Source organism: Paenarthrobacter histidinolovorans (assembly GCF_014647595.1).
Taxonomy (GTDB): domain Bacteria; phylum Actinomycetota; class Actinomycetes; order Actinomycetales; family Micrococcaceae; genus Arthrobacter; species Arthrobacter histidinolovorans.
Map to the genome: position 1 here is coordinate 286,158 of NZ_BMPM01000004.1, position 56,010 is coordinate 342,167.

Below are 56,010 nucleotides of genomic sequence, written 5' to 3' on the forward strand. Positions count from 1 at the left end.
ACGGCGGGTTCCCCGGCTTATCAACGTTCATGGCTTGCTCCTCGAACGGATTGAACTGTGGTGCGTACCTTCGTGTAGCGCACCTTCGTGTTGCGCTCTGGCACCGGCTGTGTGCACAGCTCCCTGATTCCGGCGGCCCGCACATCCCACGAGTTCGCCGCCGCGACACGCCGCATCTCTTCGCGTTGCCCCAGGTCCGGACGCCGCTGCAGGGCAGCCCTGACCAGATCCACGAATGCCTCCCGGCTGCTTGCAACAGCTAAGGCGCTGCACTGAAGTGAGCGCACCGAAGGTAAATCCGTAGCTACCACGGGCAGGCCCGACGACAGGTATTCCAGGGTCTTCAGGGGGAAGCTGGATCTGTTGAACTCCGTGTCGGCATAGGGGGTGATCCCGACGGATGCACTCTGAAGCAGCCGCTGTACGTCAGTGGGAGGCAGTGGTCCACGCCAATCCACGTTGTCCCGGCCCAGAAAGTCGTCCAGACGCTGCCGGGTTGTTGGGTTCGAGTCAGTCCGCGGACCGATGATCAGGAGGCTAAGCCCGGCGTCGGCCAGGGACTCCAGCACCTCAAGGTCCAATCGTTCATTGAGTTGTCCCACCAGTACCGTGACCGGCCTCCGGTGTTCGTTGGTGCCGGGAGCAGGTGGGCGGCACCCATTGGGAAGAACCCCCACGGGCCGTCCTGAGACATCGGACATCTTGGCGGCCAAGCCGGCCGAGACAGCGGTGATGACGTCGGCCGCCTGGATATTGCGTTCAAGGCAGCGCTTGAGATAGTCGGAGGGGAATCCGATCAAGTCAGCCGCGGCCAGCCAGTCATCGGTCAGATGCAGCAGCCGTACGCCGTTGCCGCGGCCGGGGAACGCTACAACCGGGGAAGCATTGACGACTGCCGCCACCGGACCACCTGCAGTCTTCACAGCGTTGTCCATGCAGCGCCGTGCAATGGCTTCAGTCACGGGCAGGCCAAGCCTGCTGCTGAAGAGTGGCGGGGCAGGAAGCCGCAGGCGCGACAAGTGGGGTGTCATGACCTCCGGGATCCCGCGCAGGCTGCCCACCGCGTGATTCCGCACATCCGCGAACCGGAAGACGGACGCAGGCTGGTCAACCCACAGGACCGGGCCTGTCACCGCCAAGGACTCAGCCAGCAGACGATCCGTTCCCGGCAGGCCATCCCATTGTCCGCCGGAGATATACATGATCGGGTCCATCACGCCTCCCTCGAGACGAATGGCCCACGCGCGTCAGCACGCACTGCGACCGGAAGGGCGTTGAAGTCCTCCGCGGGCTGGTGGCCCCGGAGTCGCTGGTAGCGCCGTCGAACCACGTAGGAGGTGTACTGGATCCCGGCGGCAGCTTCAGCCCACAGACCGGACCCCATGCCGGGGCCACCTGCCAGGGAGCCCCGGTACAACTCAGTTTGGTGTTGCGCCGCGGAAGCGAGCGAAAACCTGTCTTCCACCACTGAACGGCCGAAAGCGCCCAATGACTTCCTCAAGGGGGCGTCCGTGAGGAGATCCCCCAGGATGGAAACCAGCCCATGGGTGCCTGGACCTGTCGAACCCGGACCGGAACCGTACCAACCCTGCCAAAGAAACACGGGCAGGGACTCCGGGGTGAGCAGTTCCCAAAACCCCCTTTCGCCCTGGACAATCAAGGGTTTTTCGAAGGAAAGGCCCCGGAGGGCGGACCCGCCCATGCCAAGGACGGCATCAGCCACCGCGTAAGCCGGCCTGGGGTCGGCCAGTTCACCGGTGAGGATAACCGTGCGCTCCCCCGTCGCTTCGTTGACGCGTTCGGCGCGCTCGCTGACCACCGCTTCCGCCGGACCTGAACCGGTGATGAGCAAACACACCTTGAGATCCCCGGCGAGTTGGCCTACGGCATCAATCGCCGACAGGATGCCCTCAAGCTTGAGTTCCTTGGCCAGCCGGGAGACACAAACCACGGTGGGAACGTCCTCAGGCAATCCCCACCGGGCACGAAACCCGTCCACGTCCACTTCGTCGGCCGCACGGTTCGCTGCCAGGTCCACGGGTGGTTCCAGCAAGTGGACACGGCGGCGGCCGGAGGACAACTCGGCCTGACGGATCTGCTCAGTGCCAACCATCAGGGGCATGGACTTTGGGATGAACGGCGCCACCGCCATGGACATCACCGTGGCCACGGCGGTGGTACCCCGCACCAGCTTGGAGGCCGCAAGGCACTCCAAGGCCGGGGGCCACTCGTAGCCGTGAACAATGTCGATCCTGCGCTCGCGGACGGTGCGGACCAGAGCGCTGATGACAGACGGTGAAGGTCGCTTGCCTGGTGCAGGGGCGGGTATGAACTCCAACCCCAGGCCTGCTCCCCTCTCGGCGAGCGGCCCGGGCTGTCCAAAAAGAATGACCTCATGGCCCAGTTCCTTGACAGCGGCACCGAGTTCGATGGCGTTCAGCTGGCTGCCGCCCATGCGGAGATCGTGCGGGTAGACCAGGATTCTCATGGCGATGCCACCTCCCGTCCGCGCCCCCACATCCGGACGTCCCGCAGGTCCTGCCGCCGCAGTCCCATGGTTGCTGCCATCGCGACGAGTCCCAGACCCGTGGATACGAGGACGCCAACCACAGGTGAATCCAGCACCTGGGTCATGGCCCAGCAGCCTGCTGCAGTCAGCGCCGCAATGACCGTGGGAAAAGCCAGGCGCTTGCCCACGGCCAGGAGCGGCACGTTGGCTTGCCGGAGAGCCCGGAGATACAGCGGCGACGTCACAAGCAAGGCAACCAGCACAGGAACAGCTGCCAGCCCAGGCATGCCTGCGAGCGCACCACCGCCCAGCAGCGCCGGAACCAGCACGATCAGTGCGACGACCTGCACATTCAATATGGACAGCGACGAGCCCAGAACCACGAGGTAGTCGTACAGCAGCTCATGGAGGATGCGGAACACTGTGAGGGGCGCCAACCACATCAGCGCCAAGCCCGCCGGTGCCCAGGCATCCCCGTACACAACCCTGACAAGGGGCAGCGCACACCCCACCATCACGGCAGAGACGGGCAACACCACAGCCGAAACTGCTCCGATCATCGCAAGCAATGCCGCCTTCATGTCATCGGGCCGGTCCTGGAGCCTGGCGAAGGTCGCCGGGGCCACGCTTCGCAGGGGCTGTGAGAGCAAGCTTGAGGGCCACCCCGCCATGTTGAATGCCATGACGTAGAAGCCGAGGACTACCGGACCAAACAACCGTCCAGCGATGAGTTGGTCAACGTAGCCCACGGCAAAGACCACCGCGCTCGCACCTGCCAACGGCAGTCCGAAGGCCAGGAGCTGTTTTGCGGACGTGGGTGAGAATCCGAAACGGTACGGCAGGGGTGAATAGGCAAGGAACAGGACGGCGGCGACGAGGCTGGCCAGGACCCTGCCCACGGCAAGGCTCATCGCTCCCATGCCGCCTATCACCAGGAGCAACGAAACGCCCGCCCCCAACCACACGTTGACTTGGTCGATGACCATCCGCTGTCCCTGGCGGAAGTTGCGCTGCAACAGGGCCGCAGGCGTGGCTACCAGACCGTTGAGCACGATGCAGAAGGACAGGGCCCTGACCACGTCCGTGGCTGCCTCATTCCCCATGGCCGCCGTGAAGAGTGGCGCAATTGCATAGGAAAGGCCGAACAGAAGGACACTGCAGGCAACAGAGATGGTGGTGACGGTCGCGGCTATGTCCTTCGGATCCCCCGGCCAGCGGACGATCGCCAGGCTGACACCCAATTCGTTGAAGCTCAGGACGGCGACGAGCGCAATGAACGCCACCGCGTAGGTACCGAATTCCTCTGGCCCCAGCAGTCGCGCCAAGGCGATACCAATTCCAATGGTCCCGAGCTTGGTGATGAAGGCGTTGGCGACGCTGATCACGAACGCCCTGGTGGGGGTTGGCCCCTTTCGCGGGGTGACCGCGCTCCGAAGGGTCACTGGGCCCCCTCCAGCGCGGGGGTATTGCCGCGCCTGATCACCCGGGCAGGGACGCCGGCCCAGGTCTCGTCTTCGGGAACATCGTTCAGGACGGCCGCTCCCATGCCGATGGTCGCTTTCGCCCCGATGGACCTGCCCTCGCGCACACTGGCGTTCATTCCGATGTACGCTGCCCGCCCGATCCGCACGTTCCCGCCCAACGAAACACCCGACGCGAACGTTGCGAAGTCATTGATGACGTCGTCGTGGGTGAAGGTAACCCCTGGCATGGCGACGACGTGACTGCCGATGGTGACCGACGCCGTCATGCTGACGTGGGCCAGGATGATGCTGCCACGGCCGATCACGCACCCTTCCGGAACGCTGACGGAGGGGTCTATGGCTGTGGCGTAGCGTTCTTCGTCGAGCCCCAGGCTTCGAAGCCGCATCACCACAGCCTCGCGGCCGCTTCCGGATCCGATGCAGACCAGCAGTAGCGCGTGGGGGAACTTGAGCGCATCGCGGATGGGACCAAGCACATGCGCCCCGTCCACTACCCGGCCGTTTTTGTCCTCGTCGTCGTCGAGGATTCCGATGACGTCGAACGGGCCGCTGCTGCGGACCATGGCCAGCACCTCCCGGGCAAGGCCGCTGGCAGCGATGAGGAGAAGTTCGCTCATTGTGGGTGCCTCGAAGCGCGGAGGACCGAGTCGATGACCCTGACCTGGTCGTGGAGGGCGAGTTGGTGGTAGAGGGGCAGGATGAGCGTATGGTCCGTCAGCCAGTTGGTGACCTCCAGGGACGCCCCGCCGGTGTCCTTGCCCGCGTACGCGGGTTGACGGTGGGCTGCCATGATGCCCCGCCGCGCAGAAATGCCGTCCTGTGCCAGGTGGGCCATCAGCCCATCCCTCCCCAAGGGAAACGCGGGCCCGATTTCCATCCAGCAGGATTGGAAATTTCCAATGCCATACCCGGGGTCGCCCACCAGCCGGAGGCCTTCGACGCCGGCGAACGCGTTTGCGTAGGTGGCGGCCAGTTCACGACGCCGCTGGACGGCTTCCCGGAGGCGGCCCAGTTGGACAAGCCCGACGGCGGCCTGAAGGTCGGTCATGCGGTAGTTGAACCCGACCTCCAGGTACTCTTCGGGCGGTGCCAGGATGCTGGCGTGCCGGTCCGCGGCTGAAACGCTCATCGCATGCTCCCGGAGTCGTCGTGCCCTGTCCGCGTAGTCCTGCCGCGGAGTTGAGAGCATTCCGCCCTCTCCGGTGGTGAGGATCTTGCGGGGGTGGAAGGACCAAGCCGCCACTTCTGCGCCGGCACCGACCGGGCGGCCGTGGTAGCGGGAGCCAATGGCGCAGGCGGCGTCTTCCACCACGATGATCCCGCGGGGCTCGCACAGGGCCCTGATGGGATCGAGGTCAACGGGGACCCCGCCCTGGTCCACGGCGATGACTGCCTTGGTGCCCCTGGTCAGAGCTTTCTCCACAGTCTCTGCCGTCAAGCACCCGGTCTCCAGCTCGACGTCGGCGAACACAGGACGTGCTCCTATGTAGGTTGCGGCATTGGCGGTGGCAATGAAGGAGAAGGACGGGACCACGACGTCATCGCCCGGTCCAACGCCGGCAACTGCGAGCGCCAGATGGAGGGCTGAGGTGCAGCTGGACGTGGCCACTGCGTGACCGGCCGATTGCTCCGCCGCAAATGCTTCTTCGAACTGCCGGACCTTGGGCCCTTGGGCTACCCAACCGGATGCGATCACTTCAGCCACTGCTTGGGCTTCCTCCGGGCCCAGCCAGGGCTTCATGACGTCGATGCGGGCCAGGCGCGTTTCCGAGATGGTCATCGCGCACCTGCCGCGGGAACTGCGGGATGGGTCACCAAGCGGGCGGCTGCTATTTCTGCACGGAGCGGGCGCCACCATGACACCAACGTGCGCAGACCGTCTTCCAACCCGATGGCTGCTTCGAAGCCCAGGTCTTCACGTGCTGCGGTGATGTCCGCCAGGCGCCGGGCAACGCCGTTGACGGCGCGCTCCGGGCCGTGCTCCAGGTGCAGGGTCGAGCCCATGACACCCAGGAGGGTCTGCGCCAGCTCTGCCAGGCTGGTTTCGGTTCCACTGGCCACGTTGTAGACGCCTTCGCGCACATCGCTGACAGCCGCAAGGACGTTGGCCCGGGCGACGTCGTGGGTGTGTACGAAGTCCATGGTTTGGTCGCCGCTGCCGAAAATCATGGGTGGCTGGCCGTCGTCGATCCTTTCCATCCACCGCACGAGGACTTCGGTGTAGAGCCCATGGACGTCCATGCGGGGTCCGTAGACATTGAAGTAACGCAGCAGCACGTAGTCCAGGCCCGACATGGCCCGGAAGCTCCTGGCCATGCCTTCGTTGAATGACTTTGCCGCGCCGTAGAAGGTGTCGTTGTTGTGGTGGTGGTGGTTTTCCTTGGTGGGAAACTGTTCGGCCATCCCGTAGACCGACGCGCTTGACGCGGATACGAGTTTGCCCACTTTGTGGTCCACGGCTGCTTCGTACACATTGAAAGTGCCATCCACCAGTACTTCGAGTGCCAGCCGTGGTTCTTCTGCACATTGCGTGATGCGGATGGCGGCCTGGTGGAACACGAGGTCCTTGCCCCGGGTGAGGTCGTGGACAAGGTCACGGTCCCGCAGGTCTCCTTCGACGAGGCGGACGCGCTCGCTGTCCAATGCGTGGTCCAGGTTCGCGCGTCTGCCGCGCACCAGGTTGTCCAGGACGTCGATGTGGGCCGCACCGGCGTCGAGCAGTTGGTCCACCAAGGTGGAGCCGATGGTTCCGGCGCCTCCGGTGACCAGCACGTTGGCACCCAAAAGCTCTTTCATCGCACAACCTGCTCTTTCATCGCACAACCTGGAGGTTCGTCTCGTTGCCGGCCACGATGGTGGACCGTCCGTCCGTGCCGAGGCTCTGAGTCACGGCTTCGAGGACTGACAGGACCCTGAGCCCGGACTCGCCGCTGGTGCGGGGCATCGTGTGGTTGCGGATGGAGGTGGCGAGTTCGGCCACGACTTGTCCCAGCGGTTCGCGTTCCTGGAGGGCAGGTGACCAGGTGTCGCCGAGTCGGTAGGAGATGGCCGAGGCTTTTTTGTCCGCTGCCGATCGGGGCTGTTGTTCCAGGCTGACCCCGCGGTCGTAGACGCTGAGCCGTTGCTGCGGATTCAGGTCGTCCCAGACGAGGGTCCTCTTTGACCCTCCGATGATCATCTGCCGGATTTTGGTGGGGCTGAGCCAGTTGACGTGGATGTGGACCATGGCGTCGTTGGGCAGTCCGAAGGTCAAATGTCCCACGCAGTCGCGGCCGGTACCGAGGGGATCCGCGCCGTGTGCCGAAATTTCGGTGGGGTGCAGGCCTCCCGGCAGGACAAAGTCGAGGATGGAAAGGTCATGGGGTGCCAGGTCCCAGAACACGTTGACATCAGGTTGGACGAGCCCCAGGTTGATCCGGACCGAGTCAACGTACAGGATGTCTCCGAGGGCGCCGCTGGCCACCAGTTCCTGGATTTTGAGGACCGCCGGGGTGAAGCAGTAGGTGTGGTCGGCCATCAGCACCAGTCCCCTGGCTTTGGCTTCGTCCACCATCTCCAGCCCCTTGGCGCGGCTGTCGGCCAGCGGTTTCTCCACCAGGACGTGTTTGCCCGCGCGCAGGGCCGTCATCACCACACCGTGGTGCGTGTGCGCCGGGGTTGCGACGGCCACGGCGTCCAGGTTGCAAGTATCCAGCAGTTCGTCCAGGGACTCGACGACGGCCACCCCGCCTACTGAGTCGGCGAGCTTCCTGCCGCGTTCTACGTCCAGGTCGCAAATGGCTACCAGATCCCAGTCGGGGCTGGCTTTGAGGTTCCGTGCGAGGTTGGGTCCCCAATAGCCGGCGCCGACCACTGCTATGCGCAGCCTGGGCCGGTGACCGTTGCCGTTGAGTTGTCCAGATGGAATAGTTCTTATGCTCATGTCCCACTCGGATTCTGTGTTGTTGGCAGGTTTGTTGTTGCCGGGCCTTGCTTGCCGTGACTAGTAGGCACCCGATGGCCGGATCATGGCCCGGAAGGTGCGCCACATGATCATCACGTCCCCCGCGATGGACCAGTTCTCCACGTAGTAAAGATCGAGCCGGACAGCTTCATCCCAAGGGAGGTCGGAGCGTCCGTTGATTTGCCAGAGCCCGGTGATGCCGGGCTTGATCAGGAGCCGGCGGTGCGTATGGCGTTCGTAGCCATTTACCTCCCGGGCCAGCGGTGGCCGTGGACCGACCAGGCTCATGTGTCCGGCCAGGACGTTCCAGAACTGCGGAAGTTCGTCCAGGGAGTACTTGCGCATCCACCGGCCACATGTGGTGACGCGGGGGTCGCCGCGGATTTTGAAAAGTACACCCGCTCCTTCGTCCTGGTTGTCGAGTTCATCCAGACGGGCTTCGGCATCAACCACCATGGAACGGAATTTGAGCATCTGGAATGTGGTGCCTTGCTTGCCTACGCGTTGCTGGCGGAAGAGTACGGGACCGGGACTGTCTGCTTTGACGATCAGGGCCAGGACCAACAGGATGGGCGAGAGGACAAGCAGAGCGAGGGAAGAAACGGCGATATCCATCAATCGCTTGAGCGTGTGCTTTCCGCCGGAGTAGTGCGGAATGTCGACGTGCATGAGCGGCAGGCCTTCCACGGGCCGCCAGTGGATCCGGGGGCCGGCCACATTGGTCAGCGTTGCGGCCAGAACCAGTTCGGCGGCATCTTCTTCCAAGCGCCATCCGAGTTCCTGGATGAATTGGTTTCCGCCGGGCAACGGTCCGGCGACGATCACTGCGTTCGCGCCGGTTTGGCGGACGGTGTGCGCTATTCCGTAAATGGAGGACAGTACGGGGACGCGGACCTGGTCCGCTACCAGCACCGCTCCACGTCTGGCGCCCGGGAGGCATGCGCCGAGGATGTCGTATGGCGCACCTGACTTCCGGTTGATCTGCTTGATCACGTACCGGACGTCCTGGGGTTCTCCCACCACGATGGCGCGGGTGAGGCAGCGCCCCCGGGACTTCTCGCGGGTGAGCCACTTGCGGAAGCCCCATCTGCTGCCTGTCAGCGCCACGATCCCCAGGGGCAGGGAGACCAGCACGTAGGAGCTGACCGATTCAACACGGAATACCACTGCGACGATTGCCAGGAACCCGAACACCCTGAAGCTGGCTGAGAGCACCCGCTTGTATTCTTCAGGTCCAACGCCCAGCACTTTGGGATCCCTGGTCCGGTACACCTCGAGGGCGCCGAGCCAGATGATGCCCAGGATCACCAAAAGGGCCAGTTGGCGTGGGAATCCGGAAGCTCCGTCCGTAAACGGCAGCCCGCCGGTATTGAGTGCGTAGCCTGCTGAGACGGCGGCTGCGACCAGTATGGTGTCGGAGATCCGCAGGGAGGTAGTCAGGAAGCGCGTCCAGCCCAGCCGGTTCGGGTGCGGGGGTTTGACGCGCGAACGACGGTGGGTGACTGGCGGCACGAGGTCCAGGGTGACATCCGGGCTCGGCGCCGCCAGTCCCGCCTTTTCAGTCCGTTGTGCAGCAACGGACTTGTCAATCCAGGGAGACACCGGCGGATTGACATCGGCCATGACTTGTTCTGTGGGGAAGACTGTCCCCGTGGAGGCACGGTTGGCACCGTGGGGTGCCGCTACCTTGCCTAAACGCAAGACTGGAACTTTCACCATGTCAGCCTTCTTCGCAGACCTGCCATTGCCTACCTATCAGTGAAGCTTTGGCCGTCTGCCGGCGCACCAGTAGTCGGTACTCAAGTTTGCGCAGCATTACCCATGCGTCCTACGTGCAAGTACCTGCCTGGTGATGGGGGCACTACGTGCATTGGCCGCCTCCGCGGAGCCGGAATTCCCGGTGATTCCGGGTGTGGACGGGAGGTTGGTCAATGCCGGAGGGCAGCAAAAAACCGGCCACCATGATGGTGGCCGGTTGAACGGGTATTAGTCCTCCACGCTCTCGAGCGCCTCGATGTCGTCCTCGTCCTCTTCTTCCTCTTCCTCGTCGTCATCGAAGACCTGGAGAGGAGTAACCTCGGAGAATGCCTCGTAGAGGGCGTCTTCGTACACTTCGAAGGCATCTGCAACGGCAAAGAACGCAGCTTCGACGGTGGGGTCCCCCTCACCTCGTCGTGCTGATGCGGCAGCCAGGTGTTCTTCAAGGGCGGCGGTCAATGATTGAAGCGCGACACGCGGATCGATGCTCATGACTTCACGTTAGCCGGAAAAAGACGAAAATGGAGAGGGATGAGAGAACAATTTCCAGGCAGCTCCGTGGAGCGCCAACGAGACTACGCTCGTCAGTACGAATACCTCGTATTGACAGTGGGGCCTGATGATTCACTGCCCGACGCCAGGCGGCGGCTTGCCGAACATTCCGAGTACGGCAAGTGGGAACTCGAACGCAGCGTGCTCTACCTGGGCGGCGGACGACGATTCTGGCTGCGCCGCAAGGTCTACTCGGTGCAGCGCACCGTCTAGGCCCGGCCGCTCCTTCGCCTAGCCCTCAAGGGGGCCCAGCCAGGCACTGGCGACAGTGTTGTGGGCGGATTCGTCGTTGGACGGGTGGAAGATTCCCGCCAGGACATCCCTGTACAGCCGCTCCATCTCCGAGCCGCGGAAGTAGCTCGATCCCCCGGTGACCCGGATTGCCAAATCCACCACATGCCGGGCGTTTTCGGTGGCGCGGGATTTGATCCCCACGAGCTTGGGGAACCACTGGGCGCCGTGGTCCACAAGGTTGTCCACGTCGCGGGCCACCGCTGATATCTGCGGGTAGATCCCGTCCATGGCCAAGGCGGCGTCTGCCACTTTCCACCGGATATCAGGATCTTGCGCGTAACTGCGTCCCCCGTATTTCGCCGAGACGCGACGCTTCACATTTTCCACCGAAAGCATGAACGCCCTTTCGGCAACGCCGGTGTACACGGCGGCAAGCAACGTCTCAAAACAAGCGAAGATTGCGAAGATCAGCAGGTCCTTGTTGGGTCCTACGGGCAGCTTCCGGAAGATGCGTTCGGCCGGGATGACCGCTCCATGCAGAAGCGTGGTGTTCGAAGCGCTGGCCCGCATCCCCAAGGTGTCCCAGTCGCTCAGGGTCTCGTGTCCGGGTTCGTCGCGGCGGAGGAAACCGAACACCAGTTCGCCGTCGCCCTCCCTTGCCTGCGGGTCCTTGCCGAATGTCCCCAGTCGGGTCCATCCACGCGAGAGGCTGGTGAAGATCTTCCGGCCGGTGAAGCGGTAAGCGCCGTCAGGCAAGGGTTCGGCGACGGTCCCCGAATCGAACAGCATGGAGTCATTGCCGGCCTCGGAGATACCGAAGGCGAAGATTTCACCGTTCCCGGCTTCTTTCAGGACGAAGTCCAGGGAATCGTCTCCCCTGGCCGCCATGACGCGCGCGACGCCGGTCCACACCAGGTGCATGTTCACCGCCAGCGCGGTGGCTGGGGCAGCCGTGGCGAGCCGTTGCTGCAGCGCGGCTACCGCCTCGAGTCCAAGCCCCAATCCGCCGTCGTGCTCCGGCACGAACAGCTTGAGGTAACCGGCGGCTGCCAGTTCTTCCAGGTCCTCATGGAAGAACTGGTTGTTGTGGTCGTACCCGGCGGCGCGGCCGCGGAGTCGTTCCAGCAGGGCGTCGGGAAGGATTTCTTCGGGAGTCATGGCATGGCCTCCTTGTGGTGGGTGCCTTTAGTAGTTGCTCAGCAGCGTGTTCAGGACACGGGCGCCGAACTGCAGCGACTCGGCAGGCACCCGCTCGTCAACGCCATGGAACATTCCGGTGAAATCGAGCTCGTCCGGCAGCATGAGGGGCGCAAAGCCGTATCCGGTGATGCCGATCTTGCTCAGTGACTTGTTGTCAGTGCCGCCGGAAAGCGTGTAGGGAAGAACTTTGGCACCGGGGTCCTCGGAGTGGAGGGCGTCGATCATGGAATCGACAAGGTTGCCGGCAAACGGCACTTCCAGCGAAACGTCCTTGTTGACGTAGCTGATGTCGATGCCGTCACCGGCCAGTTGCTTGATGGTTTCGAACACCAGTTCCTGCTGTCCGGGCAAGGTACGGCAATCGACGAAGGCCTCTGCCGATTCCGGGATGACGTTGTGCTTGTAGCCCGAACGCAGCAGGGTGGGGTTGGACGTATTCTGCAAGGTGGCGCCCACGAAACGCGCCACCGTGCCCAGCTCTTTGAGCAGGATGTCCGGGTTGTCGGCGTCGAACTCGACGCCGGTCAGTTCAGTAACGCCGTCCAGGAACTGCCGGGTGGTGGGGGTCAGTTCCACGGGCCACTGGTACTCGCCGATGCGGGTAACCGCGGCTGCCAGCCTTGTAACAGCGTTGTCGGTGTTGATCTGGGAACCGTGGCCTGCCCGGCCGTGGGCCACCAGCCGCAACCAGGACAGGCCCTTCTCGGCGGTCTGGAGCAGGTAGGTCCGTTGGCCGCCGATCGTGGCGGAGAAACCACCCACCTCGGAGATCGCCTCGGTGGCGCCGTCGAAGAGCTCCCGGCGGTGTTCGACGGCGTACCTGGCACCGTAGGTGCCGCCGGCCTCTTCGTCGGCGAAGAAAGCAAAAATGATGTCCCGCTTGGGTTTGCGGCCGGTCCGGGCGAAGTCCCTCATGACAGAGAGGATCATGGCGTCCATGTCCTTCATGTCCACGGCGCCGCGTCCCCACACCAGCCCGTCTTTCAATTCGCCGCTGAAGGGATCCACGCTCCACTGGTCCTTGAGGGCAGGAACGACGTCCAGGTGTCCGTGCACCACCAACGCATCAGCGCCCGGGTCTTCGCCTGCCATGCGGGTCACGACGTTGGCCCGGCCCGGGGCTGATTCGAAAATTTCCGCTTCCAGGCCAACTTCGGTGATGAGGCCTGCCGTGTACTCGGCTGCTGCGCGCTCTCCGGGGCCGGTGTCGTCGCCAAAGTTTGAGGAATCGATCCGGATGAGCTCCTGGCAGATCCTGACAACTTCGTCTTCAGGGCGGATGGCAGACATGGAAACTCTCCTTGCGTGGCTGGGCTGCAGGTTCCGGCGACGCGTTCTGCTTCATCGGCAGCCCGTCCCGTGTACCTTTAGCCTACTCACCAGTTGTGCCCCGGGTCAGGAACTTCCTGGCTTCGAGGCTCGACGGGGCCTCACCCATGCTTGGCGGGCCCTGTCGATTTTTCAGGCACCTGAAACCGTGTTAGAGTTTTTCTCGCTGCTTCGGAGGAATATGAAGCGCCGCAAGGTGCTTAATGCTCCTGCTGAACACCACCTGCGCGGGTGGCGGAATGGCAGACGCGCTAGCTTGAGGTGCTAGTCCTCGAAAGGGGGTGGGGGTTCAAGTCCCCCTCCGCGCACAATAACAAGGCCTGGAATCCACGGATTCCAGGCCTTGTTTGTTTCATCGGGGATTTCTCCGGGCGGTCTCCGGAGCCGCAATTGCGACCTTGGTCACCTTTGTTTCTTCATTTGTCGATAAGTATGCGGCGCCCGCCTTCGGTGGACGCCGCATACCCGCCATGGATCACGACAATGCTGAAACGGAGCCCAGGAAATGCCGCCTGCCGCTGCGAGGATTCCACGCGACGTACTCCGAGCGCTCCCACGCCCCCGATGCCGACTGGATCGTGGCAATGTCCAATGCCACCCGTGATGGGAGGAAAACAGGTGCTTCGAAGGTGACCTCCCAGATAAAGGCCTCCGACTTTGCGGCCCCGACGTCTGCCAGGGCCCGGGACGCCAGATACATTCCGTGGGCGATCGAGCCCCTCATGCCCAAGGCTTTTGCGGACAGGACGCTGAGGTGAATTGGATTGAAGTCACCCGAAACGGCGGCATAGCTCCGCCCGGTGTCCAGGCCAAGCTGCCAGAGAGCTGTGGGATCCGGTGGGGAAAAATCGGCCGGGGTGGACGATCCGTGTGCGGTTCCGGCTTTGTCGATACCCGGCAGGAAAACGCCCTTCGCCAGGTAGGTGGACACTCCACGCCACAACAGAGCACCGGTGGAGCCCGAACGGACTTCAGCTGCAACGTCCAGCTGGGTCCCGGCGCGATGCCCCCTCATGTTCTCCGCCCACGACCTGATGTCCAAGGCTTCGGTGAAGTGAATGGGCGTGTACTGCTCCACCTGGTTCCTGAGGTGGATCATGCCAAGGAGCGGCAAGGGGAAATCGTCCCGGTTCATCACGCTCATGGACACCGGGAAGGCCAGTGCGTGGACGTAACCGGCGGGGAGGGTGTCACTGGCCGTCTCCCCCACCAAGTGCTGGTAGGCGGTCAGGTTTTCGACGTCGGCCCGCACGTTCCGGACTTCGTGGCTGACCGCCGGCAATCTGGTTCCGCCGGAATTGGCGCCAAGGACGCGGCGACGGGCCGCCGTCGTCGCCGCGTTGACGTATAGCCGGGACAGCGACGGAAGCTCTTCGAGGACTACCGGTTGCGGGGTGTTCATGCTCCCACCAGCTGTTGCCCGCAAACCCGCAACACTCCTCCGGTGATCCCGCCGGCGGCGTCACTGGCGAGGAAGGCGATGGCCTCGGCTACGTCCTGTGGTTGGCCGCCTTGCTTCAGGGAGTTCAACCGCCGTGCTGCTTCGCGAATGGCCAACGGCATCTTGGCCGTCATCTCGGTTTCAATGAATCCGGGGGCGACGGCGTTGATGGTACCGCCGTACGGCTCCAGCAGGCCAGCGGTAGACCTGACCATACCGATCACGCCACCTTTGGATGCGCCGTAGTTGGTCTGGCCCCTGTTGCCGGCGATGCCGCTGGTGGAGGCCACTGAAACGATGCGCGGAGAAGTCCTGAAGTGCTCAGACGCCAGCAGGGCCTCGTTGATCCTCAGTTGCGCCGCGATGTTGACCGCGATCACCGACTCCCACCTGCCCTCGTCCATGTTGGCCAGGAGCTTGTCACGGGTGATGCCGGCGTTGTGCACCACGATATCCAGCCGGCCGTGGCGTTCCACCGCGTGGTCGATGATCCGGTGCCCGGCGTCGTCGCGGCTGATGTCAAGCTGGAGCGCGGTGCCCATGACCTCGTTGGCGACAGCTGCCAGATGGTCGCCGGCGGCCGGAATGTCCACCAGCACCACTTTGGCGCCGTCGCGGTGCAGGGTGCGCGCAATGGCCGCACCGATTCCCCGGGCAGCTCCGGTAACAACGGCGACCTTGCCGGCCAGCGGCTTGTCGGAGTCCGCAGGGAGCTCCCCCGACGTTGAGGAGACCGTCAGGAACTGTCCGTCCACATACGCCGAGCGGCCCGAAAGGAAGAAGCGCAGGGCTCCCAGCGCGGACGGGCTGGTTGTTGCGAGGTCGTCGTCCAGGAGTATGCCGTTGGCAGTCGCTCCGGCCCGCAGCTCCTTGGCCAGGGACCTCAGGAGTCCGTCAATGCCTTGGCGGGCAGCCGCCGAGGCCGGTGAGGGTGCGGACTGGGAGGTCCGGGACATCGTCACCACCCGGGCGTTCGGGGCGAGGTCCCGCAGGGATGCTGCTGCCTTAAGGACGGGTTTGCCAAGGTCCTGAGGGTGCTGCACGGCATCCAGCACCAGGATGATGGCGCCCAGCTTTTCCTTGGGGAGCGCATTCCTGCGGACATCCAGGCCCCAGCCAAGCAGGGTGGTGGCGATGTCGTCGCTGCCGGCGCTGTCGCCGCTGACCAGGATGGGTCCGGTTATCAGCGGGGCTCCTGGTTGGTAGCGTCGAAGCTCCACCGGCTGTGGCAGTCCCAGTTTCCGGGCCAGGGTCTTGCCGGCTCCGTGGCTGACCAGCTGTGTGTATTTGTCCGTCATCGAGTTCCCCCTAGGCTGCTTCCAGAATCGCGACGACACCCTGGCCGCCTGCGGCACATACTGAGATCAGGCCGCGTGCAGGACGCCCGTCCACAGTCCCCTTGCCGTGCAGCATCTTTGCCAGGGACGCAACGATTCGGCCGCCGGTAGCGGCGAAGGGATGCCCTGCGGCCAGGGAGGAGCCATTGACGTTGAGCTTGGCGCGGTCCACCTTCCCCAGGGCGCCGTCAAGGCCGAGACGCGTCCGGCCGAACTCTTCGTCTTCCCAGGCAGCCAGGGTGCTCAAGACGGTCCCGGCGAAGGCCTCATGGATTTCGAAGAAGTCAATGTCCTCGAACGTCAAGCCATGGCGGGCGAGCAAGCGGGGAACAGCGAAGACCGGAGCCATCAGGAGCCCGTCCTTGCCATGCACGAAATCGACGGCGGCCGCCTCGCCGTCCAGGACGGTGGCGAGCTTGGGCAGCTTGTGTTGGTCGGCCCATTCTTCGGTCGCCAGAAGGACCGTTGAGGCGCCATCGGTCAGCGGCGTGGAGTTGCCGGCGGTCATTGTTGCCTCGGACCCAAGGGTCTTGCCAAACACGGGTTTCAGCGTTGAGAGCTTCTCAAGCGTGGTGTCCGGGCGGAGGTTGGAGTCACGGCTGAGCCCGCGGTAGGGGGTGATGAGGTCATCGAAGAAGCCACGCTCATAAGCTGCCGCGAGATTGCGATGGCTGTTGAAGGCCAGTTCGTCCTGCGCTTCGCGGCTGATGTTCCACTGGGCTGTGGTCAGGGCCTGGTGTTCACCCATCGACAGGCCTGTGCGGGGCTCTCCGGTATTGGGGGCATCCGGGGCCAGGTCCTTGGGGCGGATGCGGCCGATGATTTTCAGCTTCTGCACCGGAGTCTTGGCCCGGTTGAGGTCCAGCAGGATCTCCCTGAGGCCTTCGCTGACGGCGATGGGCGCATCGGACGCCGAGTCGACGCCACCGGCAATGCCGGACTCTATCTGCCCCAGCTTGATCTTGTTCGACAACCCAAGCACGGTCTCCAGGCCGGTCGCGCACGCCTGCTGGAGGTCGTAAGCGGGGGTTTCCGGTGACAGGGCCGAACCAAGCACGGCTTCGCGGGTGAGGTTGAAGTCCCGCGAATGCTTGAGCACTGCCCCGGCTGCCACTTCGCCGATGCGTTCGTCCTGCAGTCCGAAGCGTGCGATCAACCCTTCAAGTGCTGCTGTGAGCATGTCCTGGTTGGAGGACTTCACGTAGGCTCCGCCGGTGCGGGCGAACGGGATGCGGTTGCCGCCCACAATGAAGGCCCGGCGCGTTGCCGGGGGTGTTGCGGTGCGCTCAGGGTTTTCGCCCGTGGTCACGTCTGCTGCAGCCATGCTTGTCTCCTTCGATCAACGCCAGTTACTGATACCCAGCGTACCTGATACGCTGGGTATCGTGAACAGCCAACGCCAGGAATTCCCCACCGCCACCGAGGCTCCCCCGGGAGAGGCCCCCTCCGCCGTGGACGGCAGGGCCGCGCGATGGCAATCCCACCGTGAGGAACGGCGTCGCGAACTCATCAAGGCCGCACGCAGGGCCGTCCACCGGCTGGGAAGCGATGCCTCCATGGAGGACATCGCCGGCGCGGCGGGTACTTCCAAATCCGTGTTTTACCGCTATTTCGGTGACAAGGCCGGACTGCAGCAAGCCATGGGTGAAGTAGTCCTGGGCCAAATGCAGCGCCGGATGAAGGAAGCTGCCCAACTGGCCCAAACCCCCCGCGAGGGACTGTATGCGATGGTTTCGGCCTACCTGCAGATGGCTGAGTCCAGCCCGAATGTCTACGCCTTCATTACCCGCCTGACTCCCGGCGAAGCCTCGGCGCAAGACGCGATCGCGGCATCGGGCGCCCTGGGCAACTTCTTTGAGCAGATCACGGAGATGATCGCCACCCCCATGCGTGAGCACCTCGGTGAGGAAAAGGAAGCGGTGATCGGGTACTGGCCTACTGCCGCGATCGGACTCGTGCGAAACGCCGGAGAGATGTGGTTGGGCAGCCCCGCAGGCGCCGGCAAGCCCGATCAGGCGGCCATGGCCGGGCAGATTACTGACTGGCTTTGCCTCGGCATCGCGCCGCAGCTCAAGACCACCACGTGACACCAGCAAATGACTCATCAGTTATCGGAACCAAAGAAGGAAACAACATGACTGAAGTAGTGGACCGGGCCTCATCGGCCAACAAGCCGGCAGGCCGCGACGACGCCACTGCCGCCGAACCCGTGGTCGATGTCGCGGCGCTCGGCGAGCAACTCCTGGGTAAATGGGCCCACATCCGGCATCAGGCCCGTGAAGTGGCGGGCAACCCCGCCGTGCAGAAAATCGAGGGACTCCACCACACGGAGCACCGCGCCCGCGTCTTCGAGCAGCTGAAGTTCCTGGTGGACAACAATGCTGTCCACCGCGCCTTCCCCACGCGTCTGGGCGGCTCTGACGACCACGGCGGCAACATCGCCGGCTTCGAGGAACTGGTCACCGCCGACCCCTCGCTGCAGATCAAAGCCGGCGTGCAATGGGGCCTCTTCGGCTCTGCCGTCATGCACCTTGGCACCTCCGAACACCACGACGCATGGCTTCCCGGCATCATGAGCCTGGACATTCCCGGCTGCTTTGCCATGACGGAGACCGGCCACGGCTCTGACGTTGCCAGCATCGCCACTACGGCCACCTACGATGACAGCACCCAGGAGTTCGTCATCAATACCCCCTTCCGCGCCGCCTGGAAGGACTACATCGGCAACGCGGCCAATGACGGCCTGGCAGCAGTGGTGTTTGCCCAGTTGATCACCCGGAACGTCAACCATGGCGTCCACGCTTTCTATGTGGAACTCCGGGATCCTGCCACCAAGGAGTTCCTGCCGGGCATTGGCGGCGAGGACGACGGCATCAAGGGCGGCTTGAACGGCATCGACAACGGGCGCCTCCATTTCACCGATGTCCGGATCCCCCGCACCAACCTCCTGAACCGTTACGGCGACGTCGCCGTTGACGGCACCTACACCTCCACGATTGCCAGCCCCGGCCGCCGTTTCTTCACCATGCTGGGAACCCTGGTCCAGGGGCGCGTGTCCCTCGATGGTGCGGCCGTGGCCGCCAGCAAGGTAGCTCTCAAGACGGCCATCCAGTACGCCACCGAGCGTAGGCAGTTCAACGCTTCCTCCGCCACGGATGAAGAAGTGCTGCTGGACTATCAGCGGCACCAGCGCCGGCTCTTCACGCGATTGGCCACTACATATGCGGCCAGCTTTGCGCATGAGCAGTTGCTCCAGAAGTTCGATGACGTGTTTTCCGGCGCCCACGACACCGACGCTGACCGGCAGGACCTGGAGACGCTGGCAGCAGCGCTTAAACCGCTGAGCACCTGGCACGCCCTGGACACGCTGCAGGAATGCCGTGAAGCATGTGGCGGCGCGGGTTTCCTGATCGAGAACCGCTTTGCCTCACTGCGTGCGGACCTCGACGTGTATGTAACGTTCGAAGGCGACAACACGGTCCTGCTCCAGTTGGTAGCCAAGCGGCTCCTGGCCGATTACGCGAAGGAATTCCGCAGCGCCGACTTTGGTGTGCTGGCCCGCTACGTCGTGGACCAGGCTGCGGGTGTCGCCCTGCACCGGACAGGCCTGCGGCAGGTGGCCCAGTTCGTGGCCGACACTGGCTCTGTACAGAAAGCCGCCTTGGCCTTGCGCGACGAAGAAGGTCAACGGACTCTGCTCGCGGACCGCGTCCAGTCCATGGTTGCCGAGGTCGGTGCGGCGTTGAAGGGGGCCAACAAACTCCCCCAGCACCAGGCGGCTGCGCTTTTCAACCAGCATCAGAATGAATTGATCGAAGCAGCGCAGGCGCATGCGGAACTCCTCCAATGGGAGGCCTTCACCGAGGCCCTCGCCCAGGCCCCGGACGAGGGAACCAAGCGGGTGCTGACGTGGTTGCGCGATCTCTTTGGCCTGTCCCTCATTGAGAAGCATCTTTCCTGGTACCTCATGAACGGCCGGCTCTCCATGCAGCGTGGCCGGACGGTGGGTACCTACATCAACCGGCTCCTGGTCAAGATCCGCCCGCACGCGGTGGACCTCGTTGATGCCTTTGGTTATGGCCCCGAGCATCTCCGCGCCCGGATCGCCAGCGGCGCCGAAGCGGAACGCCAGGACGAGGCACGCCTTCATTTCCGCCAATTGCGGGCCAGCGGGAGCGCGCCAACAGACGAGAAGGCCCTGCTGGCGCTGAAGGCGGCAAAGTCGCGCTAGCAGTGTTCCTGGACCGTTCGGTGAACAGTCAGGGAATTTAAAACCGCGACGGCGCCGTCCCCACCAAAGGGGGCGGCGCCGTCGTCGTTTGGCGTGCTGTTGGGACGTACCCGTGGACCTTTGCCTCAGCGCAGGACCGAGCGGTAGACCTCGAGGGTTGTCTGTGTGATGGACTCCCAGGAGAAGTGCTCCTCGGCACGTCGCCGTCCGGCGATGCCCATCTCCCGGGCGCGCGCGGGATCCGAGACCACCTGGTTCAGGGCGGCAGCGAAATCACTGACGAACTTCCCAGGGTCCAGCGGCGTGCCGGTGCCGTCGGTGACCTGCTCCAAGGGAACCAGCAGGCCGGTTTCGCCATGCTGGACCACCTCCGGGATGCCTCCGGTGGCGCTGGCCACTACGGCCGCGCCGCAGGCCATCGCTTCGAGGTTCACGATGCCCAGGGGCTCGTAAATGGAGGGGCAAGCAAAGGCCGTGGCATGGCTCAGGACCTGGATCAGTTCCCTGCGCGGGAGCATCCGCTCGATAAGGACCACACCCTGACGCTTGGTCTGCAGCTCTTCGATGAGGCGTGCCGTTTCAGCGGCAAGCTCGGGGGTGTCGGCCGCACCGAGGCACAGCACCAGCTGGACATCGTCCGGAAGGCTCGACGCCGCGCGAAGCAGGTACGGAACGCCTTTTTGCCGGGTGTTTCGGCCAACGAACACCACGCTGGGCTTGGCAGGATCAATGCCCAACGCCCGGATTGCATCGTCTTCTTCGTCGCGCTCCCACAGCGAGACATCAATGCCGTTGTGGACCACGCGGACCTTGTCCGGATCAACGTCGGGATAGCTTCGGAGGATGTCCTGGCGCATGCCGTCCGAGACGGCGATGATGGCGGCGGCAGCTTCATAGGCTGTTTTCTCCACCCATGACGACAACGCATATCCGCCGCCCAGCTGCTCGGCTTTCCATGGGCGCAGGGGTTCCAGGCTGTGGGCACTGAGTACATGGGGTATGCCGTGCAGCAGTGAAGCCAGGTGCCCGGCCATGTTGGCGTACCAGGTGTGCGAGTGGACAAGGTCCGCTCCCGCAATGTCCGGAACGATCCTGAGATCAACGCCCAGGGTCTGCAGCGCAGCATTGGCGCCGCCGAGGTCTTCGGGGGTGGCGTAGGAAGCCACGGTGGCTCCGTGATAGTCGGCTTCACGGGGCGCGCCGAACGCCCTGACATGAAGGTCGACGTGCTTCGCCAGCACCCGGCTGAGCTCGGCAACGTGGACACCGGCACCGCCATAAATTTCCGGAGGGAATTCTTTAGTCACAATGTCTATTCGCACGCTAACCAACGTAGTCGTTCCGGCGTATGTGTTCTAGTGTGAAAGAGTCCGGAAAATCGGACTTTTGGGGGATACGAAGACGTACGGGGAGCTGTGACCATGGCGTTGAAGAAAGTTTTGGCAATCGTATTGGCGGGCGGCGAAGGCAACCGACTCATGCCGCTGACGGCGGATCGGGCCAAGCCGGCCGTTCCGTTTGCTGGCGGCTACAGGTTAATTGACTTTGCGCTGTCCAATCTCGTTAATTCGGGATATTTGAAAATCGTGGTTCTTACGCAGTACAAATCACACAGTCTTGACCGGCACATCTCGGAAACGTGGCGCATGTCCACGCAGCTGGGCCGGTACGTGGCTTCTGTTCCAGCGCAGCAGCGCGTGGGCAAGAGCTGGTTCCTTGGCAGTGCCAATGCCATCTACCAATCACTGAACCTCATCCATGATGACGCCCCGGACATCGTGGTAGTGGTCGGCGCAGACCACGTTTACCGGATGGACTTCTCCCAGATGGTGGAGCAGCACATCGCAAGCGGCGCGAAGGCCACCGTTGCTGCAGTACGCCAACCACTGAACATGGCCAACCAGTTCGGCGTCATCGAAGTGGACCAGAACGATCCGCAGAAGATCGCCGCCTTCGTGGAGAAGCCTGCCAGCACCCCCGGGCTGGCAGCTGATCCTTCGCAGTTCCTGGCTTCCATGGGCAACTACGTCTTCAATGCCGACGCCTTGGTTGAGGCGCTGCATGTTGACGCTGAGCGCCTGGACACCAAACATGACATGGGTGGCGACATCATTCCCTACTTCGTCGACCAGGGCGAAGCAGGCGTGTACGACTTCACGCTGAACGACATCCCGGGCGCCACTGACCGTGACCGCACCTACTGGCGTGATGTGGGTACCATCGATTCGTTCTATGACGCCCACATGGACCTGATCTCCCCCGTCCCGGTGTTCAACCTGTACAACTCCGAGTGGCCGATCTACACCCGCCAGAGCATCTCTCCGCCGGCAAAGTTCGTCCGTGGCGGGAACAACACCGTGGGCACGGCCCTGGATTCCATCGTTGCCAGCGGCGTTGTCATTTCCGGCGGAATCGTGGAAGGCTCCGTCCTGTCCAACGACGCCTACGTTGCAGCAGGCAGCCGCGTCCAGGACTCGGTGTTGATGGACAAGGTTTACGTCGGTGAAGGGGCCGTCATCAAGCGGGCCATCCTGGACAAGAACGTCAAGGTGCCTGCCGGTGCAGCCATTGGGCTTGACCCTGCCTTGGACAAAGCCCGCGGGTACAAAGTCACCGAATCCGGTATCACCGTCCTTGCCAAGGGCCAGATTGTTCCCGAGCCCGGTGAGGCTGAACTCGAATTGTCAGCCCGACATCGGCGTGCGCTTCCGGAGGCCGTCAAAGCGGCCACCCACCACGACCCCGACATCCGCGACTCCGCCGAGAAGGTGGCCGCAGGGATCCAGTCCCGCGTGGCCGGGCCGGCATCGCAGGGCGCCGTGAACTAGGCTGCGGCCATCCCGCTGACCCGGACAGAACCCGAGGCAGGCCGGACACTCCCAAGGCTGTAAAATCAGGTCAATGAGCTCCACCGATCTGACGCCTGAAGAGATCCAGGCCTGCCTCAAGGTTCTGACCACGATCCACGTCTACGACGAGGAGCACCCGGACTACATTGCTGTCCGGCGTGCCACCGGCAAGATGTTCAAAGCCGTCAAGCGCCACCGCCGCGTCACCAAACGCGATTCCATTGCCGAGGCAGACCGCGCAGTCATCGCCCTCACGGCAACCGCCGCCCCGGACCGGATCGACGACGAGACGCGGGGCAACAAGCTGGCCCCCTCCGCTACAGGTGAGATTGCCGGACACCTGATCCGCTCGCGGCCCTGCTACATCTGCAAGAAGCACTACACCCAGGTGGATGCCTTCTACCATCAGCTGTGCCCCGAATGCGCAGCTTTCAGCCACAGCAAGCGCGACGCCCGCACTGACCTCACTGGTCGCCGGGCATTGCTGACCGGAGGCCGGGCGAAAATCGGCATGTACATTGCCCTGCGCCTGCTCAGGGATGGAGCCCACACCACCATCACCACCCGCTTCCCCAAGGACGCTGCACGACGTTTCGCCGCGATGGAGGACAGCGGGGAGTGGTTGCACCGCCTGAGGATTGTCGGCATCGATCTTCGCGACCCGGCGCAGGTCATGGCCTTGACGGACTCCCTCAACGAGGCCGGCCCCTTGGACATCATCATTAACAACGCTGCCCAAACCGTGCGCCGTTCTGGAAATGCCTACAAACCCCTGGTCGACGCCGAAGATGAGCCGTTGCCGGCCGCTCTTGAGGCTGCCAATGGCGGCCCGGAGCTGGTGACGTTCGGCCATGCCCACGACAAGCACCCCTTGGCCCTTGCCAGCAGTGTCACCGAGCCCCCTGTCCTGGCAGGTGATGCCATTACCTCCCTGGCGCTGTCCACTGGTTCGGCATCGCTGGAACGGATTGAATCAGGGACGGCCATCGACGCCGGCGGCCTGGTCCCGGACCTCGCCTCGATCAACAGCTGGACCCAGGTTGTCGATGAAGTGGACCCGTTGGAGATGCTGGAGGTCCAGCTTTGCAATGTCACTGCGCCATTCCTGCTGGTGAGCCGCTTGCGGGACGCGATGAAGCGTTCCACGGCGCACCGGAAGTACATCGTGAACGTTTCGGCCATGGAAGGCCAGTTCTCCCGGGCGTACAAGGGACCCGGACACCCCCACACCAACATGGCCAAGGCTGCCCTGAACATGATGACCCGCACCAGTGCACAGGAGATGCTGGACTCCGATGGCATCCTGATGACGGCTGTGGACACCGGGTGGATCACTGACGAGCGTCCGCACTACACCAAGGTCCGGTTGATGGAAGAGGGGTTCCACGCTCCTTTGGACCTGGTGGACGGGGCGGCCCGCGTGTACGACCCCATCGTCATGGGTGAAAAGGGCGAGGACCAGTACGGCGTCTTCCTCAAGGATTACAAGCCGTCTCCCTGGTAAAGAAGCCCATGCACAAACAAGGCCCTTAAGAGTGCTTCTTAAGGGCCTTGTTTGTACCTGGATTCCTAGGCGAGCCGGGTGATTTCCACGGACACGGAAAGCCCGGAGCCGCCACCTCCGGAGAGGATGCCCTTCAGCGGTGGTACGTCCCTGTAGTCGCGTCCCCTGGCAACCGTGACATGGTAGTCGCCTGCAGGCTTGTGGTTGGTGGGGTCCCAGCTACGCCATTCCCCGTCCCACCATTCCAGCCATGCGTGGGACTGGCCGGCTACCGTTTCGCCGATGTCGGCAGACGATCGGGGATGGATGTAGCCGGAAACGTAACGCGCGGGAATGCCACTGCAGCGCAACGCGCCGATGGCGAGGTGCGCGAGGTCCTGGCAGACCCCCTGCCGCTGCGACCACGCTTGTTCCGCGTTCGTCGTCACGCCCGTGCTGCCCTTCATGTAGGTCATTTCGCCGGCCATCCAAGCGAAAACCGCCAGTGCGGCTTCGTGCGGATTCTTGCCCTTAACGATGCCGGGAACGATCCCGAGGACTTCCTCCCCCGGCCCGCTGAGCCGTGACTGCGGAAGCCAATCGCTGAATTCGTCCTGGATTTTTCCGGAGGCCATGACATCCCATCCCACGATGTCGTCCTCCACGGCCACCCGCTCCGTGCGGTGCACTTCCACGGTGGCCGTGGCAAGCACCTCGAGGCTCTCGTGGGGCATCTGCATGTCGAAAGCCGTGACCCGGGTACCCCAATAGTCGCGGTACGTGCTGACCGAGGCCTGGTTGGGTGAGACCTTGAGGGAGGACTCCAGCACTACTTGCTGCCCGTCAGTCAGCGGTGTCATCCGGGCCTCGTTGTAGGACAACGTCACGCGGCGGTTGTACTTGTAGGCCGTCTTGTGGACGATGCTCAGCCGGGTCATGAAACTTCTCCCACCCAGGCGTGTTCATCAGCCTGATTGAAGTACTTACGGGAAATCGCGTCCGAAGCCTGGGTCACGGCCTTCTGCACACGTTCCATGTGCTCAGGCAGTTCCGACATGAGGTCATCGGTGCGGTGGAACTCGAGGAAGGTACGGGCCTGCCCGACGATGCGGCGGGCATCGTTGATGAAGCCAACGCGCTGTGCCGATGGGTCCAGTTTCGCGAGGCACTCATCGGCGTCGCGCAGCGCGTACACGATGGAGCGCGGGAACAGGCGGTCCAGGAGCAGGAATTCGGCCGCGTGCTGGTCGCCGAAAGCCGCCCGCCGGGTCCGGATGAATGACTCATAGGCGCCTGCGCACCGGAGCATGTTCACCCAGGACATCCCGGCGGACTGGACATCACGGGTAGACAGCATGCGGGCTGTCATATCCGCACGTTCCAGGGACCGGCCGAGCACCATGAACAGCCAGCTTTCGTCGTGGCTGACGGTGGTGTCCGCAAGGCCCCGCACCATGGCGGTTCGCTCAAGGACCCAGTTGCAGAAACGATACGTTCCCACCACGTCCTTGCGATGCTGGTTCAAGCCGTAGTAAGTGGTGTTCAGGCTCTCCCACAGGGACTGGGACACCGTTTCCCTGGCGCGGCGTGCGTTCTCGCGGGCTGCCCCAAGGGAACCTGCAATGGACGAGGCGCTCTGCTTGTCATAGGCCAGGGCATGAAGCAGTTCCGGCAGGCCGAAGTCGTCGCTTTGGGGCTTGGCGCCCATGACTGCGAGGAGTTCCCTGGCTACGCTGCGCTGCTCCTCAAGAGGCAGGTGGTTCAGGCGCTCCAGGTGCACGTCCAGGATCCGGGCGGTACCGTCGGCCCGCTCTACGTAGCGGCCGATCCAAAAGAGTGACTCAGCAATACGGCTCAGCATGCGGCTGTGCCTCCTTCGCGTGGTGCATGTCGAAGTTCAGGTGGTAGTTGGAGCGGGTTCACTGCTGCTGCTCCGTTTGGCGGTCGCGCCAGTTGCTTTCGACCGGCCACACGGAAACCTGTTCGCGCAGGGTGACGGACTGGCGTGGGACCACCTCGGCCGGCATCTGCGGCGAGTTCGCCAGGACCCAGGTGTCTTTCGAACCACCGCCCTGGCTGGAGTTCACGATCAGCGAGCCTTCCTTGAGGGCAACCCGGGTGAGGCCGCCGGGCAGAACCCAGACGTCGTCGCCGTCGTTCACTGCAAAAGGCCTCAGGTCGACGTGGCGGGGTCCGAACTTGTCTCCGGAGAGAGTCGGCACCGTGGAAAGCTGGAGCACAGGCTGGGCAATCCAGCCGCGGGGATCGGCAATAACGCGCTTGCGCAAGGCGTCCAGTTCTTCCTTGGAAGCGTCGGGACCGATGACGAGTCCCTTTCCGCCTGAACCGTCAACGGGTTTGACCACCAGTTCCTCAAGGCGGTCCAGGACATGTTCCCGGGCTTCCTTTTCTTCAAGCCGGAACGTGTCGACGTTGGCGATGATGGGCTCTTCGTGAAGGTAATAGCGGATCAGGTCAGGCACGTAACTGTAGACGAGCTTGTCATCTGCCACCCCGTTGCCTACGGCGTTCGCGATGGTCACTCCCCCGGCCCGGGCGGCGTTGACCAGCCCCGGACAGCCGAGCATTGAGTCCGAGCGGAACTGCAGGGGATCCAGGAAATCGTCATCGATGCGTTTGTAGATGACATCCACACGTTGTTCGCCGGCAGTCGTCCGCATGTAGACGCGGTTGCCGCGGCAAATGAGGTCCCGGCCTTCCACCAGTTCCACACCCATGAGCCCGGCCAGGAGAGTGTGTTCGAAATAGGCGCTGTTGAAGACACCCGGGGTCAGGACAACCACTGTTGGATCGTCGACGCCGGCCGGTGCGGTTTTGCGCAGCGCCGAGAGAAGTCGCCTGGGGTACTCTTCAACGGGCCTGATGTGTTGCTGCCCGAAGGCTTCGGGCAAGCCTTTCGCCATGGCCCTGCGGTTTTCCAGTACGTAGCTGACGCCGGAGGGGACGCGAACGTTGTCCTCGAGTACCCGGAACGTGCCGGCAGCGTCACGGACGACGTCGATGCCCGATACATGGACGCGGACACCTCCGGAGGGTTCAAATCCGTGGACTGCCCGGTGGAAATGGGCGCTGGTGGTGACGAGTTGGCGTGGAATCACGCCGTCGGCCACTACGGCCATCCGCCCGTAGACATCGTTGAGGAATGCTTCGAGAGCTTTGACCCGCTGGGCTACTCCTCGCTCCAGCACATCCCACTCATCGGCCGGTATGACACGCGGGACGATGTCCAGCGGGAAGGGGCGCTCCTCCCCCGCGTAGTCAAAGGTGACGCCGCGGTCCAGGAAGGTCCGTGCCATGGAGTCGGCACGGGCGGTGACATCCGCCAGGGAAAGCTCCCGGAGCGCACCGGAGACCTGACCGTAGGATTTTCTGGCAACGTGGCCGGGGGCAAACATCTCGTCGTAGGCTCCACTGCGTGCAGCGGCCTCGGAGTAATCCTGGAATAGGTCAGACATGGGATTCAGACAATCACCTTTTTGAGTCGAGCGCATTACGCACTGATTGTGTCGCGGTTTCCGGGTGTTCCCGGTTTCGCCTTCCGTGCCCCCATCCGGCAGGGTTGAGGCATGCCCTTCAACAGACTTGCGTCGCAGCTGTCACGGCTGGGGCCAGGCTTGGTCCTGAGCGTCGCCGCGACCGGCCTTGCCTTCACATTGCACGCATTGCTGCCTGCGGTTTCAGTCATTCCAGTCATGACGCTTGCTGTTGCTTTGGGTTTGCTCTCAGCAAATATACCGGGGACTGCGGTGGTGGTTGCGGGGCGCGCCCGGCCCGGCCTGGACTTCGCCGGAAAGCACCTGATGCGTGCGGGCATTGTGTTGCTCGGCCTCAAAGTCAGTGTGGGTGACGTGTTGGGACTCGGCTGGTTGTCCCTGCTCCTGATCTCCGGGGTGGTCCTTGCCAGTTTCGCCGGAACCTACGGCCTGGCTAGATTGCTGCGCCTGCCCGGTGATGCTTCCTTGCTGATCGCGACGGGTTTTTCCATCTGCGGAGCCTCCGCCATCGGCGCCATGGCTGCAGTCCGGCGCATCAAGCACCAGGACACGGTGCTGCCCGTCGCCCTGGTCACTCTTTGCGGAACCTTGGCCATTGGTGTCCTGCCCCTCCTGATGCATCCGCTGAAGCTGAGTCCGGAGCAGTTCGGGGCCTGGACAGGTGCTTCGGTGCACGATGTCGGCCAGGTGGTGGCCACAGCGCAAACGGCAGGAACGGCGGCACTGGCCATCGCCGTCGTCGTTAAGCTGACCCGGGTGGTCCTCCTGGCTCCCATTGTGGCTGCGGCAGGCTTGCACCAACGGGTCCAGCATGTCCGCCGACGCGCCAACGGTTCGGCCGAAGCGGACGACGTCGATGGCCGGTTCCCGCCCGTCGTCCCGCTGTTCGTGGTTGGCTTCATCGCCATGGTGGCGGTCCGCTCGCTGGGGTGGGCGCCTCCGGAACTCCTGGAAGCGGCAGCGGTAGCACAGGACATCCTGCTGGCGTCGGCGCTGTTCGGCCTGGGTTCGGCTGTCCGCGTCAGGACCCTGATCCATACCGGGGGGCGGGCCGCCCTGGTGGCGCTGGGGTCCTGGCTGATCATTGCCTCCCTGGGCCTGGGGGCTGCCTGGATCATGATTAGATAGCTGTGTGTCGAATCACAATCTGTCGCGCGATGAAGCCGCTACCCGTTCAGCCCTGATCACCACCCACAGCTACGACGTCACTCTTGATGTCCGGGACGCGGCCGATCCCGCAGTCAGCGGATATCCGAGCACCAGTACCATCACTTTTTCAGCCCGGCCCGGCTCCGGAACCTTCCTTGATTTCATCAGCGGAGGCGTGCAGTCCGTGGTGTTGAACGGACGCTCCCTGGATGTGGGAACGGTGGTGGACCAGGACCGGATCCTCCTTGAGGGCCTCGCGGCGGAAAACACGGTGACGGTTACCGGGACAGCCCTCTACAGCCGTTCCGGGGAGGGAATGCACCGTTTCGTCGATCCGGCCGACGGGCAGTGCTACCTGTACACACAGTACGAACCGGCGGACTGCCGCCGCGTCTTTGCCAACTTTGAACAGCCGGACCTCAAAGCGGAATTCACGTTCCACGTCATTGCTCCTTCGGGATGGGAAGTCGCATCCAACGGTTCGGAAGCTTCGCGCTTCCCTGTCCAGGGCGCGGATGCAGTCTCGCAGTGGGACTTTGCCACCACACAACGGATGTCCACCTACATCACCACTGTGCTGGCCGGGCCTTACTTCAAAGCGACAGACCACTGGGATGCAACGCTCGACGACGGCACCCGCCTGGATGTGCCGCTGGCACTTTACTGCCGCGCGTCTTTGGCGCCGTCCTTCGATGCCGGGGAGCTGTTCGGGCTCACCAAGAGCGGCCTGGCCTTCTTCAACAGGCTTTTCGACTATCCGTACCCCTGGGGCAAATACGATCAGGCTTTCGTGCCCGAGTACAACCTGGGCGCCATGGAGAACCCGGGGCTGGTGACCTTCACCGAAAAGTACGTCTATGCCTCACGTGCCACCGATGCCCAGTACCAGGCCAGGTCAAACACCCTCATGCACGAGATGGCTCATATGTGGTTCGGTGATCTGGTGACCATGACCTGGTGGGACGATCTGTGGCTGAAGGAATCGTTCGCGGACTTCATGGGAACCCTGGGCGTGGACCGGGCCACCGACTGGGACACGGCATGGATAAACTTCGCCAGCAAGCGTAAGGCCTGGGCCTACGTCCAGGACCAACTGCCCACGACCCACCCGATTGTGGCGGATATTCCGGATCTTGAGGCCGCAAAGCAGAACTTTGACGGAATCACCTATGCCAAGGGCGCCTCAGTACTGAAGCAACTGGTGGCTTACGTCGGCTTCGATGCCTTCATTGCCGGATCCCGGCAGTACTTCCGCGAGCACGCCTTCGGCAACACATCCCTGCAGGATCTGCTCAAGGCCCTCAGCGAAGCCTCGGGACGGGACCTCGGTGATTGGGCCCGGCAGTGGCTGCAGACCTCCGGTATCTCCACCATCGCGGCCGATATCGTTGAGGACGACGGCGTGATGGGCGCGGTGATGCTGGAGCAGGAAGCCGTCGATCCCTTGACCGGCCGCCAGGAACTCCGGCCTCACCGCATGCGCCTTGGACTGTACGACGCCGACCAGACCGGTGCTTTGCTCAGGTTGGAAAGCGTGGAAGTGGATGTGGCTGGCCCCAGCACCCTCGTCTCCGGGCTGGCAGGCAAGAAGCGGCCGGCTTTGTTGCTGGTCAACGATGACGACCTGAGCTATGCCAAGGTCCGGCTGGACCCTGTCTCCGAGCACACGGTGCGTACCTCGCTGGACAGAATCCAGGACCCCATGGCGCGGGCCCTGTGCTGGACGGCACTGTGGGACTCTGCCCGGGACGGAGTGACGCCCGCTGCACGATACGTGAGCGCGGTGGAGCAGTTCGCTCCGGCGGAATCCGGCATCGGAGTCCTCCAGAATGTGCTCGGAAACGCCTCCAGCGCCATTGAACGCTTCGTAACCCCACGGTCCAGGGGCGGCGTTCGCAAGGATTTCCTGGCAGTCGCGGCTCGTCAACTACGGGCTTCGGCTCCCGGCTCCGATGCGCAACTGGCCTGGGCCAGAACGTTGGCAGACGTCTCGCGCCACGGTGACAGCGAACTCCCCCTGCTGCGCAGCATCCTTGATGGCACCACCGTTATTGAGGGCTTAACGGTCGATGCCGAGCTGCGATGGAGCCTCTGGCAGGCTCTGGCTGCGCACGGCGAGGCAAGCCAGGCCGAGCTGGACAGGGAACTCGAAACGGATAAGACGGCGTCCGGCAAGGAGGGTCACGCCTTGGCGTCGGCTGCCCGCCCGGATACTGCCGTGAAGGCGGCAGCCTGGGACCTGGCCGTCAACACCACCGGCCTCTCCAACGAGATCCTCAGCGCCACCATTGCCGGCTTCGTCACCGCGCCCAGTGACATGCTGGCATCCTATATCGAGCCCTATTTCGAGTGCCTTGAACGGGTATGGGCCGAGCGCAGCATTGAAATTGCCGGCAGGATCGTCCGCGGGCTTTTCCCGGCAGCCCAGGATCTTGCGCAGGGAGTGGAGCCCGCCCAGCATCCTGTGGTGCTCAGGACGGATGACTGGCTGCAGCACCACCCCGACGCTCCCCGGGCCTTGCTGCGCATCATCATTGAGCAGCGGAGCCACCTCCTGCGGGCCCTCACCGCACAGTCGGCAAACGGCTGAGGGTGATCCAGGGACTGCTCGAAGCTGGTTCCTGCCCCCGGGCCCGCGCCATTGGTTCAGGTTCGTCAGTTTGTACGGGAAGCTTCTGACTGTATGGCCCTGGCAAGGTCGCGGGGTCGGCTCCACATGGGCCAGTGCCCTGTGGGGAGGTCAAGAACGTCCAGGTGCTCGAGGTGCGCGACTTCGGCAAACATGGCATGGCCTGCGTGGGCCAGTTCCAACACCTTCGTGCTCGGAATCGAGCAGCACACCAGGGTGGTGCGGACCTTTCGTCGGGCGTCGTTCGTGAGCTCAACGGGCTGACGAAGAACTGGCCCGGGTTCCGGGACGGCCAGGGTCTGAAAGCGCTCAAGGATCCTGGCGTTCAGGCCTTCGAGGCTCGCTTGGTTTGCCAGGACGTCGACGGGCGGCAAGGGAAGCTCATCCAGCCCCTCCGGAAAGTCCGGGTCGAAGGCACATCCTGTGGACAGAGGTCCGGAGTCTACCCAGACCATTCGACGGATGAGCCCGGGGTGACGATCCAGGACGAGGCTGGCAGGAGCATTCGCGCCACTGTGGGCAACGAGGACTGCCGGCTGCTCTTCCGAGACCCCGTGTTGGGCCATGAGGTCCAGGACCGCCGCCGCTTGTTCGTCGAGAGTCCTCCTGGCCCGGTTGGGATCTTCGGGGTCGAGACCCGGAAGGGTCATTGCCACCCCCCGGGAGTGATCGCTTCCGAGGTGTTCAAGGACCTCGTCCCAGGCCCAGGCGCCCAGCCAGTGGCCGGCGATGAGAATGATGGTTGGAGGGTTCGTGGAGATTGTCATGACCTCAGCCTCCCAGCCGCCGGGGACAAGGGTATGTCACTATTTATGTCATGAATTTGCCAAGGCTGGAACGGTGAAGCGGGTCGAGCGGCTGCACGCCCTCTCCGAAATGTTGCGTCGAAGCGGTACCCGGGGGCTTTCCGCCGAAAGGCTGGCCAAAGAGTTCGCAGTATCCGTCCGCACCGTCAAGAGAGACCTCGATGCATTGGAAAACAGCGGGGCACCCATCTGGTCCCGCCCAGGCCCGGGTGGTGGCTACGGGCTGGCCACAGGGGCATCCCTGCCGCCCGTCAGCCTGTCCCCAGCCCAGGCCGTTGCCCTCCTGGCTGCTGTGTCCGCTGCCCCCGATGCCCCGTTCGCCGACTTGGCCGCGGCAGGTATCCATAAAATCCTGGACGTGCTCGATCCCGGAACCAAGGCAAGAGCAGACGAACTGGCCGGCCGCATCTGGGTCAATGCGATTCGCCCGCCTTCCCGCAAAACCAGTTCGGCACTGGAGGAAGCGATGGCCGCGCAGCGAGTGGTCCGCATCCGTTACACCTCGGCAGATGGGACAACGACTAACCGCGACGTCGAGCCTGTGCTGTTCGCTTCCACGAATGGCCAGTGGTACCTGGTGGGGTGGTGCCGGCTGCGCGATGCAATTCGGTGGTTCGCCGTCTCCCGCATCGAGCGGGCAAGCGTCACCTCGACCGCCTGCAGTGGCCATGGCATCGACGAGGTTGGCGATCCCCCGGAAAACGCCAGGCCGGTGCATGGAGGCCGCGTGTGAGCCTTTCAGCCACTGACTGTGAGCCTTGAAGCCACCGACTGTGGGTCTTGACGGCTAGGGAACCCGGTTCAACCATTCGCTGGTGCCGAACTTGGAGTCGACACGTTTCCTGGCTTCTTCAAGTTCTGCTTCAGTGAGCAAGGACTGCGTTGCACCATACCGCTCGGAAAACACGTCCTGCATGGCCTGAAGGATCGCGGCCCGGGCCATACCGGTCTGGCGTCGCAGGGGGTCCACGCGTTTCTTGGCACTGCGCGTGCCTTTGTCCGAGAGCTTCTCCTTGCCGATCCGCAGCACTTCCACCATTTTGTCGGCGTCGATGTCGTAGCTCATGGTGACGTGATGGAGCATGCCGCCGTTGGCAAGCCGCTTCTGGGCGGCTCCACCGATCTTGCCCTGGTCCGTTGCGATGTCATTGAGGGGCACATAAAAAGCGGTGATTCCCAGCTTCTCGAGGGCGGCCATGACCCAGGCGTCCAGGAATGCGTATGAGTCGGCGAAGCTGATGCCGTCCACCAGCGTCTGTGGCAGGTACAGGGAGTAGGTGATGCAGTTGCCGGCCTCCATGAACATGGCCCCGCCGCCGCTGATGCGCCGGACCACGGTGATTCCATGGCGGGCGACGCCCTGGGGATCAACCTCGTTCTTGACCGACTGGAAACTGCCGATGACCACTGAGGGCTCTTCCCAGTCCCAGAACCTCAGCGTGGGATTGCGCAACCCGGCTCCGACTTCTTCCGTCAGTACTTCGTCCAGGGCGACGTTCACGTGCGTTGGGAGAACCGACGGCGGGATGACGTCCCACTGGTGGTCGGCCCAGCTGGTGGCTTTGGACAGAGCACGGCGGACTGTTATGGCCACGGCCTCTGCGGAGAAACCGAACAGCGTTGCGCCCTCCGGCAATCCGCTGCTGACCGACGCGGCGATATCCGCTGCTGTGGACGTCTCAGGAAGGCCTGTCAAGGCGTCGTTGATATCCTGCAGGGCTTCATCGGGTTCGAGGAAGAAGTCGCCGCTAAGGGAGACGTTGGCGAATCGTCCATCCACGATATCCAGGTCCACCACCACCAGTTTGCCGCCGGGAACCTTGTATTCGCCGTGAAGGCGGGTGCCGGCGTCGTCGTTGTGTGTTTCAGGTGTCGGCTGGGAAGTCATGGTTTCCATCTTGCCGGAAAACGCAAAAGCCCGCATTGCCGGAGAATCCGGTAATGCGGGCTTTCGAAAGCCTTGGGGTGAAGTGGTTACTTCTTGCCGCCGAAGCCCTTGAAGCGGGCGTTGAAGCGCTCGACGCGGCCTGCGGAGTCCATGATGCGCTGCTTGCCCGTGTAGAACGGGTGGGACTCCGAGGAGATTTCGACGTCGATAACCGGGTAGGTGTTTCCGTCTTCCCACTCGATGGTCTTCGAGGAAGACACGGTGGACTTGGTCAGGAACTGCGTACCGGAAGCCAGGTCGTTGAAGACAACAGCTTCGTACTTCGGGTGGATATCAGACTTCATAATGGGACCTTTTGTTCACGCAACTGGATTTTGCCAGCTGCCAGGTATGAATGGAGGTGGTCCGTGGACTGCAATGAAACATTCCAGCTTCCGGGCCAACAACCAATCATAGCCGAAACCAACACGCCATACGAACCGGGATCAGTCCTGCGGACGCAGTTCCCAGAACGCCACGGCGGAGGCAGCTGCCACGTTAAGGGAGTCGACACCAGCACGCATGGGGATCTTAACGGCGAGGTCGACGGCGGCGAGGGTCTCCGCGCTCATGCCTGAACCTTCGGTTCCCAGCACCAGCGCCAGTTTCGGGAGCTGCCTTGCGGCCAGCTCGTCAAGGTCCAGTGCGTCGTCTGTCAGTTCCATGGCTGCCACGGTGAAGCCCTGTTCCTTGAGGCGTCCCAGGTCCTGTGGCCAGCTCTCCAAACGTGCCCAGGGGACCTGGAAGACCGTGCCCATGCTGACGCGCACGCTGCGGCGGTACAACGGATCGCCGCACCGTGGCGAGACCAGGACGGCGTCGACGCCCAGCGCAGCAGCTGACCGGAAGATCGCGCCCACGTTGGTGTGGTCCACGATGTCTTCGAGCACGGCCACGCGTTCGGCGGTGGCCAGGAGTTCCTCCAGCGGGACAGGAGCCGGGCGGTGCATGGCGGCCATGGCTCCCCGGTGGAGGTGGAAACCCGTGATTTCCTCCAGCAGCGACGCCTTCCCTATGAAGACCGGAACATCCGGATACTCCTGGAAGACGTCAGTGAGGTCTTCCAGCCACTTCTCTGCGAGGAAGAAAGAACGTGGCTGGTGGCCTGCGGCCAATGCCCTGCGCAGGACCCTGGAGGACTCCGCGATATACATGCCCTCGCGGGGCTCCCGGAGCTTGCGGAGGTGCACATCGGTGAGCGTGGTGTAATCGCTGACGCGTGGATCGTCAGCGGACTCAAGGTAGTGGAATGTCACCCCGGGATCACTTCAGAAGGTTGGCGATCATGAAGCCAAGCGCCACAATACCGAGGGTGAAGATCACGCCGCGCAGCACCTTGGGCGACAACTTCCGGCCAACCTTCGATCCGAGCAGCCCGCCGATCGTGGAACTGATGGCAATGAGCAGGACGACCCACCAGTTGATTCTGTCGAAGGCGAAGATGAGATAGGAAACAGCGGCAACCATGTTCACCGTCAGGGTGAGGATGTTCTTCATGGCGTTGGCATTTTGCATGGTGCCGGAGAGGAAGACTCCGAGGATCCCCACCAGGAGGATTCCTTGCGCGGCCACAAAGTAACCGCCGTAGACCCCGGCGAGGTAGATCAGGACCACCAAGAGGATGCCGTGGCTCTTGTCCTTGATGGCATGCTCGGGGTTCTGTTCCCTGTTGCGGATCCATGCCTGGAGTTTGGGCTGGAACAGCACCATGAGCAAGGCTGCGACCAGCAGGACAGGTGCCACATAGGCAAAGACCTTTTCCGGCAGGTGGAGGAGCAGCCATGCGCCGGTGATGCCACCCAACAGCGATGCCGGCATCAGCTTGAGCAGCTGCCTGCCGCGGCCGGCCAGTTCGCGGCGGTAACCCCAGGCGCCGGCTGCCGTACCGGCGACAAGGCCCATGGCGTTGCTCATGGAAGCGACGACGGGCGCCACACCCAGGGCGATCAGCACGGGGAAGGTCACCAAGGTGCCCGAGCCGACTACTGCGTTGATGGTGCCGGCCCACAAGCCCGCAAAAAAGACCAGGATGCTGCTAAGAATCTCCACGTTTGTCCCGGACCGCCCTAGCGCCGTGCGGTGGCTGTGTAGCGCCCGGCGTTTTCGGAAACGTCCAGGGCGAGGCCAAAGGTGTTGCCCAGGTGCTCGTCAGTGAGGACGTCCTTGATGGGACCGGCAGCCACCACGCCCCCTTCCCGGAGCAGCATTGCGTGGGTGAATCCCGGTGGCACTTCTTCAAGGTGGTGGGTCACCAGCACCATGGCCGGTGCATCCGGGTCGCTGGCGAGTTCACCGAGTTTGTGAACCAGCTCTTCGCGCCCGCCAAGGTCCAGGCCGGCGGCAGGCTCATCCAGCAGCAGGAGTTCGGGGTCGGTCATGAGGGCGCGGGCGATCTGTACCCTCTTCCGCTCACCCTCGGACAACGTCGCGAAGGTGCGGTTAAGCAGGGGGCCCATCCCCCAATCGTTCAGGAGGCCAAAGGCGCGGCGTTCGTCGTCGCGCTCGTAGCCTTCCCGCCAGCGGCCGGTGACGCCGTAGGCTGCGGTGACCACGACGTTGAGGACGTTCTCATGCTCGGGGATCTGGGTAGCCAGCGCTGCGGAGGAGAGTCCGATCCGTGGCCGGAGTTCAAAGACATCCACGCGGCCCAGGGTTTCGTCGAGGATCCCGGCCTTGCCGCTGCTGGGGTGCAGGCGTGCGGCTGCAATCTGGAGAAGCGTCGTTTTGCCTGCGCCGTTCGGGCCCAGGATGACCCACCGTTCGCCTTCGTTGACCTGCCAGTCCACCTTGTCCAGCAGGGTCTTCTTGCCGCGGACAACGCTGACGGAGGCCAATTCCAGAACATCACTCATAGCAGTAGACACTAGGACAAAACTGCACGTGACTGATAACTGATGTTTCTGCCCGTATATGAGTCGAAACAGATTCGGGTGGACGACGCGCCCTCAGTAGGATTGAAGCCATGACTTCGAACTTGGCTGCGGTCAGCTATGGCGTGAAAATTTCCCCCGATTCGCTTGAGGGCGTGCGCAAGGTGCTGGCCGACGCAGGCGCGGAAGTGTCAGCGGAATCACAGGAAGGCGATGACAGGTTCGGCGTTTTCACCTCTGAAGTGGAAGCACGGCTTGAATCACCGGACGACCTTTCTGCCCTTCGACGCCGGGTGGCCGAAGCCGCCGTCGAGGGCGTCGACACTGCCCTGGTCCCCACGGGCCTCCGGCAAGCAGAACGCAAGCTGCTCATCATGGACGTGGACTCAACGCTCATCCAGCAGGAAGTCATCGAACTTCTTGCTGCATATGCGGGCAAGCGTGAAGAGGTCGCCGCGGTGACAGAAGCCGCGATGCGCGGTGAGCTCGACTTCGCCCAGAGCCTCCACGCCCGCGTTGCTGTCCTGGCTGGCTTGCCGGCCGCCGTCGTGGATTCGGTGCGCAACGAAGTGCGCCTCAGCCTGGGGGCGGCAGAACTCGTGGCCGCGTTCAAAGCAGCCGGCCACGTGGTGGCTGTTGTTTCCGGTGGCTTTAACCAGATCCTTGGGCCCATCGCAGAGGAACTGGGCCTTGATTACTGGATTGCCAATGAGCTTGAAATCGTCGACGGCGCCCTGACAGGCAAAGTCCTGGGTGCCGTCATCGATCGGGCTGCCAAGGAGAAATACTTGCGGCAGTGGTCGGCGGCCGAAGGAATCGAGTTGGCGCACACAATCGCTGTTGGTGACGGTGCGAACGATCTCGACATGCTGGGCGCGGCCGGGATCGGCGTGGCATTCAATGCCAAGCCTGCGGTTCGCGCAGTGGCGGACGCGGCGATCAATATGCCCTACCTTGACGCAGTGCGTCACATCGCCAACGTCTGACGTCCTCCGTACTGGCTTTCCCCTTTCGCAACACGATCGGCGCTCTTGTCCCACCTATTTGGTGACTCGAGGCAACCAGATCACCAGGAGCGAAAGATGGTTATTCAGCAAACACACGTGGGAGCGTCCGTCGGCATGGCTGGCCTTGACCCCACAGCTGTACAAAACGGCAGGTCGTCCCCGAAGTGCCGGTCCGGGGCATTGGGGGCTCTGCAAGAAACCGTTCATGTGATTTCGTGACGCCGAAAATGAAACTTTTTATTTGATCGTTACCAGTCATTGCTTTAGTCCGGAACAAACCCGACATATCAGAACCACAATGGTTTTTAATCGCACTTTGCGCATATTCTGTTGGAGGTACCGTGAGGTGGGCGGTGGCCGGGGGTGAGGGAGGCGCAGGAGCTGCAAGTGAACCGTTTGCAACGCACATGGAAATGGTGGAAAACCAGCGAATCAAATGAATCCATGGATTCCTCCGTGCATTCAAAGGATGAGGGTCTCGATGCGTTCCCTGAACTCTTCTCCGGTGCCCATTTCACGTATTCCATCGATGACATTACTGAACAGGAAGAATGCAACATGAGCACGCTTGATGAAGCTATAAAGCAACTGCTGTCCATCGAAGGCGCCACGGGTGCGGCCGTCGTCGACTATTCCAGCGGTATGGCCCTCGCGCAGGGGGGGAAGCCCCGGATTCGACCTCGGCGTTGCCGCAGCCGGAAACTCAAACGTGGTGACCGCCAAGCTGCGTACCATGGCTGACCTCGGCCTGGACAGCGATATCGAGGACGTCCTCATCACCTTGGGTGGGCAGTACCACCTGATCAACGTCCTCAATTCCGGTGGCTCGAAGGGCCTGTTCGTGTACTTGGTACTGGACCGCAGCTATGCGAACCTGGCCTTGGCCCGACACAAACTCAACAACCTCGCCAAAGGGATTACCATCTGATCGTCCTGGGGAGCAAAAGGGACGGCCGCTGTGGAAGCGGCCGTCCCTTTCTTCTTTGGCCTGTGGCCCTTGGTGAATCATTGGACTCTCACCTGGCAGTCAGCTCTTCACCCTCCGGGCGTTGCTGTTTCCGGATGCGGCTGCGCTCCCCAGCATGTGGTAGACCAAAACGTCCTCGTTGGTGTTGGAATTGGCCTCGATGGTCACGAGTTCACCATCCCTGACCACCCCTATCCGGTGACACCAGCTGACCAGTTCAGTGAGATCCGAGGACATCAAGATGATCGCGACGCCTGTTTGCCTGAGCTCGTTGAGCATCTGGTAGACAACGTCCTTTGCCCCAATGTCGATACCGCGACTGGGGTGGCTCAGGATCAATACGTCGCAGCCGGTTGTCATCCACTTGGCGAGCGAGACCTTCTGGCGGTCCCCACCGGACAGTGTTGTGAGCGTGCCGTGGATGTTCGTTGTGTTGATGCGCATTCGGCGCACGAGTTCGATGACGCCGCGAAGGCCAGTGATCTCATCCTGCAGGCCCGCGTCGACAGGATCCTCACGCAGGCCCTTCGCAATGCTGGTTGTGGCGTCCACATTTCCGGCATCGTCCGAGAGGTAACCAATCTTCAACCGCAGGGCATCCTCCGGCCCCTGGATGTGGACCGGTTGTCCGTGCAGGAAAACCTGTCCCGAAGTGTTTGGCCTGATACCTGCGAGTGATTCAAGCAAAGGGTAGACACCTGATTTGTGGGTTCCCAGCAATCCAAAAATCTCGCCTTTGGCCACGCTGAACGTTACGTCCCGGACAGAGTCGTCGACGCTGAGGTTCACCACGCGCAGTGCTTCGTCATTGCCCGAAGGCTCTACGGGCCGGGTGCTGCCCGCAGGCTTTTGCTGCAGAAGCAGGAAAGCCAGTTCGTCAGCGTTGGTCTGGCTGGCTTCCAGGATTCTGTGGACTGTACCGTCCCGCAGCACCGCAATGCGATCGGCAATTGAATGAACTTCATCAAGGCGGTGGGTGATGTAGATGATCGCCCTCCCCTGGTTGATCAGCATTCTCAGGACCGTGTGCAGCGCCGCGACGTCGTGATCGGGAAGGGACGCTGCCACTTCATCCATGATGACCAGCTGCGCTTCTTCGGCAACCATCCTCAGGACTTCCACCAGCGTTTGCTCGGCCCGGATCAGAGTGCCGATTGTGGCATCAGGGTCAAGGTGTATCGCAACGTCGTTGATTAGTTTCAGGGCGGGGCCACGGAGGTCCTCCTGTGGCTTGCCGGATTGAAAGGTGCCCCGGTAAATTGCCTGGGCGACGGTCATCGCGGGATCGAGTTTGAAGTTCTGTGGAATGATTCCCACACCGCAGGCCTGCGCTTCATCCCGGGATTCGGGACCGTATTTCTCACCCGCCATGGTGATCACGCCGGAGTCGTGCCTCAGGGTTCCTGAAAGCACATCCATCAGCGTGGTCTTTCCCGCACCGTTGGTGCCTATCAATCCAAGAATTTCGCCACGATGCAACGAAATATCAACACCCTTGAGGATGCGGCGCTGTTCATATGACGCATGAATACCATCTGCATGCAATAGCAGGTCCAAAGAAGCTCCTAGTTCACATTTATGCGTTGACGGCTGCCAAAGGGCCGTAGCGCGCAAGGCATCCCGAACGCATTGCGATGCAATAGAGGATCTGGATGCAGTGCCGAGTCAATCAGATGGAATGCTAAAAGGCAAAAAGCAGAAACTAAAACAATCCCGGGCAAATCGTGACGCAAAAACGGCGAGAATTTACCATATTGAAACCATGCAGAGGTTAAACACCTGCGGCCCGGGACATTGTCCCGGGCCGCAGCGAATGAGGTGGAGGCTACTCGGCGCTCTTGCTGAAGTAATCCGCGCCGCCAACGTACTCGGTGTGGCCGGTTTCGACGTCGGCGGTAACCATCTTGGCGACCTCGGCCGCGAACTCTTCCACGGAGTACAACTTGCCCGCTTCTGCGCGACGGGCCTCGATGGCGCCCGGGTTGGACCGGTCAAGGAGGGTTGCCGTCACGGTCCCCTCGATCATGTCGCCGGAAACCACGACCAGCGAGATGCCCTTGTCAGCCAGGCTGGGCAGGAGCGCACGAAGGGCGTCCTCACCAGCGCGCTTGCTCTTGGCCACGGGCTCGTACTCGGGCATGGTGGGGACAGTTTCCACGAAATGTGCCTGGTGGCTGGTCACGAAGACCACCCGCGAACCCTCGGGCATGAGGGGCACTGCAGCATTAAGCATGTTGATCTGGGCATCGCGGTTCAGTTTGAGAGCGTAGCCCTCCTCCATGCCGGTCTCCATGCCGCCGGAGGCGTTGAGCACCAGCACGTCGAGGGAACCGAACTGCTCCATGGCCGTGCTGGCCAGGGCGTGCACGCCTTCATCGGTGGTGAGGTCCGCGCCGACCGCAGCTGCACGTCCACCGGCGGCCTGGATTTCAGCCACCACCTTGTTGGCGCGGGGCGCCTTCTGGCGGTAATTAACGACGACGGCGGCACCCTCGCCAGCGAGGATCTTGGCAACTTCAGCGCCGATTCCGCGGGAAGACCCCGTGACGATCGCGGTCTTGTTATCCAGCGTTCCCATTCGTGCTCCTTTTGTTCAGTTCATCCAAATTCCGTGGGCTCCGATTCCATCATGCCAGCGGCAACGATGAAATCCGTTGTCGGCCCCGCACAAAAACTACCGTTGGCGGTAGTGGGTCAGTGGCCCATCCCCAGGCCACCATCAACCGGAATCACGGCGCCGGAGATGTAGGCGGCCTCATCACTGGCTACCCAGCGAACGACGTTGGCCACTTCGGATGCCTCGGCGAAACGACCGGCCGGGACGTTGGCGAGATAGGACTTCTGCGTGTCCTCCGGGAGTTCGGCTGTCATGTCGGTGTTGATGAACCCGGGGGCCACTACGTTGGCGGTGATGCCCCGGCTCCCCAGCTCGCGGGTCAAGGACCGTGCAATGCCTACCATTCCGGCCTTGGAGGCGGAGTAGTTGATCTGGCCGGGGGCTCCATAGAGGCCCGAGACCGATGAGATAAGAACCACGCGGCCCTTGCGGAGCCTGATCATGCCTTTGGAAGCACGCTTGATGACCCGGAAGGCGCCCGTCAGGTTGGTGTCGAGAACCGAGGTGAAGTCGTCTTCGCTCATGCGCAGCAGGAGCGTGTCCTTGGTGATGCCTGCGTTCGCTACGAGGACCTCAACCGGCCCGTGCGCCTCTTCGACAATCTTGAACGCTGCATCGATCGAAGCTTCATCCGTGACGTCGGCTTTGACGCCCAGGATTCCCTCAGGGAGTTCTGTTTCACTGCGGTAGGTAACAGCCACCTTGTCACCGTTGGCCAGGAAGGATTCCGCGATGGCCAGACCGATGCCGCGGTTGCCGCCGGTGATCAGGACGCTGCGACCGGTGGATACTGCTTCAGACATACTTTCGCTCCAGGTTCTGCGGTCATCGAATGCCGCGTGAAAAGGGATTTTGCTGTTTCGATCTTATCCGCCGCCCGCAGCAACCCGCGGGTAACCGGAACGCTGCGCGGTTTGGGCGGGTACGGCCGGGGTGAGAGAATTGGAAGAGGCCTTTGGAGCGTGATGATTCAGCTGTGACACGAGAGAACAGCCCCCTGCAGCAAGTGCCCGGGGAACCGGACGCGGTCTCCAGCGACCCCGAAGTCCACAGCATCACCGACGCCGCTGCCGCGCACTCCGAGGACATGCGCGAACGAATGATCAAGTATGCCGTGGCCATGGGCATCCGCATGGTCTGCATCGTTCTGATTTTCGTCGTTGACGGCTGGTTCAAGATCATTGCCATTGCAGGCGCGGTCTTCCTTCCCTGGATTGCCGTGGTCATCGCCAACGGCAACGACAAAGCCGAGGACCACAGTGATTCACTCCTGGACTACGTTGCAGTTCCGGAAATTGAACGGTCGGACCTGCCGGACGACGACCAGGACGGCGACGCACCCACGGTGCTTCAAGGCGAGTTGGTGGATGAACAACCAGCTGCCGAAGAGGCAGACCCCACAACGAAGGACCAAGCAGGAGAGGCCGGTAACCCCGGCGATGAACGGGCGGCTTCATGAATATCTTTAACCTTGGCGGCGCAGGCTTGGGCGGCCAGGACTCCGGGCAAGCCACAGCTGCGGCCACATGTTCCCGGAAGGGGTGCCGCCAGGACGCCGGGTGGCAGCTCCTATGGAACAATCCGCGCATCCACACACCGGAGCGTCGAAAGGTGTGGCTTGCGTGCAATGAGCACCGTGAGTGGCTTGAAGACTACTTGCAGACCCGGGGCCTCTGGAAAGAAACCGTGCCGTTTACCGGTGATCCGGCAGTGAACGAGGCCCGCTGAATGTACCGCTTTCTTTTCTCCAGCAAGTGGCTGGGGTACTTCGTTTTGGCCGTGATCTTCGCGACAGCCTGTGTGTTCCTGGGCCGCTGGCAAATGGACCGCAGGGCAGAGACGCTCGCCGAAATCAATCGTGTCGTCAGCAACTATTCCGCGACCCCCATCCCCTACGCCGAGATCAAGGACCAGTTCAACGCACTTGATCCCGAACGGGAATGGACACAGGTCCAACTGCGGGGCACTTACGATATCGACGGGCAGCGCGTTGTCCGCAACCGTCCGTTGAACGGCCAGCCAGGCTACGACGTCGTGGTTCCTTTCCGCCTCACTACCGGCGAAGCTGTGGTGATCGACCGCGGTTGGCTGCCGATCGGTAACAACACACCGGGCCGTCCCGACGTCGTCCCGGCGCCCCCCACAGGCGAGGTCACCGTTATTGCGCGCTTGAAGCCGGCCGAACCGAAGCTGGACCGCGGGGCTGTGGATGGGCAACTTGCCTCCATCGACCTCGCAAGCTTTGCCTCTGAACTCCGCTACCCCATCGCCACAGGCGCCTACGGGCAGCTGGCCGGCGAGGACCCTGCGGTGCAGCCCATGCCCACGCCGTTCCCCAAACCGGCCACTGAAGAGGGCACCCACCTCTCCTACTCCCTCCAGTGGTTCGCCTTTGGAGTCCTCATGTTCATTGGGTTCGGCTACGCCGCACGCCAGCAGGCACGCAACGCAGCCATCGATGCCGAAGACGAAGAGGACGAGCAGATCATCGCCGCCGGTGGAAGCCCGAAGCGACGGGTCCCTGCCCCTCGCAAGAACAAGAGGCCGACGTCCGAAGAAGAGGAAGACGCAATCCTGGATGCACAAGGCTACTGAACCGGGTACGGATCCCGTGGTCAACGTCCGGTTGGCCCTGACGGCCGCCGGCGCCAGGGACACAGTCCATGTGTTTGAGGACAAGGTGCCCACTGCCGCAGCCGCAGCAGCGGTGCTGGGCTGCGAGGTAGCAGCGATTACCAACAGCCTGATATTCGATCTCGACGGTCAGCCGCTGCTGATCCTTGCCAGCGGCGCTGCCAAGGTGGACACGGCGCTCGTGGCCGAGCAGCTGGGAACCGGCAGGATCCGGCGCGCCAAGCCTGCATTCGTGCTGGAGCACACGGGACAGGAAGTAGGTGGGGTGGCACCCATTGGCCACCCCGGTAAAATCCGAACGATTCTGGACGCGTCGCTGGAGCAGCACCCCGTCCTGTGGGCAGGCGCCGGGGACCATCACTCGATGTTCTCCATCAGCTACGAAGAGCTGGCCCGTATCACAGGCGCGGAGCCCCTGAGGGTTCGTTAGCCCAGTGGCTATGCCAGGGTGATGAGGTCCAGGTAGTCCTCGTTCCAGTGGTCCTCAACACCATCCGGAAGCAGCACCACCCGCTCTGGGTTCAGCGCTGACACTGCGCCCTCGTCGTGGCTGACCATGACGACAGCGCCGCTGTAGTTCTTGAGCGCACCCAGAATTTCAGCACGGCTGGCAGGGTCAAGGTTGTTGGTGGGCTCGTCGAGGAGCAGCACATTGGCGCTGGAAGCCACGATGGTGGCAAGGGCCAGGCGTGTCTTCTCACCGCCGGAGAGCACTCCTGCGGGCTTGTCGACGTCGTCTCCGGAGAACAGGAACGACCCCAGGATTCCGCGGACCTCCGCGTCCTTCATGTCCGGAGCCGAGGACCTCATGTTTTCCAGCACAGTACGTTCGTGGTCCAGCGTTTCGTGCTCCTGGGCGTAGTAGCCCACCTTGAGGCCATGGCCCGGGATGATGTCGCCTGTGTCAGGCTTGTCGACGCCGGCCAGCATCCGCAGCAGGGTGGTCTTGCCGGCACCGTTGAGGCCGAGGATGACCACTTTGGATCCGCGGTCGATCGCCAGATCCACATCCGTGAAGATTTCCAGGGAACCGTAGGACTTGCTCAGACCTTCGGCGGTGAGAGGGGTCTTGCCACACGGTGAAGGGTCCGGGAAGCGCAGGGCGGCCACGCGATCGTTTTCACGAACGGCCTCAAGTCCGCCGAGGAGGCGTTCGGCACGCTTGGCCATGTTTTGTGCAGCGACAGCCTTGGTAGCCTTCGCGCGCATCTTGTTTGCCTGGTCGATCAGGACCTGGGCCTTCTTCTCAGCGTTGGCACGCTCACGCTTACGGGCCCGCTCATCGGTCTCACGCTGCTGGAGGTAACGCTTCCAACCCATGTTGTAGTAGTCGATCTGGGCACGGTTGGCGTCCAGGTGGTAGACCTTGTTGACCGTTGCCTCAAGCAGCTCCACGTCGTGGCTGATCACGATCAAGCCGCCCTGATGGTCCTTGAGGAAGTCCCGCAGCCAGGTGATGGAGTCCGCGTCCAAGTGGTTTGTCGGTTCGTCAAGCAGCAACGTCTCGGCTGAGGAGTAGAGGATGCGGGCAAGCTCCACGCGGCGGCGCTGACCACCGGACAGCGTTTTGAGCGGCTGGTTGAGGATGCGTTCGGGAAGGGCAAGGTTCGAAGAAATCGCGGCAGCCTCGGCCTCTGCGGCGTACCCGCCTCCGGCCAGGAATTCGGATTCCAGACGGTCGTACCGGTTCATGGCCTTCCGCTGGACGGACGCGTCCTCGCTGGCCATTTCCTGCTGTGCCTTCTTGAGCTTGCCGACAACCACGTCCAGGCCTCGAGCCGAGAGGATACGGTCGCGGGCGAGCTGTTCCATGTCCGGTGTCCTGGGATCCTGCGGCAGGTAGCCGATCTCTCCACTGCGGGTCACCTTGCCACCGGCGGGGAGTCCCTCACCGGCAAGGACGCGCGTCAGGGTCGTCTTGCCGGCACCGTTGCGGCCGACCAGCCCGATCTTGTCCCCTTTGTCCACCCTGAAGTTAACCTGGTCCATGAGCAGGCGTGCGCCGGCGCGGAGTTCGAGTTCCTGGACGGTAATCAATTCGGGTGATGCCTTTCAATGGGGAACGCCTGCGGGGACCGGTGGGTCCAATGAGTGCGGCGGGGTGTGGCCGTGAGAACAGCCTTTTCAAGTCTACCGGCACCCCGGCCATGGCCTGACATCCTCTTCCAACAGCGAAAACTGTGCCAACGGCCAAAGATTCCCGGAGCAGCCTTGTAGGGAGGCTCCAAAATCGCCGACTGTCCTCATCCGTATTGTCGAAGCCAGGGGAAACAAGCACTTTCATCGCACCCATCCCATCCGTTAGGACCCGACCATGAGCAAGACCGATACTGCCGCTGTGCAGCGGCCCACCACCTCCCGCAAACGCTGGAACGCAACCGACCTTGGACTCATCGCTGTTTTTGCAGCCCTCGTTGCAGCATCATCGATCGTCCCGGGCATTCCGGTGGGCGCCCTCGGTGTGCCCATCACCTTGGTGACCCTGACTGTGATGCTCAGCGGACTGGTTCTTGGAGCAGGGCGCGGCTTTGCCGCCGTCGGGCTGTATGTCCTGTTGGGCCTGGCAGGCCTGCCCATCTTCAGCGGTGGCCGCAGCGGTCTGGGTATCCTCGCGAGCCCTTCGGCCGGGTATATCATCGCCTTCCCGCTGGCGGCGGCGGCCACAGGCTACCTTGCCGCTGTGGTGATCCGCAGGACCGTCAAATACCGTGGACTTTGGCTGTTCGCTGCCACCATGGCCAGCAGCCTCGTGGTTGTCCATGGCCTGGGCATCCTTGGCATGATGGTCAACGCCAAACTCGACTTCAGCAAGGCACTCCTCGCTGACCTGCCGTTCCTTCCCGGGGACACCCTCAAGAACGTCCTGGCCGTGATCATCGCACTGGCAATTCACAAGGCCTTCCCGGATGTCCTGGTGCGTCGGGTTAAGTAGGGAAGATGAACAGCATCAGCTTCAACGGGGTCTCGGTGCGCGTGGCTGTCGACACCGGCGACGCACCCAAGACACTGCTGCACCGGTTTTCCCTGGAGCTCACGGAGCGTCGTATTGGCGTGATCGGCGCCAACGGCTCCGGCAAGTCCACATTTCTCCGGCTCTTCAACGGTCTGGTAGCTCCCACTGAGGGAACTGTTGTGGTGCATGGTCGCAGCACGGACTCGGATGTCCGCCGGGTGCGGGCGAACGTAGGTTTCGTTTTCACTGATCCCCTGTCCCAACTGGTCATGCCGACAGGGCGGGAAGATGTTGAGCTGTCCCTGCGGCGTTCCGTCAGGAACCCCAAGGAACGCACTGCCAGGGCTGAAGCCGTCCTCGATCGCTTCGGGCTGCTCCGGGTAGCCGACCAGAGCATCTACGAACTCTCCGGCGGAGAACGCCAATTGCTGGCGTTGGCAGCGGTTCTGGCCGTCAATCCGGGGGTTCTGGTCCTTGATGAACCATCAACCCTGCTGGACCTCCGGAACCGGGAACTCCTGCGCCGAACCATCTCCGGGCTGGACCAACAGGTCATCATGTCCACGCACGACCTCGACCTGGTTCTCGATATGGACCGGGTGCTGGTGGTGGAGGACGGCCGCATGGTGTTCGACGGCGGCGCAGCCGAAGCCGTGGCCCATTACCGTGCGCTGTGCGCCGGTGCCGCATCTGAACTGCCGTTGGAACGGTGGTCGAGGTGAGGGGCCACGGCTTCCTGCTCGCACAGTATGTACCTGGCAATTCCCTGATACACCGCACTCCCCTGTGGCTTAAATTCCTCGTGGTGGCGGCCTGTGGAACGGCATCGTTCCTCATTGTCGACTGGGCGGTTTCCCTGGCCGTGTTCGGCGTCATGGCCGGGCTCTTCCTGCTCAGTGGCGCAGGGTTCAAACGACTCCTGGGATCACTGTGGATGGTCACGCCCATCCTTCTGGCCATCGGTCTTTTCCAGTGGTGGCAGCTGGGTGGACCTACGGCGGCCCGCATAGTTCTGAATGTCCTGGTCTGCGTCGTGGCAGCTTCGGTGCTGACCGCCACCACCCCCGTTCAGGAATTGCTGGACGGCGTGGTGTCCATCTCCAAGCCGTTCCGCAGGTTCGGAGCCGATCCGGAACGCTTCGCGCTGACCATCGCAGTGATGCTCAGGAGCATCCCGTTCATTGCCGGTGCGTTCGCCGATGTCCGGGACTCCGCGCGCGCCCGTGGCCTTGAACGGAACCCCAGGGCGCTGGTCCTGCCGGTCTTCATCACCACCGTGGCCTATGCCCGTCAGACGGGTGACGCCCTCGCGGCCAGGGGCCTGGGCGAAGCCGACGACGCCACTTTGGGTCAGAGGCGCGAGTAACGCAACAGGCTGGCGGTGCCCATGCCTCCGGCGATGCTGATCATCGCCAGCCCAAGCGCAGCAGAGCCTGTCTCCCGGTACCGACTTCTGGCTTGGGCCAAAAGCCGCGTCACCAGAACGGCCCCCGATGCGCCGTACGCATGCCCCAACGCCAGCGCACCACCTTCACGATTCGCCCGGGCAGGATCCAAGCCCAAGTACTCCAGGCAGGCGATGGTTTGCGAGGCGAACGCCTCGTTGAACTCAATGAGGTCCACTGAGTCCGCTGCCACACCATGCCGCAAAAGCAGCCGTTCGGCGGCGTGGGCGGCACCGATGCCCAGCAACTCCGGATCAACACCGGCGGTGTCGTTTCCAAGCACCTCGAGGCCGTCCGTCGCACCCATCGAGCGTGCCCGCGCCAGGGAGGTCACCACGACGGCGGAGGCGGCGTCCGCGTCGAAGCACGAGTTCGCTGCCGTGACCGTTCCACCGGGAACGAAGGCAGCCGGGAAGCGGGCCATCAAGGCGGGTCGCAGCGACGGCCTGGGACCGTCGTCGGTAACCACCAGCGTGCCATTGCTTGTAAGGGGAACGATTTCCCCCGAGAACTTCCCGGCCGCGGCAGCCTCCGCTGCGCGGCGGTGGCTGCGGAGGGCATATTCGTCTTGCCTCTCCCGGGTCACGCCGAAAGACCCGGCAACATTTTCCGCCGCGACTCCCATATCCGGGTCGCCGAACTCTGGCGGCACGAAGGTGGCCCGGGAGTAGAACTCGAGGCCGCCGTCGTGATCCCGGGTGGCCCGGGCCGGTGCGGTACTGATGCTTTCGACGCCACCGGCCAGGAACAGCGGATCACCACCGGCAGCGACCAGCCGGGACGCCAGCGCTATGGCGTCCAGCCCTGAGCCGCACTGACGGTCAACCGTGAGACCCGGGACAGTGACGGGCAGGCCTGCCTGAAGGGCGGCGTATCTGGCGAGGTTCCCACCACCGCCCACAGCATTTCCGATGATGACATCGTCCACCTCAGCAGGCTCCACTCCTGTGGACTCCAACAGTGAAGCCAGCACCGGCGCCAGGAGCTCCGGCGCCCGGAGCTGCTTGAGCTGCCCGTTGGCCCGGCAAATTGGCGATCGAAGGGCAGCAATGATGACGGGTTGACGGTTCGGGTCGGTTTCCGCCCCGATGCTAACCAAGAGGCTGCGCCCGGGGATCGTGGTTCTTGATCCAGTCCAACAGCACCTTCCGGCTGACTTTGCCACGATCCGTCATGGGAAGTTCGGACAGGAGATAGAACTGCTGCGGCCATTTATCCCGCGCCAGCAGGCCGTCGAGCCCGGTGCGGAGCTGCGTCGCCGTCACGGCACCATAGGCAGGAACGACGCCGGCAATCACCTTTTGGCCCCGGATATCGTCAGGTGCACCGGCGGCGACCGCCATCTCGATGCCCGGAATTGAGGCCATGGCCAGTTCCACCTCGTGCGGATAGACGTTCTTCCCTGAGGTGACGATCATGTCCGAACGCCGGCCCAGGATGTGGAGGACTCCCTCGCGGAGGTAGCCCTGGTCCCCTACTGTGTACCAGCCGTTGAGACAGCGCAGAGCGTGACCGTCGTCGCCCCACAAATAGCCATTGCTGACCATGCCGCTGCGCACGCTGATGTTGCCGTGGATACCGTCGGGCAAGGCGACGCCGGCGTCGTCGAGAATGCTGAGCTCCACTCCGGGAAAGGGAGTTCCGATGCCTGTGCCCCCCACGTCCAGGGGTTCACCTGCAGCCAGCCGGGTCCCCGAGACGAAACTCAACTCCGAGGCGCCGTAGTACTCGTAGATGGCAGCATGCGGTGCCCAGCGCCTGGCAGCCTCAAGGGTCCGCGCATCCAGTTTCGAACCGGCACAGATAATACTGCGGATTCCGGACGCGTCCACGTCGCCCGCCAGGCCCCGTTCACTCAGCAACCGCAGCATGGTGGGCGCAAGGACCAAACGGGTGATGCCGTCATGGCTGATGGACGCGTGGGCGTCGCCGACATCGAAAGACTCGAGGGTGTGGAATGCGGCGCCCGCGTAGAGGCACTCGGAGAGCGCATAGAGGTTCAGGCTCGCCGAAAGCGGGCCCGGCGCCAACGTATGGTCGTCCTGCGAGAGCCCGAAGAATTCGATGGAAGCCTCGAACGACACCTGCCAGGAGCGACGGGAACGGGTGAACGCTTTGGGAACGGAAGTGGTACCCGAGGTCAGGCCCACCAGGAATGTGCTGGACGGATCTCCGTCCTGGAGACTGTTTCCGCCGGCTGCGCCGGACGCGCCAGCCGCGCCTGAGTTGCTAAGGCGCGAGGCAACGTCCTCAATCATTGGACCCGGCCACAGGGGGTCGAGGACCGCGCAGCGCCGCTCCCCCGCGACCGCCGCGGCGTACCGCTCAACGAAGCCAACAGAGTTGGGTTCGGCGAGCACCGTGGTGGTGCCGCAGGCAACCAGCAGTCCCGCTGCAGCGTCGCGCAGTCCGGCCCACGTGATGCGGTTGCTGCCCACGACGACGGCAGTGTCGTGAGGGCGGTCTTCAGCCCAGATGTGAAGTTTGTCCAGGAAAGGCATCCAGCCAATTTTACGGCAGTGTCCGCACCTCGGCAGCAAAAGTGACGTCTATTCTGACAGTATGAGTTTCAACGATGGCGCGCAGCTTGACCCGTCCCAAGTGGAGGACCGACGCGGCGGTGGTATGGGCAGAGGGACCAAGATCGGTGGTGGCATCGGTGGTGGCATCGTGGTGCTGCTGCTGGCCCTCTTCGGTATCAACCCCAACATCCTCGGAGACCTGACCGGCGGAGGGAGTCCCCCTCCCGCCGTCGAAAGCGGGACCGGAGCGGGGGGCGTTCAGGAATGCCAGACCGGCGCTGACGCGGACAAGCGCCTCGACTGCCGCATCACCGGCACCGTTAACAGCCTCAACGCTTTCTGGCCCGACTACCTGGCCCAGTACAACGTGAAATACTCCCGGCCCGGGACAGTCATCTTTGACCAGGCCACCAACACCGGGTGCGGTCCGGCCACAACGGCTGTTGGACCGTTTTACTGCCCCGCCGACGTGAAGGCCTATTTCGACCCTGGATTCTTCGACGAACTGGTGACGCGGTTTGGCTCATCAGGCGGCCCGCTCGCCCAGGAGTACGTGGTGGCCCACGAGTTCGGACACCATATCCAAAACATCCTGGGCAATCTCGACCGGGCACAGCAGGACCCTCAAGGACCTCAATCGGGAGGCGTTCGGGTGGAACTGCAAGCCGATTGCTATGCAGGGCTGTGGGTTCGCCACGCCACTACGCAAACCGATGCCAGCGGCAAACCTTTCCTTGATCCCCTCACCGAGCAGGACCTGCAGGACGCGCTCTCGGCCGCTTCCGCCGTCGGAGACGACCGGATCCAAAAGGCGGCCACCGGGCGGGTGTCCCCCGAGTCGTGGACGCATGGATCCAGCCAACAACGGCAGAAATGGTTCTACCAGGGGTACAGCACCGGTGACATCAACAAGTGCGATACCTTCGGCGTCGCCACCCCGTAGCTTGGCCGCTTAAGCCGCTTAGGCCGTTTAAACGAAGGGAAGGGTTCCGGGCGTAGTGCCCGGAACCCTTCCCTTTAGCTGCATTACCCGCAGTTGCGGGCGAAACTCCAGATCAGATGTTGAAGCCGAGGGCCCGCATCTGGTCCTTGCCGTCGTCGGTGATCCGCTCCGGACCCCACGGCGGCATCCATACCCAGTTCAGGCGCCAATCGTCAACAACTCCGTCGAGGGATTTGCCAACCTGCTCTTCAAGCACATCCGTGAGCGGGCAGGCCGCCGTGGTCAGTGTCATGTCGATCAGGAGGGCGCCGTCCTCATCGGAGTACTTGAGGCCATAGAGAAGGCCAAGGTCCACCACGTTGACTCCGAGCTCGGGGTCAATGACGTCCTTGAGCGCTTCCTCGATGTCCTCAAGGCTGGTGCGCGCCGCGTTGATTTCGGTCATGGAACGATCCTAACTAGGCCTGCACAGCAGGAGCAACGGCAACGCCGGCGCCTGGCGCATAGCGGTCGTAACCCTCTTCTTCAAGGCGGTCGGCGAGCTCGGGGCCGCCTTCCTCAACAACCTTGCCGTCCACGAACACGTGGACGAATTCCGGCTTGATGTAGCGCAGGATACGGGTGTAGTGCGTGATGAGCAGGGTGCCCATGTTGCCGGCGTCGTGCGCACGGTTCACGCCTTCGGAGACAACCTTCAACGCATCCACGTCCAGGCCGGAGTCGGTCTCGTCCAGGATGGCGAACTTCGGCTTGAAGAGTTCGAGCTGCAGGATCTCCACGCGCTTCTTCTCACCACCGGAGAAGCCTTCGTTGACGTTGCGCTGGGCGAAGTCGGCGTCAATGCGCAGCTGCTGCATGGCAGCCTTGACGTCCTTGGTCCAGGTACGCAGTGCCGGTGCTTCGCCGTCGATAGCGGTCTTGGCAGTGCGCAGGAAGTTGGTCATGGTCACACCGGGGACCTCCACCGGGTACTGCATGGCCAGGAAGAGGCCGGCGCGGGCGCGCTCGTCAACGCTCATGTCCAGCACGTTCTCGCCGTCAAGCGTGATGGTGCCGCTGGTCACCGTGTAGCGCGGGTGGCCGGCGATGGTGGAGGCGAGGGTGGACTTGCCCGAACCGTTCGGTCCCATGATGGCGTGTGTTTCGCCGGTCCTGATGGTCAGGCTGACGCCCTTCAGGATCTCCTTGGTGCCCTGCTCCGTCTCAATGCTGACGTGCAGGTCGTTGATCTCAAGAGTAGACATGCTCTTCTTTCTTTTCGTTCGTAAGTCTGGCGGTACTGGGCGCTCAGTAGTTCTCTACCGAAGCGCCGTTCACAACGTTGGTCACGTCCACGTAAACGTCGTCGCCATCGAGGGTGACAGCGAAGACGGGGACGGGATCGTAGGCGGGCAGTTGGAGGGGTTGTCCGCTGCGGAGATCGAACTGGGAACCGTGCCCCCAGCATTCGATCGCGCAGCCTTCAATTTCACCTTCGGACAATGAAATATCCGCATGCGAGCAGGTATCGCCAATGGCGTGGATTTCGCCCATCGAATCCCTGACGATCGCTACAGGATAGTCATCAATGAGGACCCGCAGGGCCTGCTTGACCTGGATGTCGTTGGCGTTGCATACCAGTTCGCCCTTGGTTTGTTCACTCATGCTTGTCCGGACTGCCTGTCTTTGTTGGGGGTCTTCGTTAGTTTTCAGTCGCGGCGAGCTCGCGCTCAACGGCGTCCGTCAGGCGATCTTCAATGGCCGGTACGTTGATCTTCTGGATGATCTCGTTGAGGAAGCCGCGGACCACAAGCCTGCGGGCAACTTCTTCCGGAATACCGCGGGCCATGAGGTAGAAGAGGTGCTCGTCATCGAAACGTCCGGTGGCGCTGGCATGGCCCGCGCCGGCAATGAGTCCCGTCTCGATCTCGAGGTTCGGCACCGAGTCGGCACGGCAGCCATCGGTCAGAACCAGGTTCTGGTTCTTCTCGTAGCTGTCGGTTCCTTCGGCATTCTTCTGGATCAGGACATCGCCAACCCAAACGGTGTGTGCGCCCTTGCCCTGCAATGCACCCTTGTAGAGAACGTTGGACACGCAGTTTGCCTGACCGTGGTCAACGAAGGTGCGGTGCTCAAGGTGCTGGCCGGCGTCGGCAAAGTAGAGTCCGAAGAGTTCAACCTCGCCGCCCGGAGCAGCAAAGCGTGCTGTCGGGGTGACACGGACGAGGTCGCCACCGAGGCTGACCACGATGTGCTTGAACTTGGCATCGCGGCCAATCTTCGCCTGCTGGGAAGAAGCGTGAACGGAGTCGTCGTTCCATTCCTGCAGGGAAACAACGGTCAGCTCAGCGCCGTCCTCGAGAACGATCTCCACGTTTTCGGACACAACGGCCGAACCTTCGTGGCCCAGAACCAGGACACCCTTGGAGAATTTCTCCGCCACCACAACAATGTGCTGTGCGGCGGCGTCGGTTCCGGCTCCGGTCAGAGTGACCGTGATCTCGGACTCGAGAGAGGTTTCCGAGGGAACCGTGATGACGGTAGCTTCCTTGAAACCGCCCCAGGCGTTGGCCGAAACACGGTCCTCCGGAATACCGGCCGAACCAATGCGGTGGTCGTCGCGACCAACGGTCTCGACGGTCACGCCTGCAGGCGCCGACACCGAAACAGCCGGTGCCGCGCCGGTGAGGGCATCGGAGTGCAGGCCACGGAGGCGACGCAACGGGGTGAACCGCCAGTCCTCCTCGAGCCCGGTCAATGCCTTGAAATCCTCAAGGTTGTACGAGGTCAGGCGGCCTGCACGGGAGCTGTCCGGAACACCGACGCCGCCACCGTGCGAGTGGCTCTTGGCCGAAGCGCCCGCCAGCGGGCCCGCGGAGGGCTGCTCCGACGTCGTGCTGGTGTTTGTTCCGGTATTGACGGGCGAGAGGTTCTCGCCTTCCTCCGTGAAGCCGTCGATAAAGGGCTGTGCTGAAGGCGCTCCGATGCGGGCCTTTTCAGTAGTGATATCAGTCATTATTAACCGACGGATCCTTCCATCTGAAGTTCAATCAAGCGGTTCAGCTCGAGGGCGTATTCCATGGGCAGTTCGCGGGCGATCGGCTCGATAAAGCCGCGCACGATCATGGCCATGGCCTCGTCCTCCGGCATTCCGCGGGACATCAGGTAGAAGAGCTGTTCTTCGCTGACACGGGAAACGGTTGCCTCGTGGCCGAGCACGACGTCATCCTCACGGATGTCGATGTACGGGTACGTGTCCGACCGCGAAATGGTGTCCACCAGGAGTGCATCACAGCGGACCGTGTTGGCCGAGTGCTTGGCGCCCTCGCGGACCTGGACCAAACCGCGGTAGGCAGCACGGCCACCACCACGGGCAACGGACTTGGAAATGATGGAGCTCTTGGTGTTCGGCGCAATGTGGACCATCTTTGAGCCGGTGTCCTGGTGCTGGCCCTCGCCGGCGAAGGCGATGGACAGTGTCTCACCCTTGGCGTGCTCGCCAACGAGGTAGACGGCCGGGTACTTCATGGTCACCTTGGAACCGATGTTGCCATCGACCCACTCCATGGTGGCGCCCTCTTCGCAGATGGCGCGCTTGGTGACGAGGTTGTACACGTTGTTGGACCAGTTCTGGATGGTCGTGTAGCGGACGCGGGCGCCCTTCTTCACGATGATTTCCACAACAGCCGAGTGCAGC

55 protein-coding genes and 1 tRNA gene (2 of these 56 running past the window's edge) are annotated in these 56,010 nt (G+C 63.0%); 20 read left to right on the forward strand and 36 right to left on the reverse strand.

What is annotated here, in order from left to right; all coding sequences use genetic code 11:
• The 10 genes from IEY62_RS12030 to IEY62_RS12075 all read right to left on the reverse strand — a co-directional run.
• Positions 1–31: the 5' portion of a glycosyltransferase gene (locus IEY62_RS12030; protein ID WP_189017967.1), read on the reverse strand. 872 nt of this gene lie to the left of the window's left edge; 31 of the gene's 903 nt are visible here — the first part of the coding sequence; its start codon is at positions 29–31; its stop codon lies beyond the left edge, outside the window.
• The gene (locus tag IEY62_RS12035; protein ID WP_189017970.1) at positions 21–1,214 is read right to left on the reverse strand and encodes a glycosyltransferase; all 1,194 of its coding nucleotides are present in this window, start codon (positions 1,212–1,214) and stop codon (positions 21–23) included. The genes IEY62_RS12030 and IEY62_RS12035 overlap by 11 nt, the downstream gene beginning before the upstream one ends.
• Positions 1,214–2,488: a glycosyltransferase gene (locus IEY62_RS12040; protein ID WP_189017973.1), complete on the reverse strand. Its 1,275-nt coding sequence runs from the start codon at positions 2,486–2,488 to the stop codon at positions 1,214–1,216. The genes IEY62_RS12035 and IEY62_RS12040 overlap by 1 nt, the downstream gene beginning before the upstream one ends.
• Entirely contained in the window at positions 2,485–3,951 is a 1,467-nt protein-coding gene (locus tag IEY62_RS12045; RefSeq protein ID WP_189017976.1) for an oligosaccharide flippase family protein, read from the reverse strand. The genes IEY62_RS12040 and IEY62_RS12045 overlap by 4 nt, the downstream gene beginning before the upstream one ends.
• Positions 3,948–4,610, reverse strand: coding sequence for an acetyltransferase (locus IEY62_RS12050; protein WP_189017979.1), 663 nt, complete (start codon positions 4,608–4,610; stop codon positions 3,948–3,950). The genes IEY62_RS12045 and IEY62_RS12050 overlap by 4 nt, the downstream gene beginning before the upstream one ends.
• Entirely contained in the window at positions 4,607–5,773 is a 1,167-nt protein-coding gene (locus IEY62_RS12055) for a DegT/DnrJ/EryC1/StrS family aminotransferase (RefSeq protein WP_189017982.1), read from the reverse strand. The genes IEY62_RS12050 and IEY62_RS12055 overlap by 4 nt, the downstream gene beginning before the upstream one ends.
• Entirely contained in the window at positions 5,770–6,789 is a 1,020-nt protein-coding gene (locus tag IEY62_RS12060) for an NAD-dependent epimerase/dehydratase family protein (RefSeq protein ID WP_189017985.1), read from the reverse strand. Before IEY62_RS12060 ends, IEY62_RS12055 begins: the two co-directional genes overlap by 4 nt.
• A 16-nt stretch (positions 6,790–6,805) precedes the next feature.
• Positions 6,806–7,915 carry a Gfo/Idh/MocA family protein gene (locus IEY62_RS12065; protein WP_189017988.1) on the reverse strand — a complete coding sequence of 370 codons (1,110 nt, stop codon included), beginning with the start codon at positions 7,913–7,915 and terminating at the stop codon, positions 6,806–6,808.
• 60 nt (positions 7,916–7,975) lie between these two features.
• On the reverse strand, positions 7,976–9,655 hold the full coding sequence (locus IEY62_RS12070; protein ID WP_189017991.1) for a sugar transferase: 1,680 nt from the start codon (positions 9,653–9,655) through the stop codon (positions 7,976–7,978).
• Between the two features lie 267 nt (positions 9,656–9,922).
• Positions 9,923–10,186, reverse strand: a complete 264-nt coding sequence (locus IEY62_RS12075; protein ID WP_189017994.1) for a hypothetical protein — start codon at positions 10,184–10,186, stop codon at positions 9,923–9,925.
• Positions 10,187–10,225: 39 nt separating this feature from the next.
• On the opposite strand from IEY62_RS12075, the gene IEY62_RS12080 reads away from it, so the two are divergent.
• Complete coding sequence (locus IEY62_RS12080) at positions 10,226–10,459, forward strand: DUF5703 family protein (RefSeq protein WP_011774832.1); 234 nt, start codon at positions 10,226–10,228, stop codon at positions 10,457–10,459.
• An 18-nt stretch (positions 10,460–10,477) separates the two neighbouring features.
• On the opposite strand, the gene IEY62_RS12085 is transcribed toward IEY62_RS12080, so the two are convergent.
• Together IEY62_RS12085 and IEY62_RS12090 are read right to left on the reverse strand one after the other, a co-directional pair.
• Complete coding sequence (locus IEY62_RS12085) at positions 10,478–11,638, reverse strand: acyl-CoA dehydrogenase family protein (protein WP_189017997.1); 1,161 nt, start codon at positions 11,636–11,638, stop codon at positions 10,478–10,480.
• 27 nt (positions 11,639–11,665) lie between these two features.
• Positions 11,666–12,970 (reverse strand): M20/M25/M40 family metallo-hydrolase, encoded by a 1,305-nt coding sequence (locus tag IEY62_RS12090; RefSeq protein WP_189018000.1) that lies wholly within the window; start codon positions 12,968–12,970, stop codon positions 11,666–11,668.
• A gap of 264 nt (positions 12,971–13,234) precedes the next feature.
• Between IEY62_RS12090 and IEY62_RS12095 the strand changes: the two genes are divergently transcribed.
• Positions 13,235–13,317 (forward strand) — tRNA-Leu (locus tag IEY62_RS12095).
• 167 nt (positions 13,318–13,484) lie between these two features.
• Here IEY62_RS12095 and IEY62_RS12100 read toward each other — a convergent pair.
• Genes IEY62_RS12100 through IEY62_RS12110 form a run of 3 tightly spaced genes read right to left on the reverse strand, consistent with a single transcriptional unit; the run spans position 13,485 to position 17,111 of the window.
• Positions 13,485–14,411, reverse strand: a complete 927-nt coding sequence (locus IEY62_RS12100) for a MaoC/PaaZ C-terminal domain-containing protein (protein WP_189018003.1) — start codon at positions 14,409–14,411, stop codon at positions 13,485–13,487.
• Positions 14,408–15,748 carry a 3-oxoacyl-ACP reductase gene (locus tag IEY62_RS12105; protein ID WP_189018006.1) on the reverse strand — a complete coding sequence of 447 codons (1,341 nt, stop codon included), beginning with the start codon at positions 15,746–15,748 and terminating at the stop codon, positions 14,408–14,410. The genes IEY62_RS12100 and IEY62_RS12105 overlap by 4 nt, the downstream gene beginning before the upstream one ends.
• Before the next feature lie 10 nt (positions 15,749–15,758).
• Positions 15,759–17,111: an acetyl-CoA C-acetyltransferase gene (locus IEY62_RS12110; RefSeq protein ID WP_189018010.1), complete on the reverse strand. Its 1,353-nt coding sequence runs from the start codon at positions 17,109–17,111 to the stop codon at positions 15,759–15,761.
• On the opposite strand from IEY62_RS12110, the gene IEY62_RS12115 reads away from it, so the two are divergent.
• On the forward strand, positions 17,110–17,874 hold the full coding sequence (locus IEY62_RS12115; RefSeq protein WP_189018326.1) for a TetR family transcriptional regulator: 765 nt from the start codon (positions 17,110–17,112) through the stop codon (positions 17,872–17,874). The two genes, IEY62_RS12110 and IEY62_RS12115, sit on opposite strands and share 2 nt — an antisense overlap.
• Positions 17,875–17,921: 47 nt before the next feature.
• Positions 17,922–20,018, forward strand: coding sequence for an acyl-CoA dehydrogenase family protein (locus IEY62_RS12120; protein WP_189018014.1), 2,097 nt, complete (start codon positions 17,922–17,924; stop codon positions 20,016–20,018).
• A gap of 125 nt (positions 20,019–20,143) precedes the next feature.
• Here the strand turns inward: IEY62_RS12120 and glgA are convergent, their stop codons facing one another.
• A complete protein-coding gene (gene glgA, locus IEY62_RS12125; RefSeq protein ID WP_194492377.1) occupies positions 20,144–21,340 on the reverse strand; it encodes a glycogen synthase in 1,197 nt (398 codons plus the stop codon).
• A gap of 93 nt (positions 21,341–21,433) precedes the next feature.
• Here glgA and glgC point away from each other — a divergent pair, with 93 nt between their 5' ends.
• Together glgC and IEY62_RS12135 are read left to right on the forward strand one after the other, a co-directional pair.
• The gene (glgC, locus tag IEY62_RS12130; protein WP_189018021.1) at positions 21,434–22,846 is read left to right on the forward strand and encodes a glucose-1-phosphate adenylyltransferase; all 1,413 of its coding nucleotides are present in this window, start codon (positions 21,434–21,436) and stop codon (positions 22,844–22,846) included.
• 73 nt (positions 22,847–22,919) lie between these two features.
• The gene (locus IEY62_RS12135; protein ID WP_189018024.1) at positions 22,920–24,371 is read left to right on the forward strand and encodes an SDR family NAD(P)-dependent oxidoreductase; all 1,452 of its coding nucleotides are present in this window, start codon (positions 22,920–22,922) and stop codon (positions 24,369–24,371) included.
• 65 nt (positions 24,372–24,436) lie between these two features.
• Here the strand turns inward: IEY62_RS12135 and IEY62_RS12140 are convergent, their stop codons facing one another.
• The 3 genes from IEY62_RS12140 to IEY62_RS12150 are packed head-to-tail and all read right to left on the reverse strand — an operon-like array spanning position 24,437 to position 27,826.
• The gene (locus tag IEY62_RS12140; protein ID WP_189018027.1) at positions 24,437–25,288 is read right to left on the reverse strand and encodes a transglutaminase family protein; all 852 of its coding nucleotides are present in this window, start codon (positions 25,286–25,288) and stop codon (positions 24,437–24,439) included.
• A complete protein-coding gene (locus tag IEY62_RS12145) occupies positions 25,285–26,211 on the reverse strand; it encodes an alpha-E domain-containing protein (RefSeq protein WP_018777606.1) in 927 nt (308 codons plus the stop codon). The genes IEY62_RS12140 and IEY62_RS12145 overlap by 4 nt, the downstream gene beginning before the upstream one ends.
• Before the next feature lie 58 nt (positions 26,212–26,269).
• Entirely contained in the window at positions 26,270–27,826 is a 1,557-nt protein-coding gene (locus tag IEY62_RS12150; protein ID WP_018777605.1) for a circularly permuted type 2 ATP-grasp protein, read from the reverse strand.
• A gap of 111 nt (positions 27,827–27,937) precedes the next feature.
• Between IEY62_RS12150 and IEY62_RS12155 the strand changes: the two genes are divergently transcribed.
• A complete protein-coding gene (locus tag IEY62_RS12155; protein WP_189018030.1) occupies positions 27,938–28,993 on the forward strand; it encodes a YeiH family protein in 1,056 nt (351 codons plus the stop codon).
• A 4-nt stretch (positions 28,994–28,997) separates the two neighbouring features.
• Entirely contained in the window at positions 28,998–31,604 is a 2,607-nt protein-coding gene (gene pepN, locus IEY62_RS12160; RefSeq protein WP_189018033.1) for an aminopeptidase N, read from the forward strand.
• A gap of 65 nt (positions 31,605–31,669) precedes the next feature.
• Here pepN and IEY62_RS12165 read toward each other — a convergent pair whose 3' ends face one another.
• Complete coding sequence (locus IEY62_RS12165) at positions 31,670–32,410, reverse strand: alpha/beta fold hydrolase (RefSeq protein ID WP_189018036.1); 741 nt, start codon at positions 32,408–32,410, stop codon at positions 31,670–31,672.
• A 73-nt stretch (positions 32,411–32,483) separates the two neighbouring features.
• Here IEY62_RS12165 and IEY62_RS12170 point away from each other — a divergent pair, with 73 nt between their 5' ends.
• Positions 32,484–33,182, forward strand: coding sequence for a helix-turn-helix transcriptional regulator (locus tag IEY62_RS12170; protein WP_189018039.1), 699 nt, complete (start codon positions 32,484–32,486; stop codon positions 33,180–33,182).
• Positions 33,183–33,236: 54 nt separating this feature from the next.
• Here the strand turns inward: IEY62_RS12170 and IEY62_RS12175 are convergent, their stop codons facing one another.
• The 5 genes from IEY62_RS12175 to IEY62_RS12195 form a co-directional block, all read right to left on the reverse strand.
• Complete coding sequence (locus IEY62_RS12175; protein ID WP_189018043.1) at positions 33,237–34,337, reverse strand: lipoate--protein ligase family protein; 1,101 nt, start codon at positions 34,335–34,337, stop codon at positions 33,237–33,239.
• Positions 34,338–34,423: 86 nt separating this feature from the next.
• A complete protein-coding gene (locus tag IEY62_RS12180) occupies positions 34,424–34,681 on the reverse strand; it encodes a type B 50S ribosomal protein L31 (protein ID WP_017200906.1) in 258 nt (85 codons plus the stop codon).
• 141 nt (positions 34,682–34,822) lie between these two features.
• Positions 34,823–35,632 (reverse strand): TrmH family RNA methyltransferase, encoded by an 810-nt coding sequence (locus IEY62_RS12185; RefSeq protein ID WP_189018047.1) that lies wholly within the window; start codon positions 35,630–35,632, stop codon positions 34,823–34,825.
• 7 nt (positions 35,633–35,639) lie between these two features.
• Positions 35,640–36,425 (reverse strand): sulfite exporter TauE/SafE family protein, encoded by a 786-nt coding sequence (locus IEY62_RS12190; RefSeq protein ID WP_189018050.1) that lies wholly within the window; start codon positions 36,423–36,425, stop codon positions 35,640–35,642.
• 17 nt (positions 36,426–36,442) lie between these two features.
• Complete coding sequence (locus IEY62_RS12195; RefSeq protein WP_189018053.1) at positions 36,443–37,228, reverse strand: ABC transporter ATP-binding protein; 786 nt, start codon at positions 37,226–37,228, stop codon at positions 36,443–36,445.
• A gap of 110 nt (positions 37,229–37,338) precedes the next feature.
• On the opposite strand from IEY62_RS12195, the gene serB reads away from it, so the two are divergent.
• The 3 genes from serB (at position 37,339) to IEY62_RS21705 (ending at position 39,181) form a co-directional block, all read left to right on the forward strand.
• On the forward strand, positions 37,339–38,232 hold the full coding sequence (gene serB / locus IEY62_RS12200; protein WP_189018056.1) for a phosphoserine phosphatase SerB: 894 nt from the start codon (positions 37,339–37,341) through the stop codon (positions 38,230–38,232).
• A gap of 408 nt (positions 38,233–38,640) precedes the next feature.
• Complete coding sequence (locus tag IEY62_RS21700; protein WP_229785242.1) at positions 38,641–38,994, forward strand: hypothetical protein; 354 nt, start codon at positions 38,641–38,643, stop codon at positions 38,992–38,994.
• Positions 38,987–39,181 carry a hypothetical protein gene (locus IEY62_RS21705; RefSeq protein ID WP_229785243.1) on the forward strand — a complete coding sequence of 65 codons (195 nt, stop codon included), beginning with the start codon at positions 38,987–38,989 and terminating at the stop codon, positions 39,179–39,181. Before IEY62_RS21700 ends, IEY62_RS21705 begins: the two co-directional genes overlap by 8 nt.
• A gap of 99 nt (positions 39,182–39,280) precedes the next feature.
• On the opposite strand, the gene IEY62_RS12210 is transcribed toward IEY62_RS21705, so the two are convergent.
• The 3 genes from IEY62_RS12210 to IEY62_RS12220 form a co-directional block, all read right to left on the reverse strand.
• The gene (locus IEY62_RS12210) at positions 39,281–40,777 is read right to left on the reverse strand and encodes an ATP-binding cassette domain-containing protein (protein WP_189018059.1); all 1,497 of its coding nucleotides are present in this window, start codon (positions 40,775–40,777) and stop codon (positions 39,281–39,283) included.
• A gap of 268 nt (positions 40,778–41,045) precedes the next feature.
• The gene (locus IEY62_RS12215) at positions 41,046–41,798 is read right to left on the reverse strand and encodes an SDR family oxidoreductase (RefSeq protein ID WP_189018062.1); all 753 of its coding nucleotides are present in this window, start codon (positions 41,796–41,798) and stop codon (positions 41,046–41,048) included.
• A 116-nt stretch (positions 41,799–41,914) separates the two neighbouring features.
• On the reverse strand, positions 41,915–42,640 hold the full coding sequence (locus IEY62_RS12220) for a beta-ketoacyl-ACP reductase (protein ID WP_189018064.1): 726 nt from the start codon (positions 42,638–42,640) through the stop codon (positions 41,915–41,917).
• 152 nt (positions 42,641–42,792) lie between these two features.
• Here IEY62_RS12220 and IEY62_RS12225 point away from each other — a divergent pair, with 152 nt between their 5' ends.
• Genes IEY62_RS12225 through IEY62_RS12240 form a run of 4 tightly spaced genes read left to right on the forward strand, consistent with a single transcriptional unit; the run spans position 42,793 to position 44,901 of the window.
• The gene (locus IEY62_RS12225; RefSeq protein WP_189018067.1) at positions 42,793–43,296 is read left to right on the forward strand and encodes a DUF3099 domain-containing protein; all 504 of its coding nucleotides are present in this window, start codon (positions 42,793–42,795) and stop codon (positions 43,294–43,296) included.
• The gene (locus tag IEY62_RS12230; RefSeq protein WP_189018070.1) at positions 43,293–43,565 is read left to right on the forward strand and encodes a hypothetical protein; all 273 of its coding nucleotides are present in this window, start codon (positions 43,293–43,295) and stop codon (positions 43,563–43,565) included. Before IEY62_RS12225 ends, IEY62_RS12230 begins: the two co-directional genes overlap by 4 nt.
• Entirely contained in the window at positions 43,566–44,432 is an 867-nt protein-coding gene (locus IEY62_RS12235; protein ID WP_189018073.1) for an SURF1 family cytochrome oxidase biogenesis protein, read from the forward strand.
• Positions 44,416–44,901, forward strand: coding sequence for a YbaK/EbsC family protein (locus IEY62_RS12240; protein ID WP_189018076.1), 486 nt, complete (start codon positions 44,416–44,418; stop codon positions 44,899–44,901). The genes IEY62_RS12235 and IEY62_RS12240 overlap by 17 nt, the downstream gene beginning before the upstream one ends.
• Positions 44,902–44,909: 8 nt before the next feature.
• On the opposite strand, the gene IEY62_RS12245 is transcribed toward IEY62_RS12240, so the two are convergent.
• Positions 44,910–46,508: an ABC-F family ATP-binding cassette domain-containing protein gene (locus IEY62_RS12245; protein ID WP_189018079.1), complete on the reverse strand. Its 1,599-nt coding sequence runs from the start codon at positions 46,506–46,508 to the stop codon at positions 44,910–44,912.
• Between the two features lie 277 nt (positions 46,509–46,785).
• Here IEY62_RS12245 and IEY62_RS12250 point away from each other — a divergent pair, with 277 nt between their 5' ends.
• Genes IEY62_RS12250 through IEY62_RS12260 form a run of 3 tightly spaced genes read left to right on the forward strand, consistent with a single transcriptional unit; the run spans position 46,786 to position 48,790 of the window.
• A complete protein-coding gene (locus IEY62_RS12250; RefSeq protein ID WP_189018081.1) occupies positions 46,786–47,403 on the forward strand; it encodes a biotin transporter BioY in 618 nt (205 codons plus the stop codon).
• A gap of 5 nt (positions 47,404–47,408) precedes the next feature.
• The gene (locus IEY62_RS12255) at positions 47,409–48,146 is read left to right on the forward strand and encodes an energy-coupling factor ABC transporter ATP-binding protein (protein WP_189018084.1); all 738 of its coding nucleotides are present in this window, start codon (positions 47,409–47,411) and stop codon (positions 48,144–48,146) included.
• On the forward strand, positions 48,143–48,790 hold the full coding sequence (locus IEY62_RS12260; protein WP_189018087.1) for an energy-coupling factor transporter transmembrane component T family protein: 648 nt from the start codon (positions 48,143–48,145) through the stop codon (positions 48,788–48,790). The genes IEY62_RS12255 and IEY62_RS12260 overlap by 4 nt, the downstream gene beginning before the upstream one ends.
• On the opposite strand, the gene IEY62_RS12265 is transcribed toward IEY62_RS12260, so the two are convergent.
• Positions 48,775–49,968: a thiolase family protein gene (locus tag IEY62_RS12265; protein ID WP_229785244.1), complete on the reverse strand. Its 1,194-nt coding sequence runs from the start codon at positions 49,966–49,968 to the stop codon at positions 48,775–48,777. The genes IEY62_RS12260 and IEY62_RS12265 overlap by 16 nt on opposite strands.
• Positions 49,961–51,370, reverse strand: coding sequence for a class I adenylate-forming enzyme family protein (locus tag IEY62_RS12270; protein ID WP_189018093.1), 1,410 nt, complete (start codon positions 51,368–51,370; stop codon positions 49,961–49,963). Before IEY62_RS12270 ends, IEY62_RS12265 begins: the two co-directional genes overlap by 8 nt.
• A gap of 61 nt (positions 51,371–51,431) precedes the next feature.
• Here IEY62_RS12270 and ypfJ point away from each other — a divergent pair, with 61 nt between their 5' ends.
• Entirely contained in the window at positions 51,432–52,334 is a 903-nt protein-coding gene (ypfJ, locus tag IEY62_RS12275; protein ID WP_189018096.1) for a KPN_02809 family neutral zinc metallopeptidase, read from the forward strand.
• Between the two features lie 112 nt (positions 52,335–52,446).
• On the opposite strand, the gene IEY62_RS12280 is transcribed toward ypfJ, so the two are convergent.
• The 5 genes in view from IEY62_RS12280 to sufB are tightly spaced (at most 43 nt apart) and all read right to left on the reverse strand, a layout consistent with a single transcriptional unit that may run on beyond the window.
• Positions 52,447–52,779 carry a metal-sulfur cluster assembly factor gene (locus IEY62_RS12280; RefSeq protein WP_189018099.1) on the reverse strand — a complete coding sequence of 111 codons (333 nt, stop codon included), beginning with the start codon at positions 52,777–52,779 and terminating at the stop codon, positions 52,447–52,449.
• Positions 52,780–52,792: 13 nt separating this feature from the next.
• Entirely contained in the window at positions 52,793–53,578 is a 786-nt protein-coding gene (gene sufC, locus IEY62_RS12285; protein ID WP_018777578.1) for a Fe-S cluster assembly ATPase SufC, read from the reverse strand.
• 43 nt (positions 53,579–53,621) lie between these two features.
• Positions 53,622–53,978: a non-heme iron oxygenase ferredoxin subunit gene (locus tag IEY62_RS12290; protein ID WP_189018102.1), complete on the reverse strand. Its 357-nt coding sequence runs from the start codon at positions 53,976–53,978 to the stop codon at positions 53,622–53,624.
• Positions 53,979–54,015: 37 nt separating this feature from the next.
• Positions 54,016–55,329 (reverse strand): Fe-S cluster assembly protein SufD, encoded by a 1,314-nt coding sequence (gene sufD, locus IEY62_RS12295; protein WP_189018105.1) that lies wholly within the window; start codon positions 55,327–55,329, stop codon positions 54,016–54,018.
• A 2-nt stretch (positions 55,330–55,331) separates the two neighbouring features.
• Positions 55,332–56,010 carry the 3' end of a Fe-S cluster assembly protein SufB gene (gene sufB / locus IEY62_RS12300; RefSeq protein WP_018777575.1) on the reverse strand. 785 nt of this gene lie beyond the right edge of the window, so the window shows 679 of its 1,464 coding nt (coding positions 786–1,464); its start codon lies off the right edge, out of view; it ends in the stop codon at positions 55,332–55,334.

Bases quoted from the DNA above. Each gene is read 5' to 3' on its own strand.
- IEY62_RS12165 (WP_189018036.1), bottom strand. From the start codon at position 32,410: ATGACAATCTCCACGAACCCTCCAACCATCATTCTCATCGCCGGCCAC.
- IEY62_RS12220 (WP_189018064.1), bottom strand. From the start codon at position 42,640: ATGTCTGAAGCAGTATCCACCGGTCGCAGCGTCCTGATCACCGGCGGC.
- IEY62_RS12085 (WP_189017997.1), bottom strand. From the start codon at position 11,638: ATGACTCCCGAAGAAATCCTTCCCGACGCCCTGCTGGAACGACTCCGC.
- IEY62_RS12150 (WP_018777605.1), bottom strand. From the start codon at position 27,826: ATGTCTGACCTATTCCAGGATTACTCCGAGGCCGCTGCACGCAGTGGA.
- IEY62_RS12070 (WP_189017991.1), bottom strand. From the start codon at position 9,655: ATGGTGAAAGTTCCAGTCTTGCGTTTAGGCAAGGTAGCGGCACCCCAC.
- IEY62_RS12255 (WP_189018084.1), top strand. From the start codon at position 47,409: ATGAACAGCATCAGCTTCAACGGGGTCTCGGTGCGCGTGGCTGTCGAC.
- IEY62_RS12055 (WP_189017982.1), bottom strand. From the start codon at position 5,773: ATGACCATCTCGGAAACGCGCCTGGCCCGCATCGACGTCATGAAGCCC.
- IEY62_RS12035 (WP_189017970.1), bottom strand. From the start codon at position 1,214: ATGGACCCGATCATGTATATCTCCGGCGGACAATGGGATGGCCTGCCG.
- IEY62_RS12075 (WP_189017994.1), bottom strand. From the start codon at position 10,186: ATGAGCATCGATCCGCGTGTCGCGCTTCAATCATTGACCGCCGCCCTT.
- IEY62_RS12090 (WP_189018000.1), bottom strand. From the start codon at position 12,970: ATGTCTGCCATCCGCCCTGAAGACGAAGTTGTCAGGATCTGCCAGGAG.
- IEY62_RS12235 (WP_189018073.1), top strand. From the start codon at position 43,566: ATGTACCGCTTTCTTTTCTCCAGCAAGTGGCTGGGGTACTTCGTTTTG.
- IEY62_RS12100 (WP_189018003.1), bottom strand. From the start codon at position 14,411: ATGAACACCCCGCAACCGGTAGTCCTCGAAGAGCTTCCGTCGCTGTCC.
- IEY62_RS12155 (WP_189018030.1), top strand. From the start codon at position 27,938: ATGCCCTTCAACAGACTTGCGTCGCAGCTGTCACGGCTGGGGCCAGGC.
- IEY62_RS12250 (WP_189018081.1), top strand. From the start codon at position 46,786: ATGAGCAAGACCGATACTGCCGCTGTGCAGCGGCCCACCACCTCCCGC.
- sufC (WP_018777578.1), bottom strand. From the start codon at position 53,578: ATGTCTACTCTTGAGATCAACGACCTGCACGTCAGCATTGAGACGGAG.
- IEY62_RS12230 (WP_189018070.1), top strand. From the start codon at position 43,293: ATGAATATCTTTAACCTTGGCGGCGCAGGCTTGGGCGGCCAGGACTCC.
- IEY62_RS12280 (WP_189018099.1), bottom strand. From the start codon at position 52,779: ATGACCGAAATCAACGCGGCGCGCACCAGCCTTGAGGACATCGAGGAA.
- IEY62_RS12270 (WP_189018093.1), bottom strand. From the start codon at position 51,370: ATGCCTTTCCTGGACAAACTTCACATCTGGGCTGAAGACCGCCCTCAC.
- IEY62_RS12140 (WP_189018027.1), bottom strand. From the start codon at position 25,288: ATGACCCGGCTGAGCATCGTCCACAAGACGGCCTACAAGTACAACCGC.
- IEY62_RS12215 (WP_189018062.1), bottom strand. From the start codon at position 41,798: ATGGGAACGCTGGATAACAAGACCGCGATCGTCACGGGGTCTTCCCGC.
- IEY62_RS12135 (WP_189018024.1), top strand. From the start codon at position 22,920: ATGAGCTCCACCGATCTGACGCCTGAAGAGATCCAGGCCTGCCTCAAG.
- IEY62_RS12180 (WP_017200906.1), bottom strand. From the start codon at position 34,681: ATGAAGTCTGATATCCACCCGAAGTACGAAGCTGTTGTCTTCAACGAC.
- IEY62_RS12105 (WP_189018006.1), bottom strand. From the start codon at position 15,748: ATGACGGACAAATACACACAGCTGGTCAGCCACGGAGCCGGCAAGACC.
- IEY62_RS12050 (WP_189017979.1), bottom strand. From the start codon at position 4,610: ATGAGCGAACTTCTCCTCATCGCTGCCAGCGGCCTTGCCCGGGAGGTG.
- sufD (WP_189018105.1), bottom strand. From the start codon at position 55,329: ATGACTGATATCACTACTGAAAAGGCCCGCATCGGAGCGCCTTCAGCA.
- ypfJ (WP_189018096.1), top strand. From the start codon at position 51,432: ATGAGTTTCAACGATGGCGCGCAGCTTGACCCGTCCCAAGTGGAGGAC.
- IEY62_RS12240 (WP_189018076.1), top strand. From the start codon at position 44,416: ATGCACAAGGCTACTGAACCGGGTACGGATCCCGTGGTCAACGTCCGG.
- IEY62_RS12290 (WP_189018102.1), bottom strand. From the start codon at position 53,978: ATGAGTGAACAAACCAAGGGCGAACTGGTATGCAACGCCAACGACATC.
- serB (WP_189018056.1), top strand. From the start codon at position 37,339: ATGACTTCGAACTTGGCTGCGGTCAGCTATGGCGTGAAAATTTCCCCC.
- IEY62_RS12145 (WP_018777606.1), bottom strand. From the start codon at position 26,211: ATGCTGAGCCGTATTGCTGAGTCACTCTTTTGGATCGGCCGCTACGTA.
- IEY62_RS12060 (WP_189017985.1), bottom strand. From the start codon at position 6,789: ATGAAAGAGCTTTTGGGTGCCAACGTGCTGGTCACCGGAGGCGCCGGA.
- IEY62_RS12040 (WP_189017973.1), bottom strand. From the start codon at position 2,488: ATGAGAATCCTGGTCTACCCGCACGATCTCCGCATGGGCGGCAGCCAG.
- IEY62_RS12120 (WP_189018014.1), top strand. From the start codon at position 17,922: ATGACTGAAGTAGTGGACCGGGCCTCATCGGCCAACAAGCCGGCAGGC.
- IEY62_RS12080 (WP_011774832.1), top strand. From the start codon at position 10,226: ATGAGAGAACAATTTCCAGGCAGCTCCGTGGAGCGCCAACGAGACTAC.
- IEY62_RS12195 (WP_189018053.1), bottom strand. From the start codon at position 37,228: ATGAGTGATGTTCTGGAATTGGCCTCCGTCAGCGTTGTCCGCGGCAAG.
- IEY62_RS12115 (WP_189018326.1), top strand. From the start codon at position 17,110: ATGCTTGTCTCCTTCGATCAACGCCAGTTACTGATACCCAGCGTACCT.
- IEY62_RS12175 (WP_189018043.1), bottom strand. From the start codon at position 34,337: ATGACTTCCCAGCCGACACCTGAAACACACAACGACGACGCCGGCACC.
- IEY62_RS21705 (WP_229785243.1), top strand. From the start codon at position 38,987: ATGGCTGACCTCGGCCTGGACAGCGATATCGAGGACGTCCTCATCACC.
- IEY62_RS12065 (WP_189017988.1), bottom strand. From the start codon at position 7,915: ATGAGCATAAGAACTATTCCATCTGGACAACTCAACGGCAACGGTCAC.
- IEY62_RS12110 (WP_189018010.1), bottom strand. From the start codon at position 17,111: ATGGCTGCAGCAGACGTGACCACGGGCGAAAACCCTGAGCGCACCGCA.